General features: G+C 62.7%; 59 protein-coding genes and 1 pseudogene (2 of these 60 only partly in view). 21 read left to right on the top strand and 39 right to left on the bottom strand.

The features are described from left to right. Positions 1-538 carry the 5' portion of a MerR family transcriptional regulator gene (locus ACYHH6_RS20180; protein ID WP_112561331.1) on the bottom strand. The gene continues 5 nt to the left of window position 1, outside the view, so only the first 538 of its 543 coding nucleotides appear in the window; its start codon is at positions 536-538; its stop codon lies beyond the left edge, outside the window. Here ACYHH6_RS20180 and ACYHH6_RS20175 point away from each other — a divergent pair. After that, on the top strand, positions 537-674 hold the full coding sequence (locus tag ACYHH6_RS20175; RefSeq protein WP_352591224.1) for a hypothetical protein: 138 nt from the start codon (positions 537-539) through the stop codon (positions 672-674). The genes ACYHH6_RS20180 and ACYHH6_RS20175 overlap by 2 nt on opposite strands. 76 nt (positions 675-750) lie before the next feature. Here ACYHH6_RS20175 and ACYHH6_RS20170 read toward each other — a convergent pair whose 3' ends face one another. From ACYHH6_RS20170 to ACYHH6_RS20150, 5 genes are all read right to left on the bottom strand, one after another. Beyond that, positions 751-1,074, bottom strand: a complete 324-nt coding sequence (locus ACYHH6_RS20170; RefSeq protein WP_006201891.1) for an integration host factor subunit alpha — start codon at positions 1,072-1,074, stop codon at positions 751-753. A 102-nt stretch (positions 1,075-1,176) separates the two neighbouring features. Next, on the bottom strand, positions 1,177-2,148 hold the full coding sequence (locus ACYHH6_RS20165) for a beta-ketoacyl-ACP synthase III (protein ID WP_488500462.1): 972 nt from the start codon (positions 2,146-2,148) through the stop codon (positions 1,177-1,179). Positions 2,149-2,158: 10 nt separating this feature from the next. Beyond that, the gene (plsX, locus tag ACYHH6_RS20160; protein ID WP_352589309.1) at positions 2,159-3,229 is read right to left on the bottom strand and encodes a phosphate acyltransferase PlsX; all 1,071 of its coding nucleotides are present in this window, start codon (positions 3,227-3,229) and stop codon (positions 2,159-2,161) included. A gap of 143 nt (positions 3,230-3,372) precedes the next feature. Continuing rightward, positions 3,373-3,921, bottom strand: a complete 549-nt coding sequence (locus tag ACYHH6_RS20155; protein ID WP_352589312.1) for a YceD family protein — start codon at positions 3,919-3,921, stop codon at positions 3,373-3,375. Between the two features lie 23 nt (positions 3,922-3,944). Next, the gene (locus ACYHH6_RS20150; protein ID WP_112561327.1) at positions 3,945-4,487 is read right to left on the bottom strand and encodes a ubiquinol-cytochrome C chaperone family protein; all 543 of its coding nucleotides are present in this window, start codon (positions 4,485-4,487) and stop codon (positions 3,945-3,947) included. A gap of 115 nt (positions 4,488-4,602) precedes the next feature. Between ACYHH6_RS20150 and ACYHH6_RS20145 the strand changes: the two genes are divergently transcribed. Then, on the top strand, positions 4,603-5,118 hold the full coding sequence (locus ACYHH6_RS20145; protein ID WP_246501607.1) for an outer membrane protein assembly factor BamE: 516 nt from the start codon (positions 4,603-4,605) through the stop codon (positions 5,116-5,118). A 488-nt stretch (positions 5,119-5,606) separates the two neighbouring features. On the opposite strand, the gene ACYHH6_RS20140 is transcribed toward ACYHH6_RS20145, so the two are convergent. From ACYHH6_RS20140 to ribH, 8 genes are all read right to left on the bottom strand, one after another. Next, a complete protein-coding gene (locus ACYHH6_RS20140) occupies positions 5,607-7,748 on the bottom strand; it encodes a sodium-translocating pyrophosphatase (RefSeq protein ID WP_352589315.1) in 2,142 nt (713 codons plus the stop codon). 261 nt (positions 7,749-8,009) lie between these two features. Then, positions 8,010-8,762 carry an ABC transporter permease gene (locus ACYHH6_RS20135; protein WP_352589318.1) on the bottom strand — a complete coding sequence of 251 codons (753 nt, stop codon included), beginning with the start codon at positions 8,760-8,762 and terminating at the stop codon, positions 8,010-8,012. Then, entirely contained in the window at positions 8,759-9,697 is a 939-nt protein-coding gene (locus tag ACYHH6_RS20130; RefSeq protein ID WP_352589321.1) for an ABC transporter ATP-binding protein, read from the bottom strand. Before ACYHH6_RS20130 ends, ACYHH6_RS20135 begins: the two co-directional genes overlap by 4 nt. After that, a complete protein-coding gene (locus ACYHH6_RS20125; protein WP_352589323.1) occupies positions 9,694-10,857 on the bottom strand; it encodes an ABC transporter permease in 1,164 nt (387 codons plus the stop codon). Before ACYHH6_RS20125 ends, ACYHH6_RS20130 begins: the two co-directional genes overlap by 4 nt. A 55-nt stretch (positions 10,858-10,912) precedes the next feature. Next, positions 10,913-11,824 (bottom strand): glycine betaine ABC transporter substrate-binding protein OsmF, encoded by a 912-nt coding sequence (osmF, locus tag ACYHH6_RS20120; RefSeq protein WP_352589326.1) that lies wholly within the window; start codon positions 11,822-11,824, stop codon positions 10,913-10,915. A gap of 156 nt (positions 11,825-11,980) precedes the next feature. Beyond that, positions 11,981-13,213: an MFS transporter gene (locus ACYHH6_RS20115; RefSeq protein ID WP_352589328.1), complete on the bottom strand. Its 1,233-nt coding sequence runs from the start codon at positions 13,211-13,213 to the stop codon at positions 11,981-11,983. Next, positions 13,210-13,701, bottom strand: coding sequence for a transcription antitermination factor NusB (nusB, locus tag ACYHH6_RS20110; protein WP_352589330.1), 492 nt, complete (start codon positions 13,699-13,701; stop codon positions 13,210-13,212). Before nusB ends, ACYHH6_RS20115 begins: the two co-directional genes overlap by 4 nt. Next, positions 13,698-14,192 carry a 6,7-dimethyl-8-ribityllumazine synthase gene (gene ribH, locus ACYHH6_RS20105; RefSeq protein WP_352589333.1) on the bottom strand — a complete coding sequence of 165 codons (495 nt, stop codon included), beginning with the start codon at positions 14,190-14,192 and terminating at the stop codon, positions 13,698-13,700. Before ribH ends, nusB begins: the two co-directional genes overlap by 4 nt. A gap of 224 nt (positions 14,193-14,416) precedes the next feature. Between ribH and ACYHH6_RS20100 the strand changes: the two genes are divergently transcribed. Beyond that, positions 14,417-15,064, top strand: coding sequence for a glutathione S-transferase family protein (locus ACYHH6_RS20100; RefSeq protein ID WP_352589336.1), 648 nt, complete (start codon positions 14,417-14,419; stop codon positions 15,062-15,064). Positions 15,065-15,077: 13 nt separating this feature from the next. On the opposite strand, the gene ACYHH6_RS20095 is transcribed toward ACYHH6_RS20100, so the two are convergent. The 10 genes from ACYHH6_RS20095 to ACYHH6_RS20050 form a co-directional block, all read right to left on the bottom strand. Next, complete coding sequence (locus ACYHH6_RS20095) at positions 15,078-15,695, bottom strand: riboflavin synthase (RefSeq protein ID WP_352589339.1); 618 nt, start codon at positions 15,693-15,695, stop codon at positions 15,078-15,080. Between the two features lie 64 nt (positions 15,696-15,759). Next, positions 15,760-16,881 (bottom strand): bifunctional diaminohydroxyphosphoribosylaminopyrimidine deaminase/5-amino-6-(5-phosphoribosylamino)uracil reductase RibD, encoded by a 1,122-nt coding sequence (ribD, locus tag ACYHH6_RS20090; RefSeq protein ID WP_352589342.1) that lies wholly within the window; start codon positions 16,879-16,881, stop codon positions 15,760-15,762. A 2-nt stretch (positions 16,882-16,883) separates the two neighbouring features. Further along, on the bottom strand, positions 16,884-17,378 hold the full coding sequence (gene nrdR / locus ACYHH6_RS20085; protein WP_023669351.1) for a transcriptional regulator NrdR: 495 nt from the start codon (positions 17,376-17,378) through the stop codon (positions 16,884-16,886). A 247-nt stretch (positions 17,379-17,625) separates the two neighbouring features. Then, entirely contained in the window at positions 17,626-18,213 is a 588-nt protein-coding gene (locus ACYHH6_RS20080; RefSeq protein ID WP_352589345.1) for a hypothetical protein, read from the bottom strand. Between the two features lie 79 nt (positions 18,214-18,292). Further along, positions 18,293-19,606: a serine hydroxymethyltransferase gene (gene glyA, locus ACYHH6_RS20075; protein ID WP_352589347.1), complete on the bottom strand. Its 1,314-nt coding sequence runs from the start codon at positions 19,604-19,606 to the stop codon at positions 18,293-18,295. Between the two features lie 520 nt (positions 19,607-20,126). Next, positions 20,127-21,380, bottom strand: coding sequence for a L,D-transpeptidase family protein (locus ACYHH6_RS20070; protein WP_352589350.1), 1,254 nt, complete (start codon positions 21,378-21,380; stop codon positions 20,127-20,129). 344 nt (positions 21,381-21,724) lie between these two features. Next, the gene (locus ACYHH6_RS20065) at positions 21,725-22,237 is read right to left on the bottom strand and encodes a hypothetical protein (RefSeq protein ID WP_352589353.1); all 513 of its coding nucleotides are present in this window, start codon (positions 22,235-22,237) and stop codon (positions 21,725-21,727) included. Between the two features lie 54 nt (positions 22,238-22,291). Beyond that, positions 22,292-22,807 (bottom strand): transcriptional regulator LdtR, encoded by a 516-nt coding sequence (gene ldtR / locus ACYHH6_RS20060; RefSeq protein ID WP_112562982.1) that lies wholly within the window; start codon positions 22,805-22,807, stop codon positions 22,292-22,294. Positions 22,808-23,010: 203 nt separating this feature from the next. After that, positions 23,011-23,433, bottom strand: a complete 423-nt coding sequence (locus tag ACYHH6_RS20055) for a DUF6163 family protein (RefSeq protein WP_352589356.1) — start codon at positions 23,431-23,433, stop codon at positions 23,011-23,013. Then, positions 23,430-24,467, bottom strand: coding sequence for an enoyl-CoA hydratase/isomerase family protein (locus ACYHH6_RS20050; protein ID WP_352589359.1), 1,038 nt, complete (start codon positions 24,465-24,467; stop codon positions 23,430-23,432). The genes ACYHH6_RS20055 and ACYHH6_RS20050 overlap by 4 nt, the downstream gene beginning before the upstream one ends. 191 nt (positions 24,468-24,658) lie before the next feature. Between ACYHH6_RS20050 and ACYHH6_RS20045 the strand changes: the two genes are divergently transcribed. After that, positions 24,659-25,165, top strand: coding sequence for a pyridoxamine 5'-phosphate oxidase family protein (locus ACYHH6_RS20045; RefSeq protein WP_352589362.1), 507 nt, complete (start codon positions 24,659-24,661; stop codon positions 25,163-25,165). Between the two features lie 119 nt (positions 25,166-25,284). Continuing rightward, the gene (gene hemB / locus ACYHH6_RS20040) at positions 25,285-26,316 is read left to right on the top strand and encodes a porphobilinogen synthase (RefSeq protein WP_192253223.1); all 1,032 of its coding nucleotides are present in this window, start codon (positions 25,285-25,287) and stop codon (positions 26,314-26,316) included. Between the two features lie 28 nt (positions 26,317-26,344). Here the strand turns inward: hemB and ACYHH6_RS20035 are convergent, their stop codons facing one another. After that, on the bottom strand, positions 26,345-27,001 hold the full coding sequence (locus tag ACYHH6_RS20035) for a glutathione S-transferase family protein (protein ID WP_352589365.1): 657 nt from the start codon (positions 26,999-27,001) through the stop codon (positions 26,345-26,347). 113 nt (positions 27,002-27,114) lie between these two features. Here ACYHH6_RS20035 and ACYHH6_RS20030 point away from each other — a divergent pair, with 113 nt between their 5' ends. Further along, entirely contained in the window at positions 27,115-28,323 is a 1,209-nt protein-coding gene (locus ACYHH6_RS20030) for a polyhydroxyalkanoate depolymerase (protein WP_352589368.1), read from the top strand. A gap of 64 nt (positions 28,324-28,387) precedes the next feature. Here ACYHH6_RS20030 and ACYHH6_RS20025 read toward each other — a convergent pair whose 3' ends face one another. After that, positions 28,388-28,714 (bottom strand): DUF1330 domain-containing protein, encoded by a 327-nt coding sequence (locus tag ACYHH6_RS20025; protein ID WP_352560442.1) that lies wholly within the window; start codon positions 28,712-28,714, stop codon positions 28,388-28,390. A gap of 176 nt (positions 28,715-28,890) precedes the next feature. Here ACYHH6_RS20025 and ACYHH6_RS20020 point away from each other — a divergent pair, with 176 nt between their 5' ends. Then, complete coding sequence (locus ACYHH6_RS20020; RefSeq protein ID WP_352589371.1) at positions 28,891-29,586, top strand: winged helix-turn-helix transcriptional regulator; 696 nt, start codon at positions 28,891-28,893, stop codon at positions 29,584-29,586. 425 nt (positions 29,587-30,011) lie between these two features. Further along, positions 30,012-30,662 (top strand): dihydrofolate reductase family protein, encoded by a 651-nt coding sequence (locus tag ACYHH6_RS20015; RefSeq protein WP_352589374.1) that lies wholly within the window; start codon positions 30,012-30,014, stop codon positions 30,660-30,662. A gap of 239 nt (positions 30,663-30,901) precedes the next feature. Here ACYHH6_RS20015 and ppk2 read toward each other — a convergent pair whose 3' ends face one another. After that, entirely contained in the window at positions 30,902-31,822 is a 921-nt protein-coding gene (gene ppk2, locus ACYHH6_RS20010) for a polyphosphate kinase 2 (protein WP_352589377.1), read from the bottom strand. Between the two features lie 246 nt (positions 31,823-32,068). Between ppk2 and ACYHH6_RS20005 the strand changes: the two genes are divergently transcribed. Next, the gene (locus ACYHH6_RS20005; protein WP_352589380.1) at positions 32,069-33,112 is read left to right on the top strand and encodes an aldo/keto reductase; all 1,044 of its coding nucleotides are present in this window, start codon (positions 32,069-32,071) and stop codon (positions 33,110-33,112) included. Between the two features lie 385 nt (positions 33,113-33,497). Here ACYHH6_RS20005 and ACYHH6_RS20000 read toward each other — a convergent pair whose 3' ends face one another. After that, positions 33,498-34,469, bottom strand: a complete 972-nt coding sequence (locus ACYHH6_RS20000) for a glycosyl transferase family 90 (protein ID WP_352589383.1) — start codon at positions 34,467-34,469, stop codon at positions 33,498-33,500. A gap of 178 nt (positions 34,470-34,647) precedes the next feature. On the opposite strand from ACYHH6_RS20000, the gene ACYHH6_RS19995 reads away from it, so the two are divergent. After that, the gene (locus ACYHH6_RS19995; RefSeq protein WP_192253203.1) at positions 34,648-34,806 is read left to right on the top strand and encodes a hypothetical protein; all 159 of its coding nucleotides are present in this window, start codon (positions 34,648-34,650) and stop codon (positions 34,804-34,806) included. Between the two features lie 65 nt (positions 34,807-34,871). On the opposite strand, the gene ACYHH6_RS19990 is transcribed toward ACYHH6_RS19995, so the two are convergent. Both ACYHH6_RS19990 and ACYHH6_RS19985 read right to left on the bottom strand, forming a co-directional pair. Next, positions 34,872-35,132, bottom strand: coding sequence for a DUF982 domain-containing protein (locus tag ACYHH6_RS19990; protein ID WP_352589387.1), 261 nt, complete (start codon positions 35,130-35,132; stop codon positions 34,872-34,874). An 82-nt stretch (positions 35,133-35,214) separates the two neighbouring features. Beyond that, complete coding sequence (locus tag ACYHH6_RS19985; RefSeq protein WP_112563472.1) at positions 35,215-35,880, bottom strand: GntR family transcriptional regulator; 666 nt, start codon at positions 35,878-35,880, stop codon at positions 35,215-35,217. A gap of 151 nt (positions 35,881-36,031) precedes the next feature. On the opposite strand from ACYHH6_RS19985, the gene ACYHH6_RS19980 reads away from it, so the two are divergent. Together ACYHH6_RS19980 and ACYHH6_RS19975 are read left to right on the top strand one after the other, a co-directional pair. Further along, complete coding sequence (locus tag ACYHH6_RS19980) at positions 36,032-37,297, top strand: MFS transporter (RefSeq protein WP_352589390.1); 1,266 nt, start codon at positions 36,032-36,034, stop codon at positions 37,295-37,297. A gap of 40 nt (positions 37,298-37,337) precedes the next feature. After that, positions 37,338-37,712: a DUF423 domain-containing protein gene (locus tag ACYHH6_RS19975; protein ID WP_352589393.1), complete on the top strand. Its 375-nt coding sequence runs from the start codon at positions 37,338-37,340 to the stop codon at positions 37,710-37,712. 49 nt (positions 37,713-37,761) lie between these two features. Here the strand turns inward: ACYHH6_RS19975 and ACYHH6_RS19970 are convergent, their stop codons facing one another. Together ACYHH6_RS19970 and ACYHH6_RS19965 are read right to left on the bottom strand one after the other, a co-directional pair. Then, on the bottom strand, positions 37,762-37,905 hold the full coding sequence (locus ACYHH6_RS19970; protein WP_352589396.1) for a hypothetical protein: 144 nt from the start codon (positions 37,903-37,905) through the stop codon (positions 37,762-37,764). A gap of 62 nt (positions 37,906-37,967) precedes the next feature. Beyond that, on the bottom strand, positions 37,968-38,108 hold the full coding sequence (locus ACYHH6_RS19965) for a hypothetical protein (protein ID WP_352589399.1): 141 nt from the start codon (positions 38,106-38,108) through the stop codon (positions 37,968-37,970). A 146-nt stretch (positions 38,109-38,254) separates the two neighbouring features. Between ACYHH6_RS19965 and ACYHH6_RS19960 the strand changes: the two genes are divergently transcribed. After that, entirely contained in the window at positions 38,255-39,334 is a 1,080-nt protein-coding gene (locus tag ACYHH6_RS19960; RefSeq protein WP_352589402.1) for a LacI family DNA-binding transcriptional regulator, read from the top strand. Positions 39,335-39,337: 3 nt separating this feature from the next. Here ACYHH6_RS19960 and ACYHH6_RS19955 read toward each other — a convergent pair whose 3' ends face one another. Continuing rightward, positions 39,338-40,525 (bottom strand): OpgC family protein, encoded by a 1,188-nt coding sequence (locus ACYHH6_RS19955; RefSeq protein WP_352589405.1) that lies wholly within the window; start codon positions 40,523-40,525, stop codon positions 39,338-39,340. Positions 40,526-40,743: 218 nt separating this feature from the next. On the opposite strand from ACYHH6_RS19955, the gene ACYHH6_RS19950 reads away from it, so the two are divergent. The 3 genes from ACYHH6_RS19950 to ACYHH6_RS19940 all read left to right on the top strand — a co-directional run bounded on the left by ACYHH6_RS19950 (position 40,744) and on the right by ACYHH6_RS19940 (position 42,307). Beyond that, entirely contained in the window at positions 40,744-41,400 is a 657-nt protein-coding gene (locus tag ACYHH6_RS19950; RefSeq protein WP_352589408.1) for an alpha/beta hydrolase, read from the top strand. A gap of 388 nt (positions 41,401-41,788) precedes the next feature. Next, positions 41,789-41,971, top strand: coding sequence for a hypothetical protein (locus ACYHH6_RS19945; RefSeq protein ID WP_352589411.1), 183 nt, complete (start codon positions 41,789-41,791; stop codon positions 41,969-41,971). A gap of 51 nt (positions 41,972-42,022) precedes the next feature. Then, positions 42,023-42,307, top strand: a complete 285-nt coding sequence (locus ACYHH6_RS19940) for a hypothetical protein (protein WP_352589414.1) — start codon at positions 42,023-42,025, stop codon at positions 42,305-42,307. Here the strand turns inward: ACYHH6_RS19940 and ACYHH6_RS19935 are convergent. Beyond that, positions 42,280-43,284 carry an inorganic phosphate transporter gene (locus ACYHH6_RS19935; RefSeq protein ID WP_352589417.1) on the bottom strand — a complete coding sequence of 335 codons (1,005 nt, stop codon included), beginning with the start codon at positions 43,282-43,284 and terminating at the stop codon, positions 42,280-42,282. The two genes, ACYHH6_RS19940 and ACYHH6_RS19935, sit on opposite strands and share 28 nt — an antisense overlap. A gap of 3 nt (positions 43,285-43,287) precedes the next feature. Further along, entirely contained in the window at positions 43,288-43,929 is a 642-nt protein-coding gene (locus ACYHH6_RS19930; protein WP_352589420.1) for a DUF47 family protein, read from the bottom strand. Between the two features lie 107 nt (positions 43,930-44,036). Between ACYHH6_RS19930 and ACYHH6_RS19925 the strand changes: the two are divergent. Next, positions 44,037-44,240, top strand: a pseudogene (locus ACYHH6_RS19925) (hypothetical protein); the annotation flags it as partial. 11 nt (positions 44,241-44,251) lie between these two features. On the opposite strand, the gene sthA reads toward ACYHH6_RS19925, so the two are convergent. Beyond that, positions 44,252-45,640: a Si-specific NAD(P)(+) transhydrogenase gene (gene sthA / locus ACYHH6_RS19920; RefSeq protein WP_352589423.1), complete on the bottom strand. Its 1,389-nt coding sequence runs from the start codon at positions 45,638-45,640 to the stop codon at positions 44,252-44,254. A 192-nt stretch (positions 45,641-45,832) separates the two neighbouring features. On the opposite strand from sthA, the gene ACYHH6_RS19915 reads away from it, so the two are divergent. From ACYHH6_RS19915 to ACYHH6_RS19905, 3 genes are all read left to right on the top strand, one after another. Beyond that, positions 45,833-46,303 (top strand): RDD family protein, encoded by a 471-nt coding sequence (locus ACYHH6_RS19915; RefSeq protein ID WP_352589426.1) that lies wholly within the window; start codon positions 45,833-45,835, stop codon positions 46,301-46,303. Positions 46,304-46,442: 139 nt separating this feature from the next. Then, positions 46,443-47,207 carry an arginyltransferase gene (locus ACYHH6_RS19910; protein ID WP_192253163.1) on the top strand — a complete coding sequence of 255 codons (765 nt, stop codon included), beginning with the start codon at positions 46,443-46,445 and terminating at the stop codon, positions 47,205-47,207. Positions 47,208-47,338: 131 nt separating this feature from the next. Then, positions 47,339-48,235: a DMT family transporter gene (locus ACYHH6_RS19905; protein WP_352589429.1), complete on the top strand. Its 897-nt coding sequence runs from the start codon at positions 47,339-47,341 to the stop codon at positions 48,233-48,235. On the opposite strand, the gene ACYHH6_RS19900 is transcribed toward ACYHH6_RS19905, so the two are convergent. After that, positions 48,223-49,437 carry an AI-2E family transporter gene (locus ACYHH6_RS19900; protein ID WP_352589432.1) on the bottom strand — a complete coding sequence of 405 codons (1,215 nt, stop codon included), beginning with the start codon at positions 49,435-49,437 and terminating at the stop codon, positions 48,223-48,225. The two genes, ACYHH6_RS19905 and ACYHH6_RS19900, sit on opposite strands and share 13 nt — an antisense overlap. A gap of 234 nt (positions 49,438-49,671) precedes the next feature. Further along, entirely contained in the window at positions 49,672-51,924 is a 2,253-nt protein-coding gene (gene parC, locus ACYHH6_RS19895) for a DNA topoisomerase IV subunit A (RefSeq protein ID WP_352589435.1), read from the bottom strand. Between the two features lie 402 nt (positions 51,925-52,326). On the opposite strand from parC, the gene ACYHH6_RS19890 reads away from it, so the two are divergent. Next, the gene (locus tag ACYHH6_RS19890) at positions 52,327-53,517 is read left to right on the top strand and encodes a hypothetical protein (protein WP_352589437.1); all 1,191 of its coding nucleotides are present in this window, start codon (positions 52,327-52,329) and stop codon (positions 53,515-53,517) included. 231 nt (positions 53,518-53,748) lie between these two features. On the opposite strand, the gene aspS is transcribed toward ACYHH6_RS19890, so the two are convergent. After that, positions 53,749-53,771: the 3' portion of an aspartate--tRNA ligase gene (gene aspS, locus ACYHH6_RS19885; RefSeq protein WP_352589593.1), read on the bottom strand. The gene runs 1,765 nt beyond the window's last position; only the last 23 of its 1,788 coding nucleotides appear in the window; its start codon lies off the right edge, out of view; it ends in the stop codon at positions 53,749-53,751.

Below are 53,771 nucleotides of genomic sequence, written 5' to 3'. Positions count from 1 at the left end.
GCACCTGATCGAGCAGACGCTTGCACTCCAAGAGGTCGAACAGCGCCTCCTGCAGCAAGGCGCGGTTGTCGCGCGACAGTTTCGACGCGCCGGGCTGGACGGGACCTTCCTCCTCGGTCTTGCCCAGGCCGAAAAAGCGGCGGCTGGGTTTTACCTTGGGCTGGCCGACAAGCATCTCGTCATCCAGGCCTCGCGGCTGCGCCGCCGGCGTCAGCGGCACCTGATCGGCCTGCCTGCGCTGCGAGATCGCCTCGACGGCAGCCATGTCGCCATTGCCGATGGCGACCAGGAAATGGTTGCCGTTCTCGCGCAGCAGCTTCTGCACGCCCTTGATCGTGTAACCCTGGTCATAAAGCATGTGGCGGATGCCTTTGATCAGTTCTACATCCTGCGGCCGGTAATAGCGGCGGCCGCCGCCACGCTTCATCGGCTTGATCTGGTTGAAACGGGTTTCCCAGAAGCGCAGCACGTGCTGCGGCAGATCGAGATCCTCCGCGACCTCACTGATGGTGCGGAAAGCGTCGGGGCTCTTGTCCATGGGCGAAATCCTCACGCTGGACGGCGATCCGGCCCAGTTTGCCGAATCGGGTATTATTTCAGCGGTTTATGAAACAATATTCAAGCCCGGCGTCAAACCGGCGGCCGTTTTCAACCGAAGCTTTGTGTATCCTTGACGCAATTCCCTAGCGAAGCGCTACGCGCTTTCCCGGGAAAACCGCTTCACACTTTTCCTGGAATTGCTGCAGAAACCTATTTGCCGCCCTTGGCCTTGCTGTTCTGGTGCGAGCGCAAGATACGACTCTTCAGCACGTTCGACGACTTGAAGGTCATCACCCGGCGCGGCAGGATCGGCACTTCCTCGCCGGTCTTGGGATTGCGGCCGATGCGTTCGTTCTTGGAACGGACATGGAAGGTGGCGAAGGACGACAGCTTCACCGTCTCGCCGCGCACGATGGCTTCGCAGATTTCGTCCAGCACCGCCTCGACGAGTTCTGCCGATTCAGTGCGCGACAAGCCGACCTTACGATAAACAGCTTCGGCAAGGTCGGCGCGCGTAAGTGTCTTTCCCCCCATGCGACCGTCCCATCAGTTCAAAAACATAAATCGATACAAGCAAAGGCAGAGCCTAAGTAATTGATCCGGCAAGGTCAAGGACCGAACCGGACCGTTCGGCACTTACCAGCGAACCAGAACCGCGCCCCAGGTGAAACCGCCGCCCATCGCTTCCAGCAGCACGAGGTCACCCTTCTTGATACGGCCGTCGGCGACGGCCACCGAAAGCGCCAGCGGCACGGAAGCAGCCGAGGTGTTACCGTGCAAGTCGACGGTGACCACCACCTTTTGTTCAGCAATCCCGAGCTTCTTGGCCGAAGCGTCAATAATGCGTTTATTGGCCTGGTGCGGCACGAACCAGTCGAGGTCGGCGGCGGTGATGCCGGCCTGCGAAAACGTTGCCTCGATGACGTCGGTGATCATGCCGACGGCGTGCTTGAACACTTCGCGGCCCTCCATCCTGAGATGGCCGACCGTGCCGGTGGTCGACGGGCCGCCATCGACGAAAAGCTTGTCCTTGTGGACGCCGTCGGAGCGCAGGCTCATCGCCAGTACGCCACGGTCGGCAATGCCGCCGGTGCCTTCATCCGCTTCCAGCACCAAAGCGCCGGCGCCGTCGCCGAACAGGACGCAGGTCGAGCGATCGCTCCAGTCGAGGATACGGGAAAAGGTTTCGGCGCCGATCACCAGCACGCGTTTGGCCAGACCGCCTCTGATATAGAGGTCGGCGGTGGTCACCGCATAGACGAAGCCCGAGCACACCGCCTGCATGTCGAAGGCAAAGCCATGATGCATGCCGAGCCGGTTCTGGATATCGACGGCGGTCGCCGGAAAGGTGTTGTTGGGCGTCGAGGTCGCCAGCACGATCAGGTCGATGTCTGCGGGCGTCAGGCCGGCGCTGTCGAGTGCTGCGCGCGCGGCCGCCTCGCCGAGCGATGCCGTCGTTTCGTCATCGGCGGCGATATGGCGTTGGCGGATACCGGTGCGCTGGGCGATCCACTCGTCGGAGGTCTCGACCATGCCTTCGAAATCGGCATTCTTCATGATGCGGCGGGGCAGCGCGGCACCGGTGCCGCGCACGACTGATCTGATCAAAGTGTCTTTCCTATTCCTTTGCGTCGACGGCGGCGTCGGCTTTCCTGTTTGCCTGGGCATGCGGATTGCGCGCATGGAACAGATCGAGATCGGCCTCGATGCGGTCAATCAGATTGTTGCGCACCATATCGTAGCCAAGCTCGATCGCTGCCGCAAAACCATCCGAATCGGCGCCGCCATGGCTTTTTACCACGATGCCGTTCAGACCCAGGAAGACACCGCCATTGGAGCGGCCCGGATCGAGCTTTTCACGCAAACGGTCAAATGCGCCCTTGGCGAAGACATAGCCGATCCTGGCCATCAGCGTGCGACTCATCGCGGCGCGCAGATAGCCTGAGATCTGGCGCACCGTGCCTTCCGCCGTCTTGAGCGCGATGTTGCCGGCAAATCCTTCGGTGACGACCACATCGACCGTGCCCTTGCCGATGTCGTCACCCTCGACGAAGCCGTGATAATTCATCGAAGCCATATTGGCCTCGCGCAGCATGCGCCCGGCTTCCTTGACCTCTTCCTGGCCCTTTATCTCCTCGACGCCGACATTGAGCAGGCCGACTTTCGGCCGGTCGATGCCGAACACCGAACGCGCCATGCCGGTGCCGAGAATGGCAAAATCGATCAGCTGATGCGCATCGGCGCCGATCGTGGCGCCGACGTCCAGCACCACGCTCTCGCCGCGTAGCGTCGGCCAGATCGCCGCGATCGCCGGGCGGTCGATGGTGGCCATGGTGCGCAGGCAGAATTTCGACATCGCCATCAGCGCGCCGGTATTGCCGGCCGAAATGCAGGCCTGCGCGCTGCCAGATTTGACGGCTTCGACCGCCTTCCACATCGACGACTTCCAGCGGCCGTGGCGCAGCGCCTGGCTTGGCTTATCGTCCATCCTGACCGCGATCTCGCAATGGTGGAACTCGCTGACCTCGGCCAGTTTGGGGAATTTGGCGAGCTCGGGGCGCACCATCTCTTCGCGCCCATAGATAATGAAGCGGATGTCGGGACGCCTGACAGCGACCGTCATGAGTGCCGGGATGACCACGTTTGGCCCGTGATCGCCACCCATGGCATCGATGGAAATCCTGATCACGCGGTCTTTATCTCACTAGCTTGGGCCAGGGCGCATGGCCCGCGAAATACGAAACTCGCGAAATAAGGGGGCTCGCGAAGGTTCGGGGAAAATAGCGGTTTTGGGCTGCCGCACAACCGACTTTTCTCGGATCGCATCCTGTTTTAGGATTTTCCAAGCAAGGATCGCAGCTTTTGCTGGAATTCGTTCTCGACCGGCTCGTCCGGGCCAGCCGCCTCGAGCGAGGCGCCGGACTTGCGCGGATAGGGATCGATCGCCAACCCGAAGAACTGTTCGGCGAGCGCGCCGACGTCGATTGTGTCGCCGGAGAAGGTTTCCGGGCTGTCGGGCCCATCCGCATCGATCAGTATCTCGCCGCCGCCTTCGAACCCTTGGCGCCCGAGCTTGGATTGTTCCGGCAGGAACAGCGCCTCGACCTCCTCGTCGATATGGGCCGCGACCGGCTCGAGGGTGACGATGCAGGCCTGGGTGATATCAGCCTCGACGCGGCCACTGACCTTGACGCCGTTGCGCTTCCACGGCGCCACCAAAAGCTCAGCACGGTAGTTTTCGACCGAAAGCAACTCGTGCTCCTGCGCAAGCGCCGCCCGCTGCGCGGCGTCGGCATCGATCACCACCGGAAGGCCTTTGTGCGGCAGGCGACCGACGTTCGCCTTGAATGACACCGGGCTCGATGTGTCCGCATGTTTCATCTCAGCCTCCCTTTTGATTTCCTTCATTGCGCCTTGGCCACGGGAAACGCCACCGTGCCGGAGAGGATCGACTCGGACGGCTGTGCCTCAAGCTGCCTTGCGGCATCGATCACATAGGACGCCAGCGGCAGCGCCTGCGGCCAAGCGCCGGCGTCGGGCCTGACATTGCGCGCCAGGGCGGCAGCAAGCGCATCGCCATCACTGCGTTCCAGCGCATCGTCATAGGCGGCGGTACGGCCGTAGAACATTTTCGCCAGCCTCTTCATGCGCTTTGGCACCCCGACATCGCCAACGCCCAGTTCCCGCAGCGAATGCTCGACATCGAGAAAGAACTCGTCGATCAGCACCTGTGCGACCTCTAGCGCGACACCCTCTTCGCCGCGCAGCCTGTGCTGAAACAGGAACATGTGCAGCGACAGCATCTCGAAACGGCCGAGCGGCGTGTCCGGCACATTCCAGTCGGAATAAAACACAATCTGCCGCGCCGCTGCCACGATTTGTGCGTAAAGCGCCTCGGTGATAGCGCGGTTGGCGTTGCGTTCGCGGCCAAAAAGGCGCTGGAACATTGAGGGTGGTCTCCTGGGGACCGTTTGTTTGAATTGGCCTTGTTGCATCGGCAAGCAAGCTGGTTTACCGGTTTTGCCGCCCAGCGCAAGTTGCGGTCAGCTAATGGAGTTGTTGTTGCGCGCGCTGAAATTCAAGTCGACTTTGCTGCCCGGAGCTACCGCGGCGGTTTCGCTGGTGTTGGTGGCTTCCGCGCTGTCAGGCTGCAATTCATCCAAAATGTTCGGCGACCTTACCCCGGGCGAGACGCTGACGCAGGGCTATGTCATCGACCAGCAGGCGGTAGACTCGGTGCCGGTAGGCTCCAGCCGTGAACAGGTGCTTCTGGCGCTCGGAACGCCGTCGACGACGGCAACTTTCGACAATGAGGCCTTCTATTACATCTCGCAGACGCGCAAGCGCTATGTCGCCTTCGACAAGCCGCACCTGGTCGACCAGAAAGTGCTGGCGGTCTATTTCGGCGATGACGGGCGTGTCACCCAGATCGCCAATTACGGCCTGAAGGACGGCAAGATCTTCGACTTCGTTTCGCGCACCACGCCGACCGGCGGCAAGGACCAGAACTTCCTCAGCCAGATCATTAATGGCGCCAGCAAGCTCGCGCCCGGCATCCCCGGCGGCGGCGGCGCCTAAGAAGCGGCCGCTTTCTCCAAGATTTTCTCGCTTTTTTGCTTCCCTCGAAGCAACATCATCTCAGGCGACCAAAAGCCCGCGGGAGCAATCCTGCGGGCTTTTGTTTTGAGGTCACGTCGCCGCCTCGCCCGTCGCGCTTTGCCGCGCCTCCGAAGGCGTCATACCGAAATGCCTGCGAAAAGCATGGTTGAAGGTCGAGGGGTCGCCGGCGCAGGCTGATGGCGGCGTTCGGCATCCATCCCCGCGCTCGGGCCTTCCGCCGCAAGCACAAGCAAGGTGCCTTCGTTGCCGATCTGCGGCGCCTGCGTGGCCTGGCGCCGATGCCTGAGCGCGAGCCTGGCGTAAGCGAATTGCTCGATCGCTACAGCAAGCGAGGCGATGCCGAGCCGATGAGAGCTAGGAAAGCTTTCCCGCGTCCGTCCAGCACTCTCAAACAAAAACCCGCGGGATCGCTCCCGCGGGTTTTTTCCTAAAGCACTGGCGTTGCCTCAGCCGTGCGCGAGCACGGCCAGCAGCAACAGCGCGACGATGTTGGTGATCTTGATCGCCGGGTTGACCGCCGGACCGGCGGTGTCCTTGTAGGGATCGCCGACGGTGTCGCCGGTGACCGAAGCCTTGTGCGCTTCAGAACCCTTGAGGTGCTTGACGCCGTCCTTGTCGACAAAACCGTCTTCGAACGATTTTTTCGCGTTGTCCCAGGCGCCGCCGCCCGAGGTCATCGAGATGGCGACGAACAGGCCGTTGACGATGACGCCGAGCAGCGAGGCGCCGAGGGCGGCAAAGGCGGATGCCTTCGAGCCCGAGATCAACAGCACACCGAAATAGACGACGAGCGGCGCCAGCACCGGCAGCAGCGACGGGATGATCATTTCCCGGATCGCCGCCTTGGTCAAAAGGTCGACGGCACGCGCATAGTTCGGCTTGGAGGTGCCGGCCATGATGCCCGGATCCTCGCGGAACTGCTTGCGCACCTCCTCGACGATAGCGCCCGCCGCGCGGCCGACGGCCGTCATGGCGATGCCGCCGAACAGATAGGGGATCAGGCCGCCGAAGATCAGGCCGGCGACGACGTAGGGGTTTGATAGGTCGAAGGAGATGTCGCCCATGCCCTGGAAGTAGGGATATTTGTCGCCATTGGCGGCAAAGAACTTCAAATCGTTCGAATAGGCGGCAAACAGCACCAGCGCGCCGAGACCGGCCGAACCGATAGCGTAACCCTTGGTCACCGCCTTGGTGGTGTTGCCGACCGCGTCGAGCGCGTCGGTGGAGTGGCGCACTTCCTTGGGCAGGCCGGCCATTTCGGCAATGCCGCCGGCATTGTCGGTGACCGGGCCGAAAGCGTCGAGCGCGACAATCATGCCGGCAAGGCCGAGCATGGTGGTAACCGCGATCGCCGTGCCGTAGAGGCCGGCAAGCTGGTAGGTCGAGATGATGCCGCCGACGATGACGATGGCCGGCAGCGCGGTCGATTCCAGCGAGACCGCGAGGCCCTGGATGACGTTGGTGCCGTGACCGGTCACCGAAGCCTGGGCGATCGAGTTCACCGGGCGCTTGTTGGTCCCGGTGTAGTATTCGGTGATCACCACGATGAGGCCGGTCACCACGAGGCCGATCAGGCCGCAGATGAACAGGTTCTTGCCGGTGATGGCCATGCCGGCAACGGTGCCGATCTCGCCCCAGCCGAGGCATACCGAAGTGGCAACGGCGAGGCCGGCGATCGACAGCAGGCCGGTGACGATCAGGCCCTTGTAGAGCGCGCCCATGATCGAGCCGTTGGAACCTAGCTTGACGAAGAAGGTGCCGACGATCGAGGTCAGGATGCAGGCGCCGCAGATGGCCAGCGGATAAAGCATCGTAGCACCGAGAACCGCCGTGCCGCCGAAGAAGATGGCGCTGAGAACCATGGTGGCGACGACCGTCACCGCATAGGTTTCGAACAGGTCGGCGGCCATGCCGGCGCAGTCACCGACATTGTCGCCGACATTGTCGGCGATGGTGGCCGGGTTGCGCGGATCGTCTTCGGGAATACCGGCTTCGACCTTGCCGACGAGATCGCCGCCGACGTCGGCGCCCTTGGTGAAGATGCCGCCGCCGAGACGGGCGAAGATCGAGATCAGCGAAGCGCCGAAGCCGAGCGAAACCAGCGAGTCGATGACGATGCGGTCATTGGGCTGCAGGCCCATGGGGCCGGTCAGGATCAAGTAGTAGATCGAGACGCCGAGCAGCGCGAGGCCGGCCACCAGCATGCCGGTGATGGCGCCCGACTTGAAGGCGATGTCGAGGCCGGCGGCAAGGCTGTTGGACGCTGCCTGCGCGGTACGCACATTGGCGCGCACCGAGACGTGCATGCCGATGAAGCCGGCGGCGCCCGAAAGCACGGCGCCGATCAGGAAGCCGACCGCTGCGGTGATCGAAAGCAGCCACCAGGCGAGAATGAGCACGACCACGCCGACAATGGCGATGGTGGTGTATTGGCGCGCCAGATAGGCCTGCGCGCCTTCGCGGATGGCGGCGGAGATTTCCTGCATGCGTGCGTTGCCCTGATCGGACGCGAGGACCGATCGTGTCGCCCAGATGGCGTAGAGCACTGAAAGCAAACCGCAGGCGATGACGGCGTATAGGATGGTCATTGCCGAATTTTCCTCGATTGGTGGCCCAAAAGAACCCCTCCCTGGGCCGTTGGTGCGGGGAGCGGATAAAGCCTAGGCGGAATCCGTCCTTCGCAGCGGTGTATGCGAAACAGGGCTCGGAACGTCAAGATATTGTTCGGTTTTTGCCCGGCTTTCAGCCAAAAGGGTTAGGCCAGAACATTCCCGCCGCTGATGCCTTGCTATTAGATCGATTGAAATGACGCGGCGTCAGTCAACCGTGGCGTGCGGCCTGGCCGCACATCACTCGCCGGTCTCTTGCCCCATGCGGCGCGCGGTGTAGCGCTCGATCGCCGACAGGCCGTCATAGATCAGCACTGCAAGGGCAGCGACGATCAGGCCGCCTTGCAGGACGAAGGCGAGGTTGTTGGACAACAGGCCGGCGATGATCACCTCGCCCAGCGTCTTGGCGGCAACCGTCGAGCCGATCGTCGCGGTGGCCAGGCTGATCACCACCGACAGTCTGATACCACCCAGAATGATCGGAGCGCTGAGCGGCAGTTCGACCTTGATCAGCCTTTGCCAGCCGGTCATGCCGGCGCCGCGCGCAGCCTCCATGACATTGCCCGGCAGCGTCGTCAGCCCGGTCAGCGCGTTCTCGAAGATCGGCAGCAGGCCGTAGAGGAACAGTGCGATCAGCGTCGGCTTCTCGCCGAAGCCGACGGCGGGCACCGCCAGCGCCAGCACCGCCACTGGCGGGAAGGTCTGGCCGATATTGACCAGGCTGCGCGACAGCGGCAGGAACTCGGCGCCGGCTGGCCGGGTGACGAGGATGGCAAGCGCAACGGCGACGATGGTGGCGGCTACAGTAGCGATCAGCACGGTCCTGAGATGCAGCAGCGTCAGCGTCAGCAGGCTGCCCTGATTGTAGATCGCCGGCGCGTTGTTTTCGGTCAGCGGCTTCAGCAGCGGCTCGAACCAGCCGGGATTGGTGACGAAGGCAACAAGCAGCACCCCCAGGGCAAGCCTGAGCAGTGAAGGCAGCCAGGCTTTCATGCCGGCCTCGCCGCGCGCTTGACCAGCCCGTCGACGGTGACGCGGCCGAGCGGCTTGCCGTCGTCGCCCTTGACCGGCAGCGCCGGTCGGCCCGACCACAGAAGCTCCGCCAGCGCGTCGCGCTGGCTGGCGTCACCGGGGATCGCCTCGCCTTCGGCCGTCCCCTGCTCCACCGCATCGCGCACACGGCCAAGCGACAACAGCCGGAACGGCTTTTCGCTGGCTCCGACCAGGGTTTCAACGAAGGCACTGGCGGGCTTGGCCAGGATCTCTTCCGGCTTGGCGTATTGCACCAGCTTGCCGGCATCCATGACGGCGATCTTGTCGCCCATATGCACCGCCTCTTCCATGTCGTGGGTGACGAGGATGATGGTGGTGCCGAAGCGTTTCTGGATCGCCAGCAAATCTTCCTGCGCCTTGGTGCGAATGATCGGGTCGAGCGCGCCGAACGGCTCGTCCATCAACAGCACATTGGGTTCGGCAGCAAGCGCACGGGCGACGCCGACGCGCTGCTGCTGGCCGCCGGACAGTTCGTGCGGGTAGCGTGGGCCATAGGCCTGAGGGTCGAGCTGGTAGAGCGTCATCAGCTCGTCGACGCGAGCCTTGATGCGGTCCTTGTCCCAGCCTAGCAGCACTGGCACGGTGGCGATGTTCTGCGCCACCGTTCGGTGCGGGAACAGGCCGTGGCCCTGGATGGCATAGCCGATGCTGCGGCGCAGCTCATAGCCCGGCAGCGAGCGGTTGTCGTTGCCGTCGAGCTTGATCACACCAGCGGTCGGCTCGACCAGCCGGTTGATCATTCGCAGCAGCGTCGTCTTGCCGGAACCGGAGGTGCCGACGATGACGCAGACCGTGCGCGGTTCGATGACCATCGAGACGTCGTCGACCACAGTCGTGGCGTCATAGCGCTTGGTAATGCCTTCGATCTCGATCATGCCGTTTCAACCCTGCGCTTGGTGGCGGTCATTTCGATCACTGCGTCGAGGATGATAGCCGCGGCGAAGGCCAGCGCCACCGTCGGCACGGCGCCGAGCAGCACCAAATCCATCGCCGTCTGGCCGACGCCCTGGAACACGAACACGCCGAAGCCGCCGCCGCCAATCAGGGCGGCGATGGTGGCCAGGCCGATGTTCTGCACCAGCACGATGCGGATGCCGGTGAGGATGACCGGAAAGGCCAGCGGGAACTCGACGCCGAACAGGCGCTGGCGGTCGGTCATGCCCATGCCGCGCGCGGCATCGTTGGCCGCGCGGGGTACACCGGCAAGGCCGACCACCGTGTTGGCCACCACCGGCAGCAGCGAATAGAGGAACAGAGCGACGAAAGCCGGCGCGGTGCCGATGCCTCTGATACCGAGCGCCGCAGCACCTGGAACATGCGCGGCCACCCAGCCGAGCGGCGCGATCAGCAGGCCGAACAGCGCAATCGAGGGTATAGTCTGGACGATGTTGAGCACATTGAGCACGCCGGCGCGCAACCGTTCGACGCGATGGCACAGAATGCCGAGCGGCAGGCCGACGATCACCGCCGCCGCCAGCGAGCCCAGCGCCAGCGTGATGTGCTTGGAGCCTTCGGCCCAGAAACTGTCGGTGCGGTTGGCATATTCCTTGAGGATCGACAGGCTATCCCACTGCCCCGATGTCAGCAACGAGCCGATGGCGAGCGCCGCGATGACGAGCACACCGACGCGGGCCAGGGGCGACAGGTTGAGCCTTGTCAGCACATCGGCCAAAAGCAGCGTGAAGGCGAAGATCAGCAGCCAGAAGCCGGAGGCCGGCGAGATGCGGGCGAAGGTGTTTCCTGCCGGCGTCAGGAAGGTGCCGGCAACGCCGATCAGAATCGCAAGAGCTGCGAGCGCCACCACGCTGGCGGCCAAGCGCAGCACAAGAGGAGTCTTCAGCAAGGCAATGATCGCGGCCACGACGACGATCGCCAGCAGCAGCGGACCGATGACCGGAGGCAACGCCTCCAGCATCGAACGCGCCTCGCCCGGCACGATGCGGTTGGCGCGGAAGGCGGCGAACGAGGCGAAGAACGCTGCATAGGCAACGATCGCCGCGATGACGATGCCGAGCTTGTCCAAACGGATATTCACGCCCTCCCCCGTCAGTCGATCCGGCGCACCGCGCAAGCAGCGCGCCGGAATCGCCTTACTTCAGGAAGCCGTTCTTCTTCAGGAAGTCCTCGGCAACGCCCTTGACCGGCTCGCCGCCGACCTGGACGCGGCCGTTGAGATCCTGCAGCGTGACGAGGTCGAGCTTGGCGAAGACCGGTTTGAGCAGCGTCTCGATCTCGGGGTGCTCCTTCAGCACGGCTTCACGGATGATCGGCGCCGGCTGGTAGACCGGCTGCACGCCCTTGTCGTCGTCGAGCACGACCAGGCCGGACGGCGCGATACCGCCATCGGTGCCGTAGACCATGGCGGCGTTGGCGCCGTTGGTCTGGTTGGCGGCCGCGCCAATGGTCGCCGCGGTGTCGCCGCCCGACAGCGTGATCAACTGGTCGGGCTTGAGCGTGAAGCCATACGTGGTCTGGAAGGCCGGCAGGGCTGCCGCCGAATTGACGAATTCGGCCGAGGCGGCCAAAACCACCTTGCCCCCACCCGCGACGTATTTGCCGAAATCGGAGAGCGTCGCCAGCTTGTTGGTCTCGGCAACCTCCTTGCGCAGCGCGATCGCCCAGGTGTTGTTGGCCGGCGACGGCGACAGCCAGACGATCTTGTTGGCGTCGTAGTCGAGATTCTTGGCGGTCTCATAGGCCTTTGCGGCATCCTTCCAGACCGGATCGTCGGCCTTCTCGAAGAAGAAGGCGGCGTTGCCGGTGTATTCGGGATAGATGTCGATCTCGCCGGCGGTGATCGCCTTGCGCACAACCGGCGTTCCGCCGAGCTGGATGCGGTCGGTGGTCTTGATGTTGTTGGCGTTCAGCACCAGTTGGATGATGTTGCCAAGCACGCCACCCTCGGTGTCGATCTTCGAGGAGACGACCACCTGGGCATTGGCGGAAGCCGCGGTGATGCCAAGCGCCAATGCCGCGCTAGCCAGAACCTTGACTGAGAACATTATGAAAACCTCTTGCTTTGAACCGGAATGCGGCGGCCGCATATGAGCATGGCTTCAACGCCCCGTCGGGGCACACGGTTTCATAACAAGTGGCGCAGGCGCAATAATTTTGTGCCGTCGCCGCGATTTCGGCCAGCGCCATGCTGACAGGCCGTGTCAAGCAAGATGATCTGGGGCGCCGGCTTTGCGCAATCCGGTCAGCTTGAGCGCACCCAGCGCCACGAAGCACAGTGCGACGACCGGGAAGACGAGCCAGTTCAGCATCTCCCAGCCCCAGGCATTGTAGACCGCGCCCGACATCAGCGAGGCGAAAGCGACGGAGCCGAACAGGACGAAATCGTGGAAGCCCTGCACCTTGCTTTTTTCGGAGGGGTGGTAGCTGTCGGCGACCATTGAAGTGGCGCCGATGAAGGCGAAATTCCAGCCGAGGCCAAGCAGGATCAGCGCCGTCCAGAACTGCCATAGATGCAGGCCTGACAGCGCTACCGCGGCGCAACCGACGAGCAGCACCAGGCCGGTGGCAACGACGCGTTCGGCGCCGAAGCGATGGATCAGCGAGCCGGTGAAGAAGCTCGGCGCAAACATCGCCATCACGTGCCAGGAAATGCCAAGCGTGGCGTCATCCGTCGACAGGCCGCAGCCGACCATGGCCAGAGGCGCGCCGGTCATGACGAAGCTCATCAGCGCGTAGCTGCCGACGGCGCAGAACAGCGCCGCGACGAAACGCGGCCGGGTGACGATGTCGGATAGCGGCCGGGCGTCGCTGTACGCAACTTCGGTGTGGCCGGCGGCCTTGGCCGGGATGCGAAGGAACGACAGGATAATGGCGCCGACCGCAGCCAGCACCGGGATGGCCACGAAGGATCCGGCAAACATCACGGGCGCCAGCAATTCGCGGGTGAAGATGACGATCTGCGGCCCGAGTATGGCGGTGATGATGCCGCCGGCCAGAACGAAGGAAATGGCGCGCGCCTTGAATTCGGGCGGTGCGTTATCGGCGGCGGCGAAGCGGAATTGCTGGACGAACGCGCCCCCGACGCCGATCACCAGCAGGGCGAAAGCGAACAGCCAGAAGCTGGCCTGATACAGCGCCAGCGTGGAGACAACTCCGCCGAGTGCAGTGACGATGGTACCGGTCATGAAGCCGCCGCGCTGGCCGAGCCAGCGGATGATGGCGGCGGCCGGCAACGCGCCGAGCGCCACGCCGATATTGAAGCCAGTGATCGGCGCGGTCGCCAGCGACTTGTCGGGGCCGAGCAGATATTGCCCGGCCAGTCCGCCCATGGAAATGGCGATCGGGGCGGCAGAGCCGATGATCGCCTGCGACGCTGCCAGGATGATCGCCGTGCGGCGCGCTTCCCTTGCTGCCCCGGCGACCGCGTCGGTCACGACGCGTCCTTGCCGCGCCCCTCACCGCGCACGCGGCGCGACACGCGATCGAGCACGGCATTGGTCAGCTTCGGCTCGTCTTCCTCGTAGAAGGCCTTGGCGATGTCGACATATTCCGAAACGATGACGGCCACCGGCACGTCGTCGCGCTTCATTAGCTCATAGACGCCGGCGCGCAGGATGGCGCGCAGCGTCGAATCCAGCCGCGACAACGGCCAGTCCTCGGTCAGCGCCTGGCGAATGATCGGATCGATGGTCTTCTGGTTCTCGACGACGCCGGTCAGGATGGCGCGAAACCATTGCGCGTCGGCCTCGCGATAAAGCGCGCCGTCGACTTCCTTGCCAAGCCGGAACGCCTCGTATTCCGCCGTGATCTCGAAGACGCCGCTGCCGGCCACGTCCATCTGGTAAAGCGCCTGCACGGCGGCCAGACGGGCAGCGCCACGCTTGTTGGCATGGCGCGGACCGGGCGAAGCGGGTTCGCTCACGATTGCGCTCCCAGTTGCTCTTTGAGCGCGATCATGGTGAGTGCCGCGCGCGCGGCAAAGCCGCCCTTGTCGCCTTCCGTGCGCTTGGCGCGCGTCCAGGCCTGCACATCGTTCTCGGTCGTCAGGATGCCGTTGCCGATCGGGATCGCTTCCTGCACGGACAGATCCATCAGCGCACGGCTCGATTCATTAGCAACGATATCGAAGTGATAGGTGTCGCCGCGGATGATGGTGCCGAGCGCGACAAAACCGTCATAGTCCTTGCCGCCTTCGCCCATGCCGTCGAGCGCAAACGTGATCACGGCTGGAATTTCCAGCGAACCGGGAACGGTGACGACGTCATAGGTCGCGCCGGCTTCGTCGAGTGCGTTTGTCGCGCCGTCGAGCAGCGCGTCGGCAAGATCATCATGGAAACGTGCCTCGATGATCAGAAGGTGGGCCTTCTTCTTCGGGCGGATGAACGCTTTGCCGTGTTGGGATGTGCCAGCCATAAATGTCTCCGGGGGTCGCCGGTGACTTAGGCCGAAGCGGCCGCATTCGCAAGCTTTGTCCGAAGGGCCAGACCAATTTCCGTGCTACCTCGACCTCGGGAGCGGGCATTCGCGAACTGCGCCCGGCAATGAAAATAGTTCAGGACCGATGTCGACTTTCGGGAGATACATTCGTCTTGTGATAGGAGGCGGAAGAAATTCGCCCAGGCAAGGAAACGAATGCGATGACAATCACCATCACTGCCTTTGAGCGATCGCCCGATGGCGGCAAGGGACTGGCGCGCGATACACGCGTTCGCTGGGCGCTCGAAGAAGTGGGCCAGCCCTATGAGGTTCGTCTCGTGTCCTTCGCGGGGATGAAGGCGCCTGACCATCTGGCCATCCATCCCTTCGGCCAGATCCCCACCTATGAGGAAGGTTCCCTCCGCCTGTTCGAGACCGGCTCGATCGTCTTTCATCTTGCCGAGCAGCATGCGGGGCTGCTGCCTGGGGATCGCGATGCGCGGGCGCGCGCCATCACGTGGATGTTTGCCGCCCTCAACACTGTCGAGCCGCCGATCCTCGAACTGACGACGGCAAGGATATTCGAAGCCGACAAGCCCTGGAGCAAGGAGCGCTTACCCCTGGTAAAGGACCGTGTTCGCGCCCCGCTGGACAAGCTTTCGGCTCATTTGGGCGCCGCCGACTGGCTCGATGGTGCGTTCAGCGCGGGCGATTTGCTGATGGTATCCGTGCTGCTGCGGCTGAGAATGTCAGGCATCCTGGACGAATATCAAAACCTGGCTGCCTATGTCGCGCGCGGAGAAGCCCGGCCCGCTTATATCAGGGCTTTCGCCGCGCAATTTGCGGTCAACGCCCCGTCAGCGCGTTGAAGCCACCTGAAGGTTACAAACCCTCTTTCGCCGCCTGGACCAGGCGCGCCGCGTAGCGGGCCATGGTGTCGATCTCGAGATTGACGCGGTCGCCGACCTTGCGCTCGCCCCAGGTGGTGACGGTCAGCGAATGGTCGATCAACAACACGTCGAAGCGGGTGCCCTCGACCTTGTTGACGGTGAGCGAGGTGCCGTCGAGCGCGACAGAGCCTTTGGGCGCTATGAATTTGGCCAGTGTGCGCGGCGCCTCGAGCGTAAAGCGCACGGCGTCGCCCTCGTCCTTGCGCTCGACGATCTCGGCCATGCCATCGACATGGCCGGAGACGATGTGACCGCCGAGTTCGTCGCCGATCTTCAGCGCCCGCTCCAGATTGATCCGGGTACCGGATTTCCAGCCCATTGCTGTCGTCAGCCGAAGCGCCTCTTCCCAGGCCTCGACCTCGAACCAGCGCGCATTCGAGCCGCTGTCGGGCAGCGCCGTCACCGTCAGGCAGACACCGCCGCAGGAGATCGACGCGCCGATGGCGATGCCTTGCGGGTCGTATGCGGTGTCGATGCGCAGGCCCACCCCTTCCCTAAGCGGCCGCACCGAGGCGACGGTGCCGACATCCGTAACAATTCCGGTAAACATCAGAAATCTCTATCTTTCACTTTGACCATGATCTTTCCCAAAACCCGGTTCCCACTTTTTGGGATCATGGTCGTATCCATTCGGCATAGCCGTCTTCGCCGAAGCGCATCTCGCGCAATTTGCGAAAGCCTGCCGGGATATGGTTGGCGTCGATGGGCGATGCAATGCCGTCCTCGCCGATCGCCTCCGGCCCCTGGAACAGCACGATGCGGTCGACCAGTCCCTCGGCGAGAAAGGCGCTGGCCACTTTGGCGCCGCCTTCGACCAGAACGCTGGCCATGCCGAGCGCGCCGAGATCCTCAAGCAGTTCCGGCAGGGCCACGCCGCCTTCATGGGTTTCGGTGCCGATGAAGCGCACGCCGGCACGCTCCAGCACCGACCGCCGCAACGGGTCGGCCTCCAGGCAGGCGGCGATATAGAGCGGCACCCGGTCGATGCCGGAGACCAGCTTCGAGGCTTCCGGAAGCCGGATCTGGCGATCGAGTACGATGCGCGCCGGCGAGCGGTTCTCCAGCCCCGGCAGCCGCACGGTAAGCGCCGGATCATCCTCCAGCGCCGTGCCGATGCCTACCAGTATGGCGTCGGCCTCTGCCCGCATCAGATAGACTTCGCGGCGTGCAATATCGCCGGTGATCGTAACCTGGCCGGCGCCATGCATGCCAATCTTGCCGTCGCTGGAAAGCGCAAGCTTCAGAATCACTTCCGGACGCTTTTTCAGCGATCGAGTGAGATAGCCGGCCATCTGCTCGGCGGCTTGCGCGGCCAGCACCTTTTCGACCACCTCGATACCCGCGGCGCGCAGGATGGCGTAGCCCTTGCCGGAAACGCGCGGATCGGGATCGCTGGCAGCGCCCACCACCCGCGCCACGCCGGCATTGACCAGCGCATTGGCGCAAGGCGGGGTGCGGCCATGATGGGCGCAGGGCTCGAGAGTGACGTAAGCCGTGGCGCCACGCGCGAGCTCACCCGCCTCAGCCAGCGCCTCGGTCTCGGCATGCGGCCGGCCGCCGACGGCGGTGACGCCGGTGCCGACGATCATCGGCCCGGCGCCGTCATCGCGAACGATGATCGTGCCGACCGAAGGGTTGGTCGAGGTGCGGCCGGCATTTCTGCGCGACAGCCGCAGCGCTGCCGCCATGAAACGACGATCGAGAGCTTCCTGTTCAGCTTTGCCAGGCGCTGCCATGCTCAGCCGGCGTCCTCTTCGCTCTTCAGCTCGTCGCCCTTGAGCTCGTCACCTTTGAGTTCCCCCAGCACGTCATGGAAATCCTTGGCCTCGCGGAAATTGCGATAGACCGAGGCGAAGCGGACATAGGCGACGTCATCGAGCGACTTCAGCGCCTCCATGACGAGACGGCCGACCTCGCCCGAGGCGATTTCCGTCTCGCCGGAGCTTTCGAGCTGGCGCACGATGCCGGTCACTGCGCGGTCGATGCGTTCGGGATCGACATTGCGCTTGCGCACCGCAATCTCGACCGAGCGCAGCAGCTTGTCGCGGTCGAACGGCACTTTGCGGCCGGACTTCTTCACCACCACGAGGTCGCGCAACTGGACGCGTTCGAAGGTGGTGAAACGGCCACCGCAATCGGGGCAGACGCGCCGCCGGCGGATCGCCGCGCCATCCTCGGCGGGGCGCGAATCCTTCACCTGCGTATCTTCGGACTGGCAATAGGGACAGCGCATGGAGAGCCTTCGGGTTGGCGATTCTGGCTAGATCAGGATGACGTTTGGTTGAATGACCGAATCGGTATCCTGATCTATCTCTTTGTTGAGCATGATCTTTTCCGAAAACCGGTTCCCACTTTTCGGGATCATGCTTTAGACGAGAGGCTTAGAGGTTTTTGCCGGGACGGGCAAAGGTTCGGCAAAGGCCGCTCGCTCCCTCAGAGATAGCGAGGCGCGAGGAAAATTGCCAGCCGCGCCAGATACGTCAGGGCGCGACGTCCTTGGTCGGGAAGCCGCAGGACGTTCCGAGGTTGCGGTAAGCCTTGGTGAAACCATCCATCGGGATGCTGGCGACAGTTTGCTTGCCGAACGTCACATCGAGCGAGATGACCTGGCGCATGGCACGCAGCAGCGCGAGGCTGGTCTTGGCCTGGTTGTCGACTGTCCAGCTCGGGCGGCCGGCGGCATCATTGGAATAGACCGTCGCGGAAACCTTGACGCCGGGGTCGCCGAATGTCGCCGCGATCTTCTTGCCCGTCGGTAGCTCCTTGTTGGCGACCGTGATCATGATGGCCGGATAGGCGTCGGGCGGCAGGGCGTCGCCGGTCGAGATCGAAAGCGTCAGCGTGCCCGCATTGCCGCTGCCATCGAGAAAGGCGGTGGAGGCGGCGCAGGTCTTGTGCGAATCCTGGCCGGTATCGAGCGCATCGATGATGGTGGTCCACCTGCCAAAGGTGGTGGTCGTCGGCATGTCCGTGCTCGGCTGCGTCTGCTCCTGGGCAACCGCGCCCGACACAGTGAAAGCGGCAAGCGAGCCGAAGAGAGCCAGAATAGCAGGACGGTACACACGCATCATCAAATCTCCAGTAGGCCGCGCCACCCGAACAGGAGCGGCGCGGAGCGCGGGATAAAAGACGACGCGCGGCGTGTGGTCAACCGAGATAGGGATAGAGCGGGAAACGATCGGTCAGCGCCATGACCTTGGCCTTCACCGCCGCCTCGACCGCGGCATTGCCTTCGTCGGAATTGGCAACCTTCAGCCCGTCCAGCACCTCGGCGATCAGCTTGCCGATCTCGCGGAACTCGGCCTGGCCGAAGCCGCGCGTGGTGCCGGCCGGCGTGCCAAGGCGAACGCCCGAGGTGACGAAAGGCTTTTCCGGATCGAAGGGGATGCCGTTCTTGTTGCAGGTGATGTTGGCGCGGCCGAGCGCCGCCTCGGCGCGCTTGCCGGTGGCGTTCTTGGGCCTGAGGTCGACCAGCATCAGATGATTGTCGGTACCGCCGGAAACGATATCGAGGCCGGTTTCCTGGAGGCTCGACGCCAGCGCCTTGGCGTTGGCGGCAACGCTCTCGGCGTACACCTTGAAGCTCGGCTTCAGCGCTTCGCCGAAGGCGACCGCCTTGGCTGCGATGACATGCATGAGCGGACCACCCTGCAGGCCGGGGAAAACGGCCGAGTTCATCTTCTTGGCGACGTCCTCGTCATTGCACAAGATCATGCCGCCGCGCGGGCCGCGCAGCGACTTGTGCGTGGTGGTCGTGACGACATGGGCATGCGGGAGCGGTGAGGGATGCACGCCGCCGGCGACGAGGCCGGCGATATGGGCCATGTCGACCATCAGATAAGCGCCGACCGCGTCGGCGATCTCGCGAAAGCGCTTCCAGTCCCAGATGCGCGAATAGGCGGTGCCGCCGGCCAGGATCAGCTTCGGCTTGGTCTCATGCGCGGTCTTCTCGATCGCATCCATGTCGAGCAGATGGTCGTCCTTGCGCACGCCGTAGGACACGACCTTGAACCATTTGCCGCTCATGTTGACGGGCGAGCCGTGGGTCAAATGGCCGCCGGAATTCAAATCGAGGCCCATGAAGGTGTCGCCGGGCTGCAGCAACGCCAGGAAGACCGCCTGGTTCATCTGGCTGCCGGAATTCGGCTGGACGTTAGCGAAGTTGCAGCCGAACAGCTTTTTGGCACGCTCGATGGCGAGTTCTTCGGCGACATCGACGAACTGGCAGCCGCCATAGTAGCGCTTGCCCGGATAGCCCTCGGCATATTTGTTGGTCATGATCGACCCCTGCGCCTCAAGCACGGCGCGGGAAACGATGTTTTCCGAGGCGATCAGCTCGATCTCATGGCGCTGGCGGCCAAGTTCATTGCGGATGGCGCCGAAAATATCCGGATCGGCATCGGCAAGCGTGGTTTCGAAGAAAGACTCGAATTTGTTCGACGCTGCCGCTGCAGTTGCCATGGCCTGAAATCCTCCGGTTCGGGGCAATTTACCTATGCATATCGCTGCCCCAAAACCGCTGCGCAGTTCTGGGCGACACGCATTGCCGCGCCATTAACACAGTTGTTTTGGCCTCGCCACGTTTGCGGCGCGAAATTTGCTGGCCGGATTGCGCCAGAGCGGACCCCAGGTCGCTATTTCCGCTCGTGCCGCCCCTGGAGCAAGGCTTCAGTAAGCGTGATCTCGGTAAACAGTGATCGTGCGTATGGTCGTTGATAACGCCGCTGCGGAACATGTCGCGCACGGCGGTGCGCTCGGCTTCGATGCCAGCAAGCCGCATTTCGAGCTCAAGCCGCCCGTCGTTTCAAGACTTGAGTGAGGCGCCGGCGCCGCATATCTCCTGGATAGCTCGCCTTGGAGCCGTTCCGGGATACGCGACGCTGCCGTTCCTGCAACTTCCAAGACTGATCCGGGCCCGCGACCAGTGCCGGAACAAAAAAGCCGCCTTGGCGGCGGCTTTTTTCCAAACGAGATCAGCCGCTTAGAGCGCAGACGTGATCTGAAGTTCTTGGGCGCCATCGAGTGCGTAGACGTCGTCGCGGAACTGCACAACGCCCGGACCCGTCGACCACGCCGACAGATAGAGGAAGTGCACCGGTACCGGGTTGACGACCTGCACAGGCGTGTTCTCACCGGTCTTGATGGTCGCCTCGAAATGCTGGCGGTCCCAACCGGGCGTGTCGCGCAGGATCCAAGTGACGAGGTCGCGCACGTTCTGCACGCGCACGCAGCCCGAGGAATCGAAACGCATCATCTTGCCGAACAGGCTCTGCTGCGGCGTGTCGTGCATATAGACGCCGTCCGGGCTCGGGAAGTTGATCTTGACCGAGGCCATGGCATTGCCGGAGCCCGGATCCTGGCGGAAGCGGTACTTTTCAGCATCGTCCGTCGACCAGTCGACAGTCATCGGGTCGACTTCGCTGCCATCCGGCGCAAACAGGCGGATGTGGCTGTCCTTGAGATAGTCGGGGTTCTTCCGCATCAGCGGAATGATATCCTTGCGCACGATCGAGACAGGCGCGTTCCAATAGGGATTGACGATGATCTCGTTGATCTTGGAATTGACCACCGGGGTCTGGCGGTCGATCTTGCCGACGATTGCGGTGTGGCGCAGCACCACGCGGTCGTTCTCGACCGCCTCGATCTGTGCCGCCGGAATATCGACCAGCACATAACGGCTGCCCAGCGTGCCGGCCTTTTCGCGCAGCCGCTCCAGATTGGTCTGCAGCTGGCCGAGCCGGATCTGCGCCGAAACGTTCATCGCGGCATAAGTGTATTTGCCCATGGCGCCGTCTGCCGGCAGGCCATGGCGCGCCTGGAAGCGCTTGACCGCGGCGTCGACATAGGAATCGAACGACGTCGAAATGCCGGCGCTCTGCGCCAGGTCGCCCGAAATTATAAGCCGCTTGCGCAGCGGTACGACATCCGGATCGTCGACGCCAAGTTGCAGCTTCTTGGTCGCCGGTACCTCTTCCCAACCGCCTTGGGCGACAATGTTCTGGTACTGCGCCACGGCCTGCTCCGTGAAGGCAACCGTCTGCAGGCTGAAGATCGGCAGCGTCGAGGCGACCTTGCCGCCTTCCGAGGCGCGGGCGTCGAACTGGTCGTCCCAATTGCCACGGGCTGAGGATTTCAGGATATCGTCGATGACATCCTGCGCACTGGCTGCATTGGCGACCATGGCGACGGCGAGCGCGGAGGCTCCGGATAGGAAAAAGCGGCGGCTTGTTCTCATGGACGTTCCAGACATTCTTGTAGCACTTGGCTTGTAGCGTTTGGCTTCGGCTACTTGCACGATCATTGGGCGATATCGCCCGCACTCTAAAGTTGGCACTGTTAACAATTAGCCAACCATGACCTGCATCACTTAGCCGTGAAAAGCGAACCGCGATGCGACCTTACAGGCGCGCCAATGGCTTTCGCCGCTGCATCACCCGCATCCTCGCTTCCACCGCGAATATGGCGGCAACGTGGCTTCGCGCCGAATTTGGACACGCCGGCGATCTGAAATGGAATGACCGGTGCTTTTCGGCACCGTTCCCTGACTGTTCCTTCAAGGCCGAGGCTCGCTGGCCCGGCTCAGTTCCTGGGGTTGCCTTCCAGCTCCGAACAGCGCTGCAGCACCTGGTTTTCCGGATAGCGCAGCATCTTGTTGTCATCGAGCTTGAGCAACAGCGTTCGTCTTTTGTCGACGCTTTGCTCATCGTCCGAGCAGGTCATGTCGAGAATGATGGCGTCCAGGCCTTTCAGTTTCTGGACTTTTTGGACGCTACAGCCGACTTCCCACATGTCGGCCGATTTGTCGGTGAACGTCACGATGGAGTCATTGTTGTCGCACGGGCTTGAGCCTTCGCTGGCGAAGGCGCCTTGCCACCACTCCTGCGCAAACGCCATTTGCGGCGCGGCCAAGAGCATCATTGCGACCGGATAGATTTTGAGATTGTTGCCTAAACGCATGCTGTCCCCTCCGGGCGGTGAGATTAGGCATTGCGGAGGCGAAAGCAAACCGCAGCAAGGCGCGGCGGCATGGTCAAATGGTGTCACGGCCATGATCGCAAAAAGGACCGACGCCCCCCGGCGCCGGTCCTTCATTTGCTTTCCCCCGGCCGCGCTTCTTATGGCGCGGCTCACGATTCGATGTCCGGATTACATCCGATAGGCGATGGTGTCGTTCCAGAACCGATCCAGCCGCTGCAGCGCGCGGTTCATCTGCTTGAACTCTTCGCTGTTGATGCCGCCGACCTGTTCGATCGAGCCGACATGGCGCTCATAGAGACCGGCGACGACGTCGGCCACTTCGTTGCCCTTCGGCGTCAGCGAGACGCGGACCGAACGGCGATCGATGCGCGAGCGCTGGTGGTTGATGAAGCCGAGATCGACCAGCTTCTTCAGATTGTAGGAGACGTTCGAGCCGAGGTAGTAGCCGCGCGAGCGCAGCTCGCCGGCGGTCAGCTCGGAATTGCCGATGTTGAACAGCAGCAACGCCTGGATGGCATTGATGTCGGAACGGCCGTTGCGGTCGAACTCGTCCTTGATCACGTCAAGCAGACGGCGATGCAGACGCTCCACCAGCTGCAGCGATTCCATGTAAAGCGTACGGATAGCCTCGCGGCGATCGTCGGATACGTTGGCGGTCTTCGCCGCCGGACGCGAATTGATCATTGTCTTTGCCTCTCGTTTGTCGCCCTGGTGATTTTTTGTTTTTCACCTTGATCGCGACACTATCGAATACTCATAAAATTCGACTTAAACGCTAGGGCTAACAAGAGCTTACCGGTAATAGGTTTCGGAAGACGCTTAACGAACGGTCACCCGAGCAAGGATAATTAACCTAAAGATTTAGCCAATGGCGGCGGGGCGGCGCTTCAGGCGCGCGCGGGGCGCTTCTGCATCCAGATCACGACGCGAAAGACGACATAAAGCAGCGCCACTGCGAAGTGCGAAAACAGGATCAGCGGCCGGTGGCCGAACAGATCGGGAAAGCCGGCATACATGATGATCTCGGTGACAGCGCAGATGAACCAGATAACCGGGCCCCAGGAGGCCAGCATCCACAGACCGGCGGCCGCGAAGGGAAAGAACACGGCCAGCATCACCGCCGCCACCTGCCAGTGCACGGGCATCAGGTCGAAGCGCCAGAGCGGGCCGGGATAAAAGCCGATCAGCCGGATCCAGTACAGGATGCCGAACAAAAGGCAGTAGCCTGCTATGACGCGCTGGAACCAGGCGAAGATGATTTCGACGCCCGAGGGCTGCAGCACGATGCGCCGTGACGTGACCTCGCTCAAAGCTCGAGCTCCCGTTCGAGTGGCGCGAAATAGGCGTCGACCGAAGCCGCGTCGACTTCGGCGAGGCTTGCCGGCCGCCACTGAGGCGTTGAGCCCTTGTCGACGATGACGGCGCGGATGCCTTCATAGAAGTCGTGGCCGGTGAGCATGCGGTTGAGGATGCGGAATTCCATCTTCATGCAGGCCTCCATCGACAAGGTCAGCCCGGCGCTGATCTGGCGCCAGGCGACATTGAGGCTGGTCGGCGAACGCGAGCGGATCGTGGCCAGCGTTTTGGCGGCGAATTCGTCGGCGTCGGCCGCCCGCTCCAGGCTGGCGACGATATCGGCAAGCGAAGGTTGGGCGAAATGGCGGGCGATCGCTTCCAGCACCGGCTGGCCGGTCTCGCGCTTGGCCGGCACGAAAAAGCCGCGCAGCACCGATTCCGGGTCGCCGTTGGCGCAGAGTCGGTCGAGAAAGGCAGACTGGTCGGCCGCCTTGATGGTGTGGGTGGCCAGGCCCGACCACAGCGCATCGCCATAGCGGATGCGGTTGCCAGTCAGCGCCAGATACATGCCGAAGCTGCCGCCGAGGTCCGGCAGCAGATGGCTGCCGCCGACATCGGGGAAAAAGCCGATGCCGACTTCGGGCATTGCGAACTGGGCATTCTCGGTCAGCACGCGCTGCGAACCGTGGAACGAGATGCCGACGCCGCCGCCCATGACGATGCCGTCGATCAGCGCGACATAGGGCTTTTTGAAGCTGTTAATGCGGGCGTTGAGCCGGTATTCGTCGGCGAAGAAGTCGACTGGCGGCTTTCCGGCGCGGGCCTCATAGACGTGCATGATGTCGCCGCCGGCGGAGAACGCCCTGCCCTCGGCCTTGACGACGACGACATCGAAGCCGGCATCGTGCTCAAAAGCGTCCAGCGCCTTGTCCAGCGCCTTGATCATGCGATGCGTCAGCGCATTGAGCGCCTGCGGCCGCGTCAGCGTGACGACGCCTGCCTTGCCCAACCGTTCGAAGCGGATCTCGTCGCCGCCGCCAAAATCCATCGTCAGAGATTCCCTCCCCGCGCCTGCGGGACTGAAGTGCTAAAGGTGGCGCATGGGTGCGTCAACCGGCGGAGGTGGTTTCGATCTCCGCTGCGGAACGCGACGGTGCATTATCGTCGGGCAAAATGCGGGCAAAATTGCCCGCGAAACACCACCTCAGCACCAGCCTGTTTGTGACCCAGGGTGAAACGATGACGCTTGAAACCGAAGCGCGGGGCTATGGCTGGGAAATGCCGAAAAAGTTCGACCCGGACGATGTGCTCAGCCGGCCGCTGATGGCCAATCTGGCAACGGTTACCGCGGACGGCGCGCCGCGCAACGCGCCGATGTGGTTCATCTGGGAGGACGATGCGATCTGGCTGCTCGGCTCAACCGAGGCAAGTGCTGTCAAACACCTCGAACGCGACCCTCGCTGCGCGGTGGAGATCGTCCATTTCGACAATGAGGCCGGCATCCTGCTGCATCTCGGCCTGCGCGGCGCGGCCAGCGTCGAGCCGATGTCGCCCGACCGCTTCAAACGACTGCTGCATAAATATCTGGGTCCCGAGGCGACCTGGAACCGCTGGTTCATCGACACCGTGGCCGATATCGACCATCCGAACGGGCGCCTGATCCGACTCGCACCGGAGAGCATCTTCACCAACAATGTGTCGTTCTTCAAAACCGGGCCGGAGTTGGCATGGCCGCCGAAGGCATAGCGGCGAGATCGGCTGGCACAATCGTGTCGCATTGGTCAGCGGCAAGGGCTCGTGGTAAAAGCCGCCTCGAAATAGCGGCGGGGCTCGTGGTAAAAGCCGCGCGATCCGGAGTTATGGCGATGAACAAATTCACCCCCGCAAAGCCCGCCGGCGCGCGCAGCGTCGACGAGATCACCGGCAGCCGCCGCTTGCGGCGCATGCGCAAGGCCGACTGGTCGCGCCGCCTGGTGCAGGAAAACCGGTTGTCGGTCGACGACCTGATCTGGCCGATCTTCGTCATCGACGGCAAGAACACGCGCGAGCCGATCGCCGCCATGCCCGGCGTCTTCCGCTTGTCGCTCGACCTCGCCGTCAAGGAGGCCGAGCGCGCCGCCAAGCTCGGCATACCGGCGATCGCCACCTTCCCCAATGTCGAGCTTGCGCTGCGTGACCAGACGGGATCGCACATTCTCGACCCGGAAAACATCATCAACCGCGCCACCCGCGCCATCAAGGACGCGGTGCCGGAGATCGGCATCATCACCGATGCCGCGCTCGATCCGTTCACCAGCCACGGCCATGACGGCATTTTGCGCGACGGCATCATAGTCAATGACGAGACGGTGGAACAGGTGACCGCGGCGGCCGTCATCCAGGCGGCGGCCGGCGCCGACATCATTGCGCCGTCGGACATGATGGACGGCCGCATCGGGGCCATCCGCGACGCGCTCGATGCCAACGGGTTTTCCGACGTGGCGATCATGTCCTACGCGACGAAATTCGCTTCCGCCTTCTACGGCCCCTATCGCGAGGCAGTCGGCACCGCCGGCCTGCTCAAGGGCGACAAGAAGACCTACTACCTCGATCACGCCAATTCCGACGAAGCGGTGCGCGAGGCCGAGCAGGACATCGCCGAGGGCGCAGACATGCTGATGGTCAAGCCCGGCCTGCCCTATCTCGACATCATCCGCCGGCTGAAGGACGAGTTCCAGATGCCGACCTTCGCCTACCAGGTGTCGGGCGAATATTCGATGATCAAGGCGGCCGCGGCCAATGGCTGGATCGACGGCGAAAAGGCGATGCTGGAGAGCCTGCTTGCCTTCAAGCGCGCCGGCTGCGACGGCATTCTCACTTATTTCGCGCCTGAAGTGGCGCAGATGCTGAAGGGATAGCCGCGCCGCGGCCACCCTGCTCATCTTCCTAAAATTCCACGTCGAGTTCGATAATGTCCTCGGGCTCGGCAAGCGCGTCCCGCGTCCACTCCTGCATCAGCGACCAGTCGAGGATCACCTCGCAATAGCCCGCGTGTGGCGCTTCGAGCTCAACCGCATAGGTGCGGAAACGGGTGCAGACCGGCGCATACATCGCGTCGGCCACGGTCGGCGAGGAACCGAACATAAACGGCCCGCCATAGGCTGCCAGGCATTCGGACCAGATCGTCTTGATCCGCTCCACGTCCGGGCGCGCGCCGGAAAATATCTTGAAGCTCTTGTGCCGGGCTTTCAGGCTCATCGGCAGCGCCGAGCGCAAATTGTGAAAGCCTGAATGCATCTCGCCTGATACCGCACGGCAATGCGCGCGCGCCACGCGGTCGGAAGGTAGCAGACCGGCATCCGGCATGGTCTCGGCCAGATATTCGGCGATCGCCAGCGTGTCCCACACCGTCACCCCGTCATGGGTCAGCCGCGGCACCAGCACCGATGGCGACAGGAGCAGCAATTCCTGCCGTTGTTCGGGGTCATCGATGTCGATGCGCTTCTCCTCGAACTCCAGCCCGGCCATGCGGCAGAGCAGCCAGCCACGCAAGGACCAGGAAGAATAGTTCTTCGACGAGATGGTCAACGTCGCCTTGGTCATGCCGTCGGCCCTCCGAGCCCCTTTGCCGGCAACAATCCTCTCGCAATGCACAAAATTTTGCACTAGATTTTTTTGCACTGCCACATGGCGGCTTCGGAACGGGATGCATCTCGATGCTGTACCAGGCCTACCAGCTTCAGGACGACCTCATCGCCCCGTCGCGTTTTTTCGCCGATCTCTTGCGCTCCGCGATGAGCAGCATGGTTTCAGGCGACAGCGTAAAGCAGCGCCTTGCCGCCGGGCTGGAGATGATCGGCCGCTTCAAGCTCACCCATACGCGGCCGGATTTCGACATCAGATCCGTCAGAGTCGGCAATCGCGACGTGCCGGTCACCGTCGAGACAGCACTCGAGCTGCCGTTCGGGACGCTGCTGCGCTTCGCCAAGGACATGGATACGCGCCAGCCCAAGGTGATGGTGATCGCCCCTTTGTCGGGTCATTTCTCGACGCTGCTGCGCGGTACGGTGGAGACGCTGCTGGCAGACCACGAGGTCTACATTACCGACTGGGCCAATGCCCGTGACGTACCGCTCGTCGCCGGCCGCTTCGGCGTGGATGACCATGTCGACTACATCATCCGCTTTCTCGAAGCGATTGGCCCGGGCGCGCACTTGCTGGCGGTCTGCCAGCCCTGCGTCCAGGCGCTTGCCGCAGTCGCCGTGATGTCCGAGGACAAGCATCCTGCGACACCGCGCTCGATGACGCTGATGGCGGGGCCGATCGATCCGCGCGAGAGTCCGACCAAGGTCAACGAGTTCGCCGTCAGCAAGTCGCTGGCGTGGTTCCAGAGTTCCGTCATTTCGCGCGTGCCGTGGCGCCATGCCGGCGGCGGACGCCGCGTCTATCCGGGCTTTCTGCAGCTTGCCGCGTTCATGGCCATGAACATGGACCGCCATAACAAGGCCCACCAAAAACTGCATGACCATCTGGCGACTGGCGAGACTGCCGAGGCCGAGAAGATAAAAACCTTCTACGACGAGTATCTGGCGGTGCTCGACCTCACCGAAGAATTCTATCTCGAAACCATCGACCGCGTGTTCCAGAAGGCGGAGCTCGCCACCGGTACGTTCACGTTCCGCGGCAGCCCGGTCGATCCGGGCGCGATCCGCAACACGGCGCTGCTGACCGTCGAGGGCGGGCGCGACGACATCTGCGCCCTCGGTCAGACCTCGGCCGCGCATGAATTGTGCCGGTCGCTGCGTCCGCATCTGAAGCGCCATCATTTGCAGGCCAATGTCGGCCATTACGGTGTCTTCAACGGCAAGCGCTGGGAGCGCGAAATCTATCCGGCCGTGCGCAATCTCATCCTGTCGATGGAATAGGTTTTGCCCACAGGGAGGCTGAAGAGATAGCCGGAACCCGAACGTACCGGGTTCCGGCTTTTCCTCACGCCTTCGGCAGATAAGGGATCGTTCCGGCCAGGTCGGTATCGTCGATCAGCTGGAAGCGGCTGTCGCTGCCCTTCTGGCGCTCCGCCACAAACGGGGCGTATTGCGGATCGCTGGTGAAGGCTTCGGCTGCCTTTGCCGACGGAAACGCCATGATGGCGATCAGGCTGGTGTCGAGCGGCTTGCCCTCGAGTGTCTTCACGTTGCCGCTGCGGGCGAGATACTTGCCGCCATGCTTGTGCACGAGGTCGTGCACCGAAGCGGCATAGGCCGGCACCCATTTGTCGTCCTTCACCTTGATGTCTGCGATCACGTAAGCGGTCATTGTCTTACTCCTCATCGATCGGCGCCGGACTGCCCGGCGACGGGACCGCTGCCTCGCATGACGGCCCCGGACGCCTCCAGTCACCAAACTGTACCAGGGGGGCCAGTACAGCTTCTGTACTGGCTGATATCAGGTTTTCTGAATAAGGTTCGGCAACTTCTTTTGGAGATCGCCACATGACACAACCCGGATATAAGCAGTTCTGCCCGCTCTCCATGGCGGCGGAGCTGTTGTGCACACGCTGGACCATGGTACTGCTGCGCGAACTGGTGGCGGGCTCAACCCGCTTCAACGATTTGCGCCGCGGCGTGCCGAAAATGTCGCCAACCCTTCTGTCGCAACGGCTTAGGGATCTCGAAGCGGGCGGCATTGTCGAGCGCACCGAGATCGAATCCGAAAAGGGCGTGTTCGAATACCGGCTGACCGAGGCCGGCCGGGATTTGCGCCCGGTGGTCGAGGCGATGGGTTTTTGGGGTCAGAAATGGGTGGAGGCAAGGCTCTCGCTTAAGAACCTCGATCCGTCGCTGCTGATGTGGGACATGCGGCGCAATCTGAACCCCAGCCCCCTGCCCGACGGGCGCACCGTGATACAATTCCTGTACCATGACCTGCCGGCGTCAAAACGCTCGTGGTGGCTGATCGTCGAGAAACAGGGTGATGTCGATCTGTGCTGGTACGATCCGGGCTTTGACGTCGATCTCTATGTCTCGACGGACCTCTGCACCATGACGTCGATCTGGATGGGGCTGACCACGGTTCACAAGGAACGCGACAAGATCAGCCTGACCGGCGATCTCGACGTCGCCGGCAAGATGCAGGCCTGGCTTGGCCTCAGCCCGTTTGCGGTGATGCCGAAGCGCGCCGCGGCTTGAGGCCAGTTGCCGTCATAGGCGCCGCAAATTTGCTGACCTATCCCGCCAGTGCTCTATACTCGTAGGTGCTGGGGCGGCGCCGCGTCGGGACCTTGTCTGTCAGGTCAACCACGCGGATCCATTTGCATGCGTCGCCTCGCAAGGTGACCTTCCGGCCGATCACCTTTTCGGCTGCTCCAAACGGTGTACTGGCCTGGGTCTCCTGACTCTCCTGGACGACCTCTCCGTCCATCCTCTCGACGCGATATGCCTTCATCTCGTGCGCTCCCGACTCAGGGCCTCCCGAAGGTAACGCGGCGGCTTTTTCCGTCAAGTATTAGAATATACTAACTCTTTGTGATTTTAGAAAAACCACTTGCAATTCGCAATCGGTTTGCTACAAGACAACCACTTGCAAATTACAACCGGTTACCTCGGAGGCTTTCATGTCCAAGCTGCGTGTCAATGCATTCACCCTGTCGCTCGACGGTTTCGGCGCCGGTCCTGACCAGACCCTGCAAAACCCGCTGGGCGTTGGTGGCGAAGATCTGCATAAATGGATGATCGGCACCCGCACCTTTCGCAAGATGGTGATGGGCAAGGAAGGCGGCACCACCGACACCGACGATGACTTCGCCGTCCGCAGTTTCGACAATGTCGGCGCATGGATCCTCGGCCGCAACATGTTCGGGCCAATCCGCGGCGAGTGGCCGGACGACAGCTGGAAGGGCTGGTGGGGCACCAATCCGCCCTACCATGTGCCGGTCTTCGTGCTGACGCACTACAAGCGCGATCCGATCGAAATGGAAGGCGGCACCACTTTCCACTTCGTCACCGGCGGCATCCATGAGGCACTCGACCAGGCGAAAGCCGCGGCCGGTGGCAAGGATGTCCGCGTCGGCGGCGGCGTCTCCACCATCCGGCAGTATCTCAAGGAGAAGCTCATCGACGAGTTGCATCTGGCGGTGTCGCCGGTGCTGCTGGGCAAGGGTGAGAATCTGTTTGCCGGCCTGGATATGCTCAAGCTCGGCTATCAGTGCACCGACCAGGTGGCGACGGCGATTGCGACGCATGTGACGATCAAGCGGGGTAGGTAGCGAACCCCTCGGCGCAGGCTCCTTTCTCCCCGTTCTACGGGGAGAAATGCCCGGCAGGGCAATGAGGGGCGGCGCAAACGGTCGAAGGATTTCACCACCGAACCCAACCGCCGATGGCGTTATGGCGTTGAAATAAATCATCCCGTATGAGCCACTTGAGCGGCCAACTATCGAGGTTAGCTCCGCCCCTCATCCGCCTGCCGGCACCTTCTCCCCGTATAGTGACGGGGAGAAGGGAGCTAATACTTCTCCGGCACGTAAAGCTCCCGCGGCAACACCTGCCGTTCGTACTCCGGATTGAACACCCGCTCGGGCAGCGTGATCTCTTCGTGCGGCACTTCCTCATAGGGCATCTGCTTGAGCAGATGGTCGATGCAGTTCAGCCGCGCCCGCTTCTTGTCGTTGCCTTCGACGATGTACCACGGCGCCTCGGGAATGTTGGTGCGGGCAAACGTCTCTTCCTTGGCCTTGGTGTACTGCTCCCAGCGCACGCGCGACTGCAGATCCATCGGCGACAGTTTCCACTGTTTCATCGGATCGTGGATGCGCATCAGGAAGCGCATCTGCTGTTCCTCGTCGGTGATCGAGAACCAGTATTTGACCAGCGTGACGCCGGAGCGAACCAGCATGCGCTCGAACTCCGGCACGTCGTGGAAGAATTGCTCGACCTGATCCTGGTCGGCAAAGCCCATCACGCGCTCGACGCCGGAGCGGTTGTACCAGGAGCGGTCGAACAGCACGATCTCGCCGCCGGCGGGCAGATGCGGCACATAACGCTGGAAATACCATTGCGATTTCTCACGCTCGGTCGGCGCCGGCAGCGCCACGACACGAGCGATGCGCGGGTTGAGGCGCTGGGTGATGCGCTTGATGACGCCGCCCTTGCCGGCGGAATCGCGGCCCTCGAAAATCACCACCAGCTTTTTCTTGTGGTAGGCGACCCAGGACTGCAGCTTGATCAGTTCCGACTGCAAGCTGATCAGATCGCGAAAATACTGCATGCGATCGATCGATGGCGGATGGGCGTTCTTGTAGATCTTGGCAATCTCCAGCGACAGCGCCGGCTCCGACATTTCCAGCTCATAGTCTTCGTCGAGCGTGTCGGCGAGTTCGGCCTCAAGCCAATCCCTGGCCGGAGAATTCTGCTTTAACTCAGTCATTTCTACTGCTCCGCTTACCGGCTGACATGAAACCCTGAGCCGACTTGATATAGGCCGGCAATGACGGTTTTATTGCAAGCCGCCGGCCAGCCGATCACAGCCCAAATCGGCGGGGCATGGTCGATCCATTGCCGTGGCATGGCGACAAACCGCTTAAATTGTCCTACAAATGGCTGACCCATTCGGGCGGCCCGCGCCCTTCTCGACCAAAACCGCCCCACCCCACCAAAATTGCGAGGATCTGACATGGAATACCGCACGCTTGGCCGTTCAGGCTTGAAAGTTTCGACGCTGACGCTGGGCACCATGACCTTCGGCGGCAGCGGACCTTTCGCCGCCGTCGGCAATTCCGATCTCGCTGAGGCATCACGCATCATCGACACCTGCATCGATGCCGGCATCAATCTCATCGACACCGCCAATGTCTATTCGAACGGCCTGTCGGAAGAGATCATCGGCGAGGCGCTCGGCGGCAAGCGCAAGAACGATGTGCTGATCGCCTCCAAGGCGCGCATGCGGATCGGCAAAGGTCCCAATGACGAAGGCCTGTCGCGCCATCATCTGATCCGCGAATGCGAGAAGAGCCTGAAGCGCCTCAGGACCGATGTCATCGATATCTATTTCCTGCACGAATGGGACGGCACGACGCCGCTCGAGGAGACCATGGCGGCGCTCGACACGCTGGTTGCACAGGGCAAGATCCGCTATGTCGGCTGCTCCAACTATTCCGGCTGGCAGGTGATGAAGGCGCTCGGCATCAGCGACAGCCAGCACCAGCCGCGCTTCATCACTCAGCAGATCCATTACACGCTGGAAGCGCGCGAGGCTGAATACGAACTCTTGCCGATCTCGGTCGACCAGGGCCTTGGCGTGCTGGTGTGGAGCCCGCTTGCCGGCGGCCTCTTGTCGGGCAAATACCGCCGCGACAGCCCGACCGCGCGCCAGCTCGCCGGCTGGTCGGAACCGCCGATCCGCGATGAAGACCGGCTGTGGCGGATCGTCGATGTGCTTGTTGACATCGGTGCGGTCCGTGGCGTCTCGGCGGCGCAGGTGGCGCTTGCCTGGCTGCTCGGCCGGCCGGCCGTCAGTTCGCTGGTGATCGGCGCGCGCAACGAGACCCAGCTTAAGGACAATCTTGCCGCGGCGGCACTCGCCCTCACCGCTGAGGAACGCGACCGTCTCGATGCCGTCAGCCGGCCGCCGGTGCTCTACCCCTACTGGCACCAGCAGTTCACGGCGAAGGACCGGTTCGGCCCGGCCGATCTGGTTCTCGACCGCAGTGTCATCTGACCAGCGATGTCACGCAGTCGCCTCGCTGAATGGTTGCGTCCATAGTGCCTATGGGCGATGCTTCGCCGATGTCGCCAATGCATGCAGTCCGATGCGCTAGAGCAACCGCATACTTTTGCGCCGTCGTCATTCTTTCGTCGACCACAGCGGCAGTGTGTGGAGACTTTGATGGTCAAAAGGTGGCTTCGGTCTACAGCGATGTCAGACCAGCTTGCCGCCAGGCAGAGCTTGACGGCCAACCGATTTCCAAGGCGGAGAGTGATCGCTTTTGCATCATCCTTGACGCCCTCGGATTTCAGTTGAAGGCCAACGGTTATTGCTGGGACGCTTCAGAAGTAGAGTGGAGGCTCTGCGCAAAGAAGTAGGGTACCGGGACCGCGGACGATTAGCCCTGAATATAGCGCCAGACTTCGGGATCAGGCTCGATCTGGCCGCTGAGCACGAAATATTTGTAGAGCACGAGCAGGCTGATCGCCTGCTCGGCCTGCTCGTTGGTGAATTTGCGGCAATAGGCGTTGGCCGCCGCGACGATGCGCTGGGCTTCGGCCGGATGCTTCTCGAGGTGGTGCACCCGCTCGGCCAGATCGCTGAAATCGGCTGCCAGCGGCACATAATGGACATCTGGCTCGAGCTGCCCCTCGGCGAACCAGGTCTCGTAAGTCGGAGGCGGCATGAGGCACAATGAATTCGAGCTCATGATCCATTTCAGATTGGTCGCGACATCGTTGCCTTCGAGGGAAATGATGTAGCGGTAGCGCCGCTGCTGATCGATGGTGAGATAGGGTTTTCGATATTCCGCCGGCGCCGTTGCCCTTGGCGTGCCGACATCGCAGATCGGCAGGTCGCGGGCCGCCTCCAGCAGCAAGGTGCGGATCGGATTGTTGAGCTCGCCGCGCCAGACGACGAGCGGATGCTTGTCGGCGAAGGCAACATCGTCGGCCGGCATGTGGAAATGACGGAACTTGTTCAGCTTGAACAGGACGCCGTTGCCGTTGTCGCCGATGATCGGCCGGTCCTTGACGATCGACGGCATCTTCGGCACCTCGATGACATCGCCGAATTCCAGGTCGATGCGCAGACCCGGATCGAAATAGCGGGTGAACTCCTTCAGATCGTAATAGTACATGCTGCGGTCCGTCGGCAGCCGACTGACCGGCACGGCCTCGGGGCTTGGTGTAAAGGGCTCCCGCAGCGTGTTGTAGTAATTGAGCCGCTCACGGACCGATGCGTCGGAAAGCCTGGCCTGAGCGAGCAGACGGCCGAGCTGGCGCCGGAAAAGGACCGGCGGCGCGATGTCGCGCATGGCGTTGCGCGCATAATAGACGAGCTTCTGTGCGTTTCTTTGAAGCGTGGCCATCGGTCGTTTTGATTCGAAATCGGTCGGCGGCGGCTCCAGTAACTGTCCCGCAGCCTTTTCTAAACCATTGTGTTAGCCATCACGCAAGTCCAGAACCGCTGGCATCTGCCCTCCCCGCGCTGTTGTGTTTGCCCGCCAATGCTTCTAGGCAGGATCAGGCACAGCGAAAGGAAACGATATGGCGCGACCACCGAACTACGGTCAGGAACGCAAGGAGCGCGACCGGCAGAAGGCCGCCAAGAAGGCGGAGAAGCTGGCCGCCAAGGTCGCGGCCAAGGAGCGCTCCGAGCCTGAAAACGAGGCCGGTTCCGAAACCGAGACCGAGACGGCAAAATAGGCAAGACAGGATTGCACGATGTCCGGCCCGCTTCACGGACCGGACTCCGGCGATGCTGTTGTGAATCAGGCCGTCGCTTTATCGCTGACGAAGACGTTGACTTCGCGTGCCGCGGCAATGAAGGCACGCCTTGCAATCATCGCCGGCTTGTCGCCGGCCAGCGCATCATGACAGGCCTGCAGCGCTTCGCGATGCTTGGGGCTGCGCTTGCCGGGCCAGTTGTTGAGCAGGTAATCGGAGGCCTCGCGGGCCGTGCGCAGGAGCTGGTTTTCTCCCCCCGCGGCTGCCTTGACGGTCACGGGTGTTTCAAATCGGTTGTTTTCCATGGCCGCTCCTTACGCCATCGGCGCTCATGAAGCGAGGCCGAAAGCGGATGGCGCCTGACATCTGTCACCTTCGTGACCGATATCAAGCGGCGACGACGGCAAATCCCCTGGCGCGCAGACCGCGCCGGTCATTATGCAGCGACGTCACCAGGCGGTCGCGGCTGCCGACAATATGAGCGGAAAGCCGCGCTGCCGCCGCGTCGGCGTCGCCTGCCCGCACCGCCGCCAGGATGGCGTGATGTTCGCTCCAGGCGCGGCCGAGTGCTGCCTCGTCACGCACCTCCAGCCAGCGCGCCCGCGACAGCCGCGTCATGGCATCGCGCACCGCCCTGAACAGGAACTCGTTGCCGGAGAGCCGCGCCAGTTCGATGTGGAAATCCATGCCGACGCGATGCCATTCCTCGCGCGGGGTAGCGGCATCGCAGGAGTCCAGCATCGCCTCGATGATTTCTATGGCGCTTCTGTCGGCCAGCGCCGAAGTCAGCCTGACGGCCGCAACCTCGACCGCCTCGCGATAGACCGCGATCTGTTCCAGTTCGGCAAGGTTGATCGGCGATACCGTCCAGCCGCGCCCGTCGCGGCAGATCAGGCCTTCCGTCTCAAGCCGCAGCAGCGCTGCCCTGACCGGCGTGCGAGAGGCCCCGAAGCGGCTCTCGATCCAGCGTTCCGTCAGCCGTTCACCAGGCCCGACCTCAAGGCCTAGGATCATCTCGCGAAGCGCTTTTTCGACGGTCTGCATCTGCGACATCTTTGGTTCCGTTGCTGGCGATCGGCCTCGCATTGAGGTCTGGCCGATCACGTTTGAGAGCGCCGCATTGACAGCGGCAAAGCTTGCGTTCAAGACGGATACCAACTTGGTATCCCAAAATGGTATCCGCAGCAAGCGGACAGGACATGAAATGCCGCAGGACAGTGCAGCGCAAGCGACCGACACGCCCTCCGCCTACAATGTGCATTGGCGGCGCAATCTGTTCGTGTGTTTTGCCGGATCCTTCAGCACGCTTGTGGCGATGACGCTGCTCTTGCCGTTCCTGCCGCTCTATGTCGAGCAGCTGGGCGCCGTGGGCCACGCGGCGATCGTGCAATGGTCGGGCATCGCTTTCGGCGCAACCTTCTTTGCCGCGGCCCTCGTCGCGCCGCTGTGGGGGCGGCTGGGCGACCGCTACGGCCGCAAGGTAATGCTGGTGCGCGCCAGTTTCGGCATGGCGATCTGCATGTCGCTGACGGGCATGGTGCAGACCGTCTGGCAGTTGGTGCTGCTGCGCCTGCTGATCGGCTTTGCCGGCGGCTATTCCTCGGGCTCGACCATTTTGGTCGCCATGCAGACGCCGAAGGAACGCTCCGGTTGGGCGCTCGGCGTGCTGTCGGCCGGCATCACCGCAGGCTCCCTGGTCGGCCCGCTGCTCGGCGGCGCGCTGCCGCCGCTGATCGGCATCCGCGCTACCTTCCTCATAGCCGGCGGCGTCATTTTCCTGGCGGCGCTGGCGACGACATTCCTGATCAAGGAGATGCCTCGCCCGACAGCGCTAGCCAAACCCAAGGAGAAGCCGAAGGGCGGCTGGGCGCAGATCCCTGACAAGCGGCCTGTCGCCGCCATGCTGGCAACCGGCATGCTGTTCACCTTCGCCAACATGTCGATCGAGCCGATCATCACCGTCTATGTCCAGCAACTGGTCGCGGACGCCAGTCGAGTGACACTGACCTCCGGCGTCGTCATGTCGGCGGCCGCACTCGGCGCCATCCTGTCGGCGTCACGACTGGGCAAGCTCGCCGACCGCATCGGCCACTGGAACGTCATCGTCGCTTCGCTTGCCGTTTCGGCAATGCTGCTGATACCGCAAGCCTTCGTCACCGAAAGCTGGCAACTGGTCGGCCTGCGGTTCCTGATGGGTCTTGTGTTGGGCGGGCTCTTGCCCTGCATCACCAGCGTCATCCGCCACAATGTTCCCGATGGCGTCGGCGGCAATGTGCTGGGCCTGGCGATCTCGGCGCAATATGTCGGCCAGGTCGCGGGGCCGGTGATGGGCGGCTTCGTCGGCGGTCATTTCGGCATGCGCGCGGTGTTTCTCGGCACATCCGTGTTGATGGCCGGCGGCGCTGTCTACAACTGGCTGGTCCAGTCACGCCGCACGCGTGACATGCTGGCGGTATCAGGCAAATCCTGACAGGTTGCGCCGCCTATCGCCAATCACAGGAGCCTGAGACATGAGCATCGCCGACCATCCGGCAACAGGCAGCGCCCGCATCCTCGTCTTCGCCGGCGGCCTGTGCGGCGCGGCGGGCGTGGCACTGTCGGCTGCGGCCGCGCATCTGGGCGGCGCTTTCGTCGGCACCGCCGCATCATTCCTGATCATGCACGCGCCGGTGTTTCTGGCCGTCGGCCTTGCCGGTGCAAACCGGATCCTGCGGATCGGCAGCCTGGTGCTACTCGTCGGGCTGGTGCTGTTCTGCGGCGATCTGCTGGCCCGGGATTTCGTGGGATCGCGGCTTTTCCCGATGTCGGCGCCGATCGGGGGCAGCTTGCTGATCGCCGGCTGGATGGCGATCGCGGCCTCGGCGCTGGTGCGCCAGCGTTCTTGAATCGGCGGGGCAAGAGACCCTGCCCCGGCCGATATTTTTCACACGAGGCTCAACCCTGTCGGCGTTCCGGTAGCAGGTCGCGCTTGCGCTTGGCAGGCTTGGTCTGCCGCTGCCGTTCCGGGTGTTCGGTAGCTGGCGAGATGCCCCAATAGTTGCGATAGATGTCTTCGAACAGATGCTTCACGGGATGCATGGTTCGGTCTCCTCTTAGAATTTGAATCGATCCAATCAGCCGGCACGAAAATGCCTTGCCGATCAGCTGCGCTTGCGTTCCACGAGGAAGTACAGGTCGCGCTTCCACGGGCCAGTCCGGCCACGGCGCTTGCGGGTGGCGGCATCCGAGGCGATGCCCCAGTTGCCGTAGATGTCTTCGAACAGATAATTCATGGGATGCATCGCACCCTCCTCTTGAACCGATCCAATCGTATGGCACTGAATTGCCTTGGATCGATTCAAACATAGACCCTCCCCGCCCTCTGATCAAGGGAAAATTTGAACCGATCCAACGAAAGTGTTAGATAGAGCCGGTTGAGGAGACGAAGATGACGGCATTGACTTCCGGGAAGACGAGACCAGTGCGGCTGGCCGACATTGCCAAGGCAGCCGGCGTCTCGCACGGCACGGCGTCCAATGTCTTCGCCCGACCCGAGATCGTGCGTGAGGAGGTGCGCGAGCGCGTCAAGGCGGCAGCTGAGGCAATGGGCTATGCCGGCCCCGACCCCAAGGGCCGGCTGCTGCGCGCCGGCAAGGTCAACGCTATCGGCGTCGCCACGGCCGAACCCTTGTCGTATTTCTTCGACGATCCGTTCGCCCGCGTCATGATGGCCAGCATCTCACAGGCCTGCGATGCCACCGGTGCGGGGATTTCACTGGTCTCCGCCGCCAACAACGAACAGCTCGCCTGGAACATCCAGAGCGCCCTTGTCGACGGCTTCATTGTGTTTTGCATCGAGGGCGGTTCACGGGCGGTCGAACTGGCGCGTGAGCGCAAACTGCCTTTCGTGGCGCTCGACCTCGATTCGGAGGATGAGACAGTTGCGGCGATCGGCATCGACAACATCGCCGGCGCCAGCCTGGCCGCGCGCCATCTGGCCGAGCTCGGCCATCGCCGCTTTGCCATACTCGCCCTGGAATCTGCCGACGCCGGCTTTGGTCCGGTCACGCAGGAGCAGGTCGAGACGTCGGCACTCTATTCCGGCACGCGCGACCGTTTGCGTGGCTATTTCACCGAACTCTCCCGCTTCGGCATCGACGTCTCGCAGGTGCCGATCTACGAAACCCTCAACAACGAAGAGACCGTGCGGGCCGGCCTCGAGCATATTTTCGCGCTGCCGGAAAAGCCGACGGCGATCCTGGCTATGTCGGACAGAATGGCGCTGCATGCGCTCGACTGGCTGCGCCAACATGACATCGCTGTACCGGGCGACGTGTCCGTCGTCGGCTTCGACGGTGTGCCGGAAGGTGCTGTTTCCAAGCCGCCGCTGACCACCGTCGCCCAGCCGATTGCAGAGATGGGCCGGCTCGCCGTCAAGGCGATCCTGGAGAACGATGGCTCGCTCAGCCGGCAAGTGCTGCCGGTCGATCTGGTGATCAGAGCCTCATCGGGCCCCTCTCGTGCCTAGCCTTCATCGGCTCAGCCTTGCCACCACGGGCGCCATGCCGAAAGGCTGGCGAGCGGCCGGGGCTTCGGTGCGTACCGGTTTCTTGCCCGACCAGCCGATTCCCCACAACCATTCGAGATAGAAGGCGAGCGCGAACTGCATGGCGATGCCGGCGGATATCAGCAGGGCGTCATAGGCAAAGCCGCCCGGATTGATCAGCCTCATTACCTGCGCCACCATGGCGATCACCGTGCCGGCAAGGAACACCGGCAGCGAGCGCTTGCCGAGCAGAGCGAGCGGATGGTCGCGGCTGAGGCGGAACAGGTTCGAGACTTCCGGCAAGGCGACGATCAGATAGCTCACCGCCAGAATGTGCAGCAACCGCGGCAGCGACAGGAAGGTCTTGTCGAAGCCGCCGATCACCACAGGCAGATCGAACCAGGTGATCTGGCCCCAGAGCGGGCTGTGCACCCAGACCAGCGCTGCCGCGACATAGGTCGCCGCTGCGCCCACCAGCCAGCGATTGATGGGAATCGTACCGCCGCGCCGGACATGCAGCATGCCGGCCAGGCCAATGTTGAACAGGAACTGCCAGGACAGCGGGTTGAGGAACCAGAAGCCGGGTTCGGGATAGTTCGGTGGCGCGATCTGCCAGATGCCGGCGACGAGCCACAAGGCACCGGAAAAGACCAGTGTCGGCAGCGGCCTGTAGCTGATGAAGAGCAGGAAGAGCGGCGCCATCAACAGCAGCGCCGCATAGACTGGCAGGATGTTGTTGTAGCCGAGCTGGTGGCCGAGCGTGACGATGCCGACCATCACCTCGGGCGTGTTCTTCATCAACGGTTCGATGTTGATCAGTTTCAGCAGCTCAGGCCGGTGGGCGAACACCGCCGCCGCGCAGAACATCGCCATCACCACGATGGTGGTGACGATGTGGGCGGTGTAGAGGACGCCGGCGCGGCGCCACATCTTCAACGTCGCCAATAGCCGACCACCGGTCTGGAACTTGCTCCCGTAGGCGAGCGCCACGGACATGCCGGAGATCAGCACAAAGGCCTCCGCCGCGTCCGAGAATCCGAAATTCTTGTAGGTCAGCGTTTCGAAGACGGTGCCCGGCACATGGTCGATATAGATGGTCAACAGAGCGAGCGCGCGGAACACGTCAATGCGGGTGTCGCGTTCGGCGCGATCCGGCGGGAGTTGCGTAGTCATCGACAAAAGGCCTCAAAGCGAGAGCAAGGGTGCTCGTGTTGTTCATGCCGGGATGCGACCATCGGCGCACACCGCTTCGATTCCTCCCGCGGGAAGCATATCGGCGCAGAAACGGTCTGAAATGAGCCTGGTTCAATCACATTTCGCGGAGCGTGAAAATATTCCGTTTTGAAGCCGGCAAACGAACAAAACAATCACGAAATCAAAGAGATATGAGCGTGCCTGAATATACCGAAAAGCATGACGTTCTGCACCAGGATCTGGCCTTCCCTTACCGCCTCCTCAAGCCGGCAAATGCAAACGGCGAATGCCTGTTTTTGCTGCATGGATCGGGTGTCGACGAAACGACAATGCTGCCGATTGCGAGCCAGATCGCACCCGACGCCACGCTGGTCGCGGTGCGCGGCCGCATCCCGCAGGATGACGGTTTCCGCTGGTTCGAGCGGATCACCCCGACCCGGTTCGAGCAAGCAAGCATCCGTGCCGAGACATCAGCCTTTGCCGCATTCGCAAGCGAGGCCGCAAAGCGCCATCGGCTCGATCTCACACGGGCTACATTCCTCGGCTATTCGAACGGGGCAAATCTGGTCTCCAGCCTGATGCTGCTGAACGCAGGCCTCGTCCGAAAAGCGGCGCTGCTGAGAGCGATGCCGGTGCTTGACGATGCGCCGTCAGCCGACCTCAGCGGAACGCGCGTGCTGATCATCGCCGGCGCCGCCGACGAAACCTACGGACCGTTTGTGCCGGCGCTGGTGACGCTGCTCCACAAACACGGCGCCGAGGTCGATGCCCGCATCGTGGCGTCCGGCCATGAAATCGGCGACCCTGATGTCGCCATCGTCCGGCAGTGGATGGCGGCGCCGGCTGCTGCATAGCAAATCATCACTTGCCGCATCGAGCCGGCAATCGTGGCCATCTGTCCGAAAGTGGGCCAGGATACGTCTACATTTGGGGGTGGTCTATTACTTTGACGGCTTCGACGAGCGCCGTTTCACTCGATTCTGCCATAGATACGCTATCGATAGCCGCAATCTAGAATTTGACGAAGAGAATGCGGGAAATCCCCCTCCGACCGAAACCCGGCATATCCTCTTCGCCGAAAAGGCCAGATACCGTGAGATAGGCAACGACGCCGACTAGGACAGCGACCAGCGCCGCCCGCGCGATCACCGAGCCGCTCCTAGCTTCGGTAGTAGGTCAGTTTGAAATTTTAACCAGACGCGGACATTCAGCCAAGTCGCGCAATGTGCTATGATTCGACACATGGGGAAGAAGGCGAAGCGGAAGGCCAAGCAGGCGATTGCAGAACCAATAGACGGCAGGCTTGAAGCGGAAGCCGCCTACTATGCCCGCAAGGTCGGCATCACCAGAGACGAGGCTCTCACGATCATCCGGGAAGCTCACGGGCCGAAACTTTCCATAGTCCGCAAGGACAAGGCCAGATAGCCCCCGACCACCTTACAAAGACCGCAAAAACGCGGGTGACACTCCATCGCGGTGGACGAGCTTCTTTCGGCCTATCTAGCGGAATGTGCTGTGATTCGTGTCGTGGGCAAGAAGGCCAAGCAGAAAGCTGAACCGCAGGCAGACCGCGAAATGGCGATCGAAGCCGCCTACTTTGCCCGCAAGTTCGGCCTCACCAAAGAGGAAGCGCTCAAAACCCTCCATGCAAACCACGCTTCAGGCTTAGGCTTTGCGTCAGATCTGTATGGACGCTTCATCGCCCATAATCAGATTTTGGCGCCCGCTCCGCGTCAGCCGCCAAGGCGCGTGACAAAATAGGTGAGTGCCGAAATTGCCGCCGTGGCCGGCAAGGTGACAATCCACGCGATGACGATGTTGCCGGCAATGCCCCAGCGCACGGCCGAGACGCGGCGGGCAGCGCCGACGCCGATGATGGCTCCGGTGATCGTGTGGGTGGTAGACACGGGAACGCCGAGCCAAGTGGCCGCGAACAGAGTGATGGCGCCACCGGTTTCGGCGCAGAAGCCCTGCATCGGGTTCAGTCGGGTGATTTTCGAGCCCATTGTGTGAACGATGCGCCAGCCGCCGAGCAACGTGCCCAGAGCCAGCGCCGACTGACAGGTGAGGACGACCCATAGCGGCACGTAGAAATTGGCGCCGAGCATGCCTTGCGAATAGAGCAGTACGGCGATGATGCCCATGGTTTTCTGGGCGTCGTTGCCACCGTGCCCAAGCGAATAGAGCGAGGCGGAAAAGAACTGCATGACGCGGAAGGTGCTATCGACGGCGAACGGCGTCTGCCGCACGAACAGCCAGGAAACGATGAGAACCAGGATAAGCGCCAGCACAAAACCGGTCGCCGGCGACAGGACGATCGCGGCGATCGTCTTGCCGAGTCCGGTCCAGACGATGGCGCCAACGCCGGCCTTGGCAATACCCGCGCCGACCAACCCGCCGATCAGCGCATGCGAGCTGCTCGATGGGATACCGGCAATCCAGGTGACAATGTTCCAGACGATAGCGCCGACAAGCGCCGAAAAGATCACCGCCGGCGTGACAATGGTGACGTCGACGATGCCTTTTCCCACGGTCTCGGCGACATGGAGGCCAAAGAACATGAAAGCAATGAAATTGAAGAAGGCCGCCCATAGCACCGCATACTGAGGCCTCAGCACGCGGGTGGAGACGATGGTGGCAATGGAGTTGGCGGCGTCATGCAGGCCATTGAGAAAATCGAAAAACAGCGCGACGGCGACAAGGCCGGCCAGCACGGGAAAGGCGATGGTGGCTTCCATTGCCTAAACGTTCTCGATGACGATGCCGCTGATCTCGTTGGCGACGTCCTCGAAGCGGTCGACCACTTTCTCCAGCTGGCCATAGATCTCGCTGCCGATCAGGTAGGCCATCGGATCGCTGCGGCCATGTCGCTTGAACAGGTCCTTCAACCCTTGCTCATGCAGATCGTCGGCGCGGCTTTCGACGCGCATGACTTCTTCTGCGATGGCGTTGAGGCGCACCGTGTGGGTGCCGACTTTGCTGAGCAGCGGGATCGCCTCGGCAACCAGCCTGGAAGCGGCAACGATGACGCCACCCATTTCCTGCATCAGCGGGTCGAATTCCTTCTTTTCGAACAGCTTCACCGTCTTGACGGTCTTGTGCATCATGTCGATGGCATCATCCATCGACTGAATAAGATCCTTGATGTCGCCGCGATCGAAGGGCGTGATGAAGGAGCGCCGCACCGCCAGCAGGACTTCGGCCGTGATATGATCGGCCTCGTCCTCGAGATCGATGATTTTCTGGCACCAGCGCTCGATATCCTTGCCCTGGAGAAGCTGCTGCAGCGCCTCGGCGCCACCGACTACGGTACGGGAATGCCGTTCAAACAGATCGAAGAAGCGATCTTCGCGCGGCAGCAGCTTGCGGAACCAGCCCAGCATGTCGATCTCCCGTCGCGCCCGTCCACGACCCACCAACTCACATAGCGCCCCAGCGAGCCACTGAAAACAGTAAGCCGTCTGAAAGATGTGGATGCGGGCGAATCGCAGATGCGGCTAGACGGCTCGACGCGCTGACCAGCCCGAAGCTGCAGGAACTCGCCTGGTCGAAGCATGGCTTCCGCGGACCGCTGGGCACCGTCGCCGCCGGCACCGACGCGATTGCCGGCGTGCGCCCGGCGGAAATCGAGGCGGTGCTGCCGATGCCTTCGGCCGACGTCATGCTGGCGCTGCTCGCCCAGATGGAAGGCTGAGCTGAGGCGCCCTACCCCTGCCCCATTCGGTTCCAGGCATCGAGCCCGGCGATCTTGTAGGCTTCGGCCAGCGTCGGGTAGTTGAAGGTGTTGTTGACGAAGAAGTCGACCGTGCCGCCGAGATTGATCACCGCCTGGCCGATATGGATCAGTTCGGTGGCGCCCTCGCCGACGATGTGGGCGCCAAGCAGGCGGCGCGTCTCGACCGAGAACAGCAGCTTCAGGAAGCCGGTGTTGACCCCCATAATGTGGCCGCGCGAGGCTTCGCGAAACCGCGCCACGCCGACCTCATAGGCAGCGCCGCTCTCGCGCACCTGTTCCTCCGACTGGCCGACGGTGGAGATTTCCGGCACAGCGTAGATGCCATAGGGGAACGTTTCCGGCGGCGGCGGCAGCTGCACGCCAAAAGCATGGCACGCGGCCACCCTGCCCTGCTCCATCGAAGTCGAGGCAAGGCTCGGAAAGCCGATGACGTCGCCGGTGGCATAGATGTTGGGCACGGCGGTCTGGAACGTCTGCGGATCAACCTTGATGCGGCCCCTGGAGTCGGCATCGATGCCGACCACGTCGAGGCCAAGGCTGCCGAGATTGCCGCTGCGGCCGGCGGCATAGAGCACGACCTCGGAACGGATGGTGCGGCCATCGGCAAGCGTCACTTCGGCATAGTCCGGCTTGGAGACGATTTCCTTGACCGTACTGCCGAGGCGGATGGTCATGCCGCGGTCGCGCATCTGGTGGATGAAGTCGTCGACGATCTCGCGGTCGACGAAATCGAGAATGGTGTTGCGCGGCTCGACCAGCGTCACCGGCACGTCGAGGGCCGAAAAGATGGTGGCATATTCGACGCCGATGACGCCGGCGCCGATGACCGTCAGCGTGCGCGGCAGGCGGTCGAGTTCCAGCATCTCGTCGCTGTCGAAGACGCGGACCTTGTCGAAGGGCACGTCGCGCGGCCGATGCGGCCTGGTGCCGACGGCGATCAGCGCATTGGCGAAGCCGACCTCCGAATAGTCGCCATTGTCGGCGGTCAGGCTGATCTTGTTGGAACCGAGAAATTTCGCCGTGGCGCGTGCGCTCTTGACCGCATTGCGCATGAACTGGTGCTGCAGCACCTCGACCTCGTGGTCGAGCGTCTTGTGCAGGCGATCGACCAGATCGCCGATCGAAATATCCTGCTTGACCCGGTAGCCGCGGCCGTAAAAGCCGCGCTCGCGCCAACCGGAGAGGTTGAGCACCGTCTCGCGCAGCGTCTTCGACGGGATGGTGCCGGTGTGCACCGAGACGCCGCCGAGCCGCCGGCCCCTGTCGACCACCAGCACCGATTTGCCGAGCTTGGCCGATTGCACCGCGGCGCGGCGGCCGGAAGGGCCGCTGCCGATGACCAGCATGTCGTAATCCATATTTCCCCGATCCCCTCGGCGTCTTGTTGCGCCGCAGCAAGCTAACGCCATCCGTCCACCAAATTCAATCGGCTCAACCGCGTCACACCGTCGAGCCGGACCGATGAACGAAGCGATCTTGATTCCGCCTGCGGTATTCACCATTTCAGGTGGCGGCGCACCCTAGCGTGGCGCCTGTTACGAGGACATGACATGAACGCGCGCGTATTTGACGGCGAAATCATCACCAGCAGGCTCGACGACGTCAGGGCCTATGACGGTGTGCGCACGCGGCGCATCCTCGCCTTCATCATCGACTATTGCATCGTGGCGTTGCTCACCCTTCCGTTCGCGATCCTGGTGGCCGTGCTTGGCCTTTTGACCTTCGGTCTCGGCTGGGCGCTGTATTCCATCCTCGTGCCGGCGGTCGCCATTCTCTACATCTGGAACACGCTGGGCGGTCGCAACCAGGCCACTTCGGGCATGAGGATGATGGGCATTCGGCTGGATCGTCTCGACGGCAGCCGGATCGACGGGCTCACCGCTGTTGTCCATTCGGTGCAGTTTTGGGCGAGCACTGTCATCCTGACGCCGCTCGTCCTCCTGGTGACGCTGTTTTCCGATCGCAAGCGCACGCTGCACGATCTGCTGCTTGGCACTGTTGTCAGCCGCAGCGACCGTTGAACCGGCGTTCGAACGACCCCAGCAAGCATTTGTGCGCAAAATTGAAGGCGTTCGTTCACCCGTGCCTTCACAATCCTGTTGAATTTTTCGCCAGCCAGGCCAAAGGTAGAGCGATTCGCAGGAGTGTTCCCAAGGTTCGATGACGCAGCATCCGACCCAGTCGCCGCAGTTCTTCCTGACCGCGCCATCGCCGTGCCCGTATCTTGAGGGCCAGTTCGAACGCAAGGTGTTTACGCATCTGGTCGGCGACAAGGCGCCGGAAATGAACGACCTGTTGACGCAAGGCGGCTTCCGGCGCTCGCAGAACATTGCCTACCGGCCTGCCTGCGAGACCTGTCGCGCCTGCGTCTCGGTGCGCATCCTGGCGCAGGAATTCACCGCCAGCCGCAACATGAAGCGGGTGATCCAGCGCAATTCCGATCTCATCGGCGCCATGCACGACGCGCAGCCGTCAACCGAGCAGTATTCGCTCTTCCGCGGCTATCTCGACGCCCGCCACCGTCGCGGCGGCATGTCAGACATGACGGTGCTCGACTACGCCATGATGGTCGAGGACACCCATGTCGACACCAAGGTCATCGAGTACCGGCGCCGCGGCCCCGACACTTTCATCACCGGCAAGGGCCAGGGCGAGCTGATCGCCGTGGCGCTGACCGACAAGATGGCCGACGGCCTGTCGATGGTCTATTCCTACTTCAATCCTGAGTTCGAGGACCGTTCGCTTGGCACCTTCATGATCCTCGACCATATCGCCCGCGCCAGAGCCATGGGCCTGCCCCATGTCTATCTCGGCTACTGGGTCAACGGCTCGCGCAAGATGAACTATAAGATGCGCTTCATGCCGCAGGAGCATCTCGGCCCGAAGGGCTGGGAACGCTACGACCACGAAGCGGTCACGCGCTGATCTTTCTTATTTCCCAAATCCGGGCATGAACATTTTCAACGGGGACGATGCCGGTCTTTTCGCTGTTGGCGGAGAGTGCGCGATTGCGCCGACCGGTCATCCTGCCTCCCGTCCATTGCGAAAGTCATTGCATGTCATCTCACAACGCTCACACCAAAGGACTCCTGCTCACCGCGCTTGGCGGGCTGATGCTGACCGTCGACATCCCGCTGATCCGGCTCGCTCGTGGCGAAGCGTGGACGATCCTTTTGCTGCGCACCGGCTGCACCTTCGTGGCGGCGCTGATCGTATGGGCCGTCTGGCGCTCGTTCAGCAAGAATGCGCCGCAGCTCATACCCGGCTGGTCGGGGCTGATTGTCGCCGTGATCTACGGGCTCGGCGCGGTCGCCTTCATCACCGGCGTCTACAACACCTCGACCGCCAATCTGGTTTTCATCCTGGCCTTCTCCACCATGTTTTCGGCGCTGCTGTCATGGCTCTTTTTGAACGAGCGGCCGCGGCCGCTGACGCTTGCGGCAATGGCGCTGATGATCGTCGGCATCGCCATCATCGTCGGCGATTCCATCGGCACCGGACACCTGTTCGGCGACGTGATGGCGTTGTGTTCGGCCTTCGCGATTGCCTGCGCCATCACCATATCGCGCGCCAGCGGCAAGGATATGGGTTTCACCGCATTGACCGGTGTCCTCCTGCCTTTTGCGTTGGCGGTGTTCATGGTCTCCAGGACCGGTTTTCAAGTGGAGGCGCCATGGTGGATCATCCTCAACGGCGCCGTCGTCATGCCGTTCGCCTTCTTCTGCCTCGCTAACGGGCCGAAATACATTTCAGGTCCGGAAGTGGCGATGTTCTATCTCCTGGAAACCGTGCTGGCGCCGGTCTGGGTGTGGATGATCTTTGCCGAGACGCCGTCGCGCAACAGCCTGATCGGCGGCGCCATCCTCATCGTCACGCTGGTCGCGCATTCGCTGTGGCAGTTGCATGAGGGGCGCAAGCGTCGGGCAGCGCTCGCGGTTGCCTATCCGGTCTGACTTTTCTTCGCCGGACCGGCGACAATCTCGATCTGTGGCGGTCCGCCTTCGAGCTCTGCCACGGCCTCGGGAACGGCATCCTCGGCCAGTTCCACCTCGCGCAGCCATTCGCGCCAGATCGCCACCAACAGCGCCATCAGCACGGGGCCGATGAACAGGCCGAGAAAGCCCATGGTCTTGACGCCGCCGATCAGGCCGAAAAAGGTCGGCAGGAAAGGCAGCTTGATCGGTCCGCCGACCAGTTTCGGGCGCAAGGTCTTGTCGACGATGAACAACTCCACCGCGCCCCAGATGAACAGCGCCAGCCCCGCCATCGGCGAACCGCTGGCGGCGAGGTAGATCGACACCAGGGTAAAGGACAGCGGTGCGCCGCCGGGGATCAGCGCCATCACGCCGGTGAGTGCGCCGAGCGTCACCGGCGACGGCACGCCGGCCAGCCAGTAGGCGACGCCCAGCACCAGCCCCTCGCCGATGGCGATCACGGTCATGCCGGTGACGGTGGACGAGATGGTTGCCGGCACGACTCGCGAAATCCGCTCCCAGCGCGTCGGCAGGATGCGTTCGCCGAGACGGTCGATCTGGGCCGCGAACTGCTCGCCGTCGCGGTAGGCGAAGAACAGGGCGATCATCATGAACAGCAGTGTCAAAAGCAGGCCGAAGGCGCTGCCGCCAGCCGCCAGCACGCCGCGATAGATGCTGCCTATATTGGCGCCGCTGACCAGCTGGATGAGCTCGCCGATGCCGCCAGGGTGACCGAAATTGTCGACCCACTGTTCGTTCAGCCACTCGCCGATCACCGGCAGCGTCGTGATCCAGTGCGGTGTGACGGCGCCATGCCGGTTGGTCTCGATCGCCCAGCCGACCCATTCGCGGACTTCGTTGATGGCGTAGGTGCCGGCGAGCGCGATCGGCACCACCAGGAAGGTGAGGATGAACAGGATGGCAAAGGTCGCGGCAATCGTGCGGTTGCCGCCGACGCCCGCAAGCAGCCGGCGATAGAGCGGCCAACTGGCGAAGGCGATGACAAGCGCTGCCAGCACCGGAAACAGAAAGCCGTGGAAGAAATAGACACCGGCGGCGACGATCAGCACCAGCAGCCAGCGCGCCGCCGATAGCGGCGGAATGACGGCGGCCCTCAACGGCGTCGACAGGCCGAACAGGCGCTGCTGACGCTCCGGCTTCTGGATCTTCGCTTCCTTCAAACGCCCATTTCTCCCGGCCTACCAAGCGTTTATGCACTGTTATAGTGCCGCAATCGTGACGATAGTCCAAATGGTTGGGAATCTCCCCCTCGAGGGGAGATGGCCGGCAGGCCAGAGGGGTCGCCTCGCGTGAAGCGCTAGCCTTGTTCGGTCCCAAATAGGAGGTCGCGTCCAGTCGAACCGCCCCCCTCTGTCGCCTCCGGCGACATCTCCCCCCTTAAGGGGGGAGATTAGCTACCCAAACTTCCCCGTCCGCGGAAATCCCTTCGGCACCATCCGTCCCGCCGATGCTCTTGCACCAATCCACTCCGCCAACTCCTCGCGCGACCGGGTAAACGTACGGTCGGCCGAATCCTGCCATGACAGGCCGCTCGCCAGCGTGAAGGGTTTGAGGTCGAGCAGACCGCCATCCTTGTATTTCTGTAGGCGAACGCCCTTGCCACGGCCCATTTCGGGGATTTCGGACAGCGCAAACACCAGCATCTTGCGGTTCTCCCCGACAATGGCGAGGTGATCGCCCGAAACCGGCACGCATGCCTTGGCCTCGTCGGGCGCCTTGACGTTCATCACCTGCTTGCCCTTGCGGGTGTTGGCGACGACCTCTTCCTCCGGCACGATGAAGCCGTTGGCATCATAGGAGACGAGCAGCAGCTTGCGCTTGGGGTCGTGGACGAAGGCGGTGACGATGTCCTGGTCGTTGTCCATGTCGACGATGATGCGGATCGGTTCGCCATGACCGCGGCCGCCCGGCAGCCGGTCGGCGCCGATCGTGTAGAATTTGCCGCCGGTGGTGAAGACCAGGATCTTGTCGGTGGTCTGGGCATGGAAGGCGAGCTTGAGGCTGTCGCCCTCCTTGAAGGTCAAGGTCGAATGGTCGGCCAGATGGCCTTTCATGGCCCGCAGCCAGCCCTTTTCCGAGACCACCACGGTGACCGGCTCGCGCTCGATCATGGCATGGGCAATGTCAGTCAAATCGTGTTCCGGCGCGTCGGCGAACTGGGTGCGGCGCTTGCCGAGTTCGGTCTCGGGGCCGAACTTGTCGCGGATGCTGGCGACTTCCCACTTGATCGTCGACCATTGCTTGGCATTCGACGCCAGCAGCGCCTCGATCTGCTTCTTCTCGGTGGTGAGGCCGTCGAACTCCTTGCGGATCTCGAACTCTTCCAGCTTGCGCAGAGCGCGCAGCCGCATGTTGAGGATGGCTTCGGCCTGGGTGTCGGTGAGCGACCAGCGGGCCATCATCACCTGCTTGGGCTCGTCCTCCTCGCGGATGATCTTGATCACCTCGTCGATGTTGAGGTAGGCGATCAGGTAGCCGGCGAGGATCTCGAGGCGCCTTTCGATCTCGCCCAGGCGATGCTTCGAGCGGCGGATCAGCACATCGCGCCGGTGCTCCAGCCACTCCTGCAGCACGCCTTTCAGCGACAGCACGTTGGGCACCTTGCCGCGCGACAGCACGTTCATGTTGAGCGGGAACCGGCTTTCGAGCTCGGTCAGTTTGAACAGCGATTCCATCAGGATGCCGGGATCGACCGAACGGCTCTTCGGCACCAGCACGACGCGGATGTCCTCGGCGCTTTCGTCCCTGATATCTTCGAGCAACGGCAATTTGCGCGCGATCAGAAGCTCGGCGATCTTCTCGATCAACCGCGCCTTCTGCACGCCATAGGGGATTTCGGTGACGACGATGCTCCAGGTGCCCCTGCCCTGGTCTTCCTGGCCCCATTTGGCCCGGACGCGGAAACCGCCGCGGCCCGTCTCGTAGGCTTCGAGGATCGAGGCGCGGCTGTCGACGATGATGCCTCCGGTCGGGAAATCCGGACCCTGGACGAAGTCCATCAGCTTCGCCACCGGCGCGCTCGGATCCTCGATCAGGTGCAGGGCCGCATCGCAAAGCTCGGCGGCATTGTGCGGCGGGATCGAGGTGGCCATGCCGACCGCAATGCCGGACGAGCCATTGGCGAGCAGGTTCGGGAAGGCGCCGGGCAGCACGACCGGCTCCTCGTCCTCCTCATTGTAGGTCGGCCGATAGTCGACCGCGTCCTCGGTGATGCCGGAAAGCAGTTCCGTCGCCACGTCGGTCATGCGCGCTTCGGTGTAGCGCATGGCGGCGGCGTTATCGCCGTCGATATTGCCGAAATTGCCCTGCCCGTCGACCAGCGGATAGCGCATGGAAAAGTCCTGCGCCAGGCGCACCAGCGCGTCGTAGATCGACTGGTCGCCATGCGGGTGGAACTTGCCCATCACCTCGCCGACGATGCGGGCGCATTTGGCAAAGCCCTGGTCGGGGTTGAGCCTGAGCAGCCGCATGGCGTGCATGATGCGGCGATGCACGGGCTTCAGCCCGTCGCGCACATCCGGCAGCGCCCGGTGCATGATGGTCGACAGCGCATAGGCGAGATAACGCTCTTCCAGCGCCTTCTTCAGATCGACCGGTTCGATATGGTCACCGCCGCCATCTTCAGGCGGCAAAAGCCTTTTTCCCATGCGGGTGGACTAGCCGAGCGGGTGATTCGCGGCAAGGCGGAGCTGCGGAAATCCGCAATTTGCGGCCTCCGGGCTGAAAGGCGGCTCAGTATCCGACGACGGGTGTGACGGATTTCATGTTCCAGCTTGCCGTCCCTGTGCAACAGCACCGGTAGCAGTGCTGTTGCCAACCAACATCAATCTGTTACACGCCCTCTCTAAGGCAGGAGACAGTATTCAGGGGAGCCCGACCTTCATGACATATTCACCGCATCGAGCGAAGGCTCCCGCTCCGGTTTGCCTTTCGCCGTGATTTTCGACAAATCTGCGGGAAAGCGCCTTTTTCCCGTCCAGTTCGTCACGGAATGGTGATGGCGCAGAACTCAAGAAAACACTTTTCAGGACTCTCTCAGGGAACTCGCGATGACAATCCAACGCTCGACACTCAAGAAACTCGCTTTTTCGACCTTCTTGCTGACTCTGCCGCTCAATGCCGCCTTTGCGCAGGACGCGGCGATTGCCGACCGGCTGAAGGCCGCACTTGCCGTCCAGGGCGTCGATATCACCTGGACCGGGGTTACCGGCGACAATTCCAGCATGGTGCTGCAGGGCGTGTCGGTCAAACCGGCGGCCGAAAAGGAAGCGCTGCCGATCGGCGACGTCAAGCTTGAAGGCGTGACCGAGGCCAATGGCGGTTTTGATGTCGCGACCATCACGACTTCGGCCTTCGAGCACAGCAAGGACGGTGTAACGCTTAACCTCACTCCTTTCGTGATTCATGACGCCAACATCCCGGCCGAGGGCGCTACGGGCCCGCTCGGCTCGATGATGATCTACAAGTCGGCCGAACTCGAAAACCTGACGGTCAAGGTTGCCGACAAGACCGCCTTCTCGGTGGATGGCGTTTCTGTCCAGATCACGCCCCCGGCCGACGGCAAGGCGATGGAATTTTCCGCAACCACGGAAAAGTTCAACGCCGACCTGACCCTGGTTGACGATGCAAAGTCCAAGGAAGCAATCAACGCCTTGGGCTACCAGAACATATCGGGCAACATCGAAATCGGCGGCACCTGGCAGCCGAGCGACGGCAAGATGGACCTGTCGAAATACGACATCTCGGTCGAGAATGCCGGCACGCTCGGCATGACCTTCGGCCTCGGCGGCTACACGGTCGACTTCGTCAAGTCGATGCAGGAGATGCAGAAGAAGATGGCGGCGCAGCCCGAAGGGGCCGACAACTCGGCGCAAGGCATGGCGTTGCTCGGCCTGTTGCAGCAGCTTTCCTTCAACGGCGCCTCGGTCCGCTTCGACGACGATTCGCTGACCGGCAAGGTGCTTGAGTATGTCGGCAAGCAGCAGGGCATGTCGGGCAAGGACATCGCCAACCAGGCCAAGGCGATCGTCCCGTTCGGCATGGCACAGCTCAACAATCCCGAATTGACCGCCGAAGTGACGGCCGCTGTGAGCAAATACCTCGACGACCCGAAGAGCCTGGAGATTTCGGCAGAGCCGCCGGCAGCGGTGCCGTTCGCGCTGATCATGGCGGGTGCGATGTCCAACCCGCTCGACCTGCCGAAGACGCTCGGCGTCCATGTGACGGCCAACGAAGACTGATCGAAGTTAGCTCCCTTCTCCCCGTCACTATACGGGGAGAAGGTGCCGGCAGGCGGATGAGGGGCGGCGCCAACGCCAGCAAATTGTAGTTCGATGCTGAACCGATTGTCAGAAGGCGCCAATTGCTAAGGCCGTTCGCCAATCGCCTGAATCAGCGCCGCCCCTCATTGTCCTGCCGGACATTTCTCCCCCGCATAGAGACGGGGAGAAAGGGCAGTTGCAACGCTGCCGTCAGTCCTTCTTCACAGCCGCAA

The sequence above is a fragment of the Mesorhizobium sp. P171375 genome (genome assembly GCF_057786075.1).
The sequence above is the reverse complement of the archived record's forward strand: the minus strand, read 5'-3'. Positions and strand labels throughout refer to the sequence as shown.

Coding starts and splice junctions, on each gene's coding strand:
- ACYHH6_RS20005 (WP_352589380.1), top strand. CDS start 32,069: ATGGAATACCGCACGCTTGGCCGTTCAGGCTTGAAAGTTTCGACGCTG.
- ACYHH6_RS20065 (WP_352589353.1), bottom strand. CDS start 22,237: ATGAAGGACCGGCGCCGGGGGGCGTCGGTCCTTTTTGCGATCATGGCC.
- ACYHH6_RS19990 (WP_352589387.1), bottom strand. CDS start 35,132: ATGGAAAACAACCGATTTGAAACACCCGTGACCGTCAAGGCAGCCGCG.
- ACYHH6_RS20000 (WP_352589383.1), bottom strand. CDS start 34,469: ATGGCCACGCTTCAAAGAAACGCACAGAAGCTCGTCTATTATGCGCGC.
- ACYHH6_RS19915 (WP_352589426.1), top strand. CDS start 45,833: ATGAACGCGCGCGTATTTGACGGCGAAATCATCACCAGCAGGCTCGAC.
- ACYHH6_RS19905 (WP_352589429.1), top strand. CDS start 47,339: ATGTCATCTCACAACGCTCACACCAAAGGACTCCTGCTCACCGCGCTT.
- ACYHH6_RS20155 (WP_352589312.1), bottom strand. CDS start 3,921: ATGAAACATGCGGACACATCGAGCCCGGTGTCATTCAAGGCGAACGTC.
- ACYHH6_RS19975 (WP_352589393.1), top strand. CDS start 37,338: ATGAGCATCGCCGACCATCCGGCAACAGGCAGCGCCCGCATCCTCGTC.
- ACYHH6_RS19960 (WP_352589402.1), top strand. CDS start 38,255: ATGACGGCATTGACTTCCGGGAAGACGAGACCAGTGCGGCTGGCCGAC.
- ACYHH6_RS20045 (WP_352589362.1), top strand. CDS start 24,659: ATGACGCTTGAAACCGAAGCGCGGGGCTATGGCTGGGAAATGCCGAAA.
- ACYHH6_RS19980 (WP_352589390.1), top strand. CDS start 36,032: ATGCCGCAGGACAGTGCAGCGCAAGCGACCGACACGCCCTCCGCCTAC.
- ACYHH6_RS20050 (WP_352589359.1), bottom strand. CDS start 24,467: ATGGATTTTGGCGGCGGCGACGAGATCCGCTTCGAACGGTTGGGCAAG.
- glyA (WP_352589347.1), bottom strand. CDS start 19,606: ATGGCAACTGCAGCGGCAGCGTCGAACAAATTCGAGTCTTTCTTCGAA.
- ACYHH6_RS20095 (WP_352589339.1), bottom strand. CDS start 15,695: ATGTTTACCGGAATTGTTACGGATGTCGGCACCGTCGCCTCGGTGCGG.
- hemB (WP_192253223.1), top strand. CDS start 25,285: ATGAACAAATTCACCCCCGCAAAGCCCGCCGGCGCGCGCAGCGTCGAC.
- ppk2 (WP_352589377.1), bottom strand. CDS start 31,822: ATGACTGAGTTAAAGCAGAATTCTCCGGCCAGGGATTGGCTTGAGGCC.
- ACYHH6_RS19890 (WP_352589437.1), top strand. CDS start 52,327: ATGACAATCCAACGCTCGACACTCAAGAAACTCGCTTTTTCGACCTTC.
- ACYHH6_RS20070 (WP_352589350.1), bottom strand. CDS start 21,380: ATGAGAACAAGCCGCCGCTTTTTCCTATCCGGAGCCTCCGCGCTCGCC.
- ACYHH6_RS20035 (WP_352589365.1), bottom strand. CDS start 27,001: ATGACCAAGGCGACGTTGACCATCTCGTCGAAGAACTATTCTTCCTGG.
- ACYHH6_RS19910 (WP_192253163.1), top strand. CDS start 46,443: ATGACGCAGCATCCGACCCAGTCGCCGCAGTTCTTCCTGACCGCGCCA.
- sthA (WP_352589423.1), bottom strand. CDS start 45,640: ATGGATTACGACATGCTGGTCATCGGCAGCGGCCCTTCCGGCCGCCGC.
- nrdR (WP_023669351.1), bottom strand. CDS start 17,378: ATGCGCTGTCCCTATTGCCAGTCCGAAGATACGCAGGTGAAGGATTCG.
- ACYHH6_RS20020 (WP_352589371.1), top strand. CDS start 28,891: ATGACACAACCCGGATATAAGCAGTTCTGCCCGCTCTCCATGGCGGCG.
- ACYHH6_RS20170 (WP_006201891.1), bottom strand. CDS start 1,074: ATGGGGGGAAAGACACTTACGCGCGCCGACCTTGCCGAAGCTGTTTAT.
- ACYHH6_RS19955 (WP_352589405.1), bottom strand. CDS start 40,525: ATGACTACGCAACTCCCGCCGGATCGCGCCGAACGCGACACCCGCATT.
- osmF (WP_352589326.1), bottom strand. CDS start 11,824: ATGTTCTCAGTCAAGGTTCTGGCTAGCGCGGCATTGGCGCTTGGCATC.
- ACYHH6_RS19985 (WP_112563472.1), bottom strand. CDS start 35,880: ATGTCGCAGATGCAGACCGTCGAAAAAGCGCTTCGCGAGATGATCCTA.
- ACYHH6_RS20135 (WP_352589318.1), bottom strand. CDS start 8,762: ATGAAAGCCTGGCTGCCTTCACTGCTCAGGCTTGCCCTGGGGGTGCTG.
- ACYHH6_RS19970 (WP_352589396.1), bottom strand. CDS start 37,905: ATGCATCCCGTGAAGCATCTGTTCGAAGACATCTATCGCAACTATTGG.
- ACYHH6_RS20130 (WP_352589321.1), bottom strand. CDS start 9,697: ATGATCGAGATCGAAGGCATTACCAAGCGCTATGACGCCACGACTGTG.
- ACYHH6_RS19945 (WP_352589411.1), top strand. CDS start 41,789: ATGGGGAAGAAGGCGAAGCGGAAGGCCAAGCAGGCGATTGCAGAACCA.
- ACYHH6_RS20100 (WP_352589336.1), top strand. CDS start 14,417: ATGACAATCACCATCACTGCCTTTGAGCGATCGCCCGATGGCGGCAAG.
- ACYHH6_RS20030 (WP_352589368.1), top strand. CDS start 27,115: ATGCTGTACCAGGCCTACCAGCTTCAGGACGACCTCATCGCCCCGTCG.
- ACYHH6_RS20175 (WP_352591224.1), top strand. CDS start 537: ATGGGCGAAATCCTCACGCTGGACGGCGATCCGGCCCAGTTTGCCGAA.
- ldtR (WP_112562982.1), bottom strand. CDS start 22,807: ATGATCAATTCGCGTCCGGCGGCGAAGACCGCCAACGTATCCGACGAT.
- ACYHH6_RS19965 (WP_352589399.1), bottom strand. CDS start 38,108: ATGCATCCCATGAATTATCTGTTCGAAGACATCTACGGCAACTGGGGC.
- ACYHH6_RS20080 (WP_352589345.1), bottom strand. CDS start 18,213: ATGCGTGTGTACCGTCCTGCTATTCTGGCTCTCTTCGGCTCGCTTGCC.
- ACYHH6_RS20140 (WP_352589315.1), bottom strand. CDS start 7,748: ATGACCATCCTATACGCCGTCATCGCCTGCGGTTTGCTTTCAGTGCTC.
- ribD (WP_352589342.1), bottom strand. CDS start 16,881: ATGGCAGCGCCTGGCAAAGCTGAACAGGAAGCTCTCGATCGTCGTTTC.
- ACYHH6_RS19935 (WP_352589417.1), bottom strand. CDS start 43,284: ATGGAAGCCACCATCGCCTTTCCCGTGCTGGCCGGCCTTGTCGCCGTC.
- ACYHH6_RS19930 (WP_352589420.1), bottom strand. CDS start 43,929: ATGCTGGGCTGGTTCCGCAAGCTGCTGCCGCGCGAAGATCGCTTCTTC.
- ACYHH6_RS19995 (WP_192253203.1), top strand. CDS start 34,648: ATGGCGCGACCACCGAACTACGGTCAGGAACGCAAGGAGCGCGACCGG.
- ACYHH6_RS20025 (WP_352560442.1), bottom strand. CDS start 28,714: ATGACCGCTTACGTGATCGCAGACATCAAGGTGAAGGACGACAAATGG.
- ribH (WP_352589333.1), bottom strand. CDS start 14,192: ATGGCTGGCACATCCCAACACGGCAAAGCGTTCATCCGCCCGAAGAAG.
- ACYHH6_RS20150 (WP_112561327.1), bottom strand. CDS start 4,487: ATGTTCCAGCGCCTTTTTGGCCGCGAACGCAACGCCAACCGCGCTATC.
- ACYHH6_RS20015 (WP_352589374.1), top strand. CDS start 30,012: ATGTCCAAGCTGCGTGTCAATGCATTCACCCTGTCGCTCGACGGTTTC.
- parC (WP_352589435.1), bottom strand. CDS start 51,924: ATGGGAAAAAGGCTTTTGCCGCCTGAAGATGGCGGCGGTGACCATATC.